The 57,671-nt window shown below is 70.3% G+C and carries 45 protein-coding genes and 1 pseudogene (2 of these 46 cut by a window edge); 15 read left to right on the forward strand and 31 right to left on the reverse strand.

Annotation, left to right across the window (positions count from 1 at the left end):
- The 12 genes from ACFYZB_RS39450 to ACFYZB_RS39505 all read right to left on the reverse strand — a co-directional run.
- Nucleotides 1–166, reverse strand: the start of a protein-coding gene (locus tag ACFYZB_RS39450) for an ABC transporter permease (protein ID WP_388766649.1). 650 nt of this gene lie to the left of the window's left edge; only the first 166 of its 816 coding nucleotides appear in the window; the start codon lies at nucleotides 164–166; the stop codon falls past the left edge of the window.
- Entirely contained in the window at nucleotides 163–1,188 is a 1,026-nt protein-coding gene (locus ACFYZB_RS39455; RefSeq protein WP_351203595.1) for an ATP-binding cassette domain-containing protein, read from the reverse strand. Before ACFYZB_RS39455 ends, ACFYZB_RS39450 begins: the two co-directional genes overlap by 4 nt.
- A 133-nt stretch (nucleotides 1,189–1,321) precedes the next feature.
- Entirely contained in the window at nucleotides 1,322–1,630 is a 309-nt protein-coding gene (locus ACFYZB_RS39460; protein ID WP_388766651.1) for a cupin domain-containing protein, read from the reverse strand.
- 144 nt (nucleotides 1,631–1,774) lie between these two features.
- On the reverse strand, nucleotides 1,775–2,644 hold the full coding sequence (locus ACFYZB_RS39465) for a TauD/TfdA dioxygenase family protein (protein ID WP_388766653.1): 870 nt from the start codon (nucleotides 2,642–2,644) through the stop codon (nucleotides 1,775–1,777).
- 41 nt (nucleotides 2,645–2,685) lie between these two features.
- Nucleotides 2,686–3,234 (reverse strand): FcoT family thioesterase, encoded by a 549-nt coding sequence (locus tag ACFYZB_RS39470; RefSeq protein WP_388766655.1) that lies wholly within the window; start codon nucleotides 3,232–3,234, stop codon nucleotides 2,686–2,688.
- Nucleotides 3,235–3,251: 17 nt separating this feature from the next.
- Nucleotides 3,252–4,532 carry an aspartate kinase gene (locus ACFYZB_RS39475; RefSeq protein ID WP_388766657.1) on the reverse strand — a complete coding sequence of 427 codons (1,281 nt, stop codon included), beginning with the start codon at nucleotides 4,530–4,532 and terminating at the stop codon, nucleotides 3,252–3,254.
- A complete protein-coding gene (locus ACFYZB_RS39480; protein WP_388766659.1) occupies nucleotides 4,529–5,791 on the reverse strand; it encodes an MFS transporter in 1,263 nt (420 codons plus the stop codon). Before ACFYZB_RS39480 ends, ACFYZB_RS39475 begins: the two co-directional genes overlap by 4 nt.
- Nucleotides 5,788–7,056, reverse strand: a complete 1,269-nt coding sequence (locus ACFYZB_RS39485) for an acetyl-CoA carboxylase biotin carboxylase subunit family protein (RefSeq protein WP_388766661.1) — start codon at nucleotides 7,054–7,056, stop codon at nucleotides 5,788–5,790. Before ACFYZB_RS39485 ends, ACFYZB_RS39480 begins: the two co-directional genes overlap by 4 nt.
- Nucleotides 7,057–7,119: 63 nt before the next feature.
- Nucleotides 7,120–8,019, reverse strand: coding sequence for a homoserine O-succinyltransferase (locus ACFYZB_RS39490; RefSeq protein WP_388766664.1), 900 nt, complete (start codon nucleotides 8,017–8,019; stop codon nucleotides 7,120–7,122).
- 213 nt (nucleotides 8,020–8,232) lie between these two features.
- Nucleotides 8,233–9,591 carry an aspartate aminotransferase family protein gene (locus ACFYZB_RS39495; RefSeq protein WP_388766665.1) on the reverse strand — a complete coding sequence of 453 codons (1,359 nt, stop codon included), beginning with the start codon at nucleotides 9,589–9,591 and terminating at the stop codon, nucleotides 8,233–8,235.
- Nucleotides 9,592–9,635: 44 nt separating this feature from the next.
- Nucleotides 9,636–10,931 carry a lysine N(6)-hydroxylase/L-ornithine N(5)-oxygenase family protein gene (locus tag ACFYZB_RS39500; RefSeq protein WP_388766666.1) on the reverse strand — a complete coding sequence of 432 codons (1,296 nt, stop codon included), beginning with the start codon at nucleotides 10,929–10,931 and terminating at the stop codon, nucleotides 9,636–9,638.
- Between the two features lie 458 nt (nucleotides 10,932–11,389).
- Complete coding sequence (locus ACFYZB_RS39505; protein ID WP_388766668.1) at nucleotides 11,390–12,166, reverse strand: helix-turn-helix domain-containing protein; 777 nt, start codon at nucleotides 12,164–12,166, stop codon at nucleotides 11,390–11,392.
- 314 nt (nucleotides 12,167–12,480) lie between these two features.
- Here ACFYZB_RS39505 and ACFYZB_RS39510 point away from each other — a divergent pair, with 314 nt between their 5' ends.
- A complete protein-coding gene (locus ACFYZB_RS39510) occupies nucleotides 12,481–13,977 on the forward strand; it encodes a beta-ketoacyl-[acyl-carrier-protein] synthase family protein (RefSeq protein WP_388766669.1) in 1,497 nt (498 codons plus the stop codon).
- A 138-nt stretch (nucleotides 13,978–14,115) separates the two neighbouring features.
- Here the strand turns inward: ACFYZB_RS39510 and panB are convergent, their stop codons facing one another.
- Nucleotides 14,116–14,982 (reverse strand): 3-methyl-2-oxobutanoate hydroxymethyltransferase, encoded by an 867-nt coding sequence (gene panB, locus ACFYZB_RS39515; RefSeq protein ID WP_351203597.1) that lies wholly within the window; start codon nucleotides 14,980–14,982, stop codon nucleotides 14,116–14,118.
- Between the two features lie 259 nt (nucleotides 14,983–15,241).
- Between panB and ACFYZB_RS39520 the strand changes: the two genes are divergently transcribed.
- The 7 genes from ACFYZB_RS39520 to ACFYZB_RS39550 all read left to right on the forward strand — a co-directional run bounded on the left by ACFYZB_RS39520 (nucleotide 15,242) and on the right by ACFYZB_RS39550 (nucleotide 22,985).
- Complete coding sequence (locus ACFYZB_RS39520; RefSeq protein ID WP_388766672.1) at nucleotides 15,242–16,828, forward strand: MFS transporter; 1,587 nt, start codon at nucleotides 15,242–15,244, stop codon at nucleotides 16,826–16,828.
- Nucleotides 16,829–16,924: 96 nt separating this feature from the next.
- On the forward strand, nucleotides 16,925–17,554 hold the full coding sequence (locus tag ACFYZB_RS39525) for a TetR/AcrR family transcriptional regulator (RefSeq protein WP_351203601.1): 630 nt from the start codon (nucleotides 16,925–16,927) through the stop codon (nucleotides 17,552–17,554).
- Nucleotides 17,555–17,741: 187 nt separating this feature from the next.
- On the forward strand, nucleotides 17,742–18,791 hold the full coding sequence (locus tag ACFYZB_RS39530; RefSeq protein WP_388766674.1) for an endonuclease/exonuclease/phosphatase family protein: 1,050 nt from the start codon (nucleotides 17,742–17,744) through the stop codon (nucleotides 18,789–18,791).
- A gap of 119 nt (nucleotides 18,792–18,910) precedes the next feature.
- On the forward strand, nucleotides 18,911–20,128 hold the full coding sequence (locus tag ACFYZB_RS39535) for an MFS transporter (RefSeq protein WP_388766675.1): 1,218 nt from the start codon (nucleotides 18,911–18,913) through the stop codon (nucleotides 20,126–20,128).
- A gap of 312 nt (nucleotides 20,129–20,440) precedes the next feature.
- Nucleotides 20,441–21,883: a zinc ribbon domain-containing protein gene (locus ACFYZB_RS39540; RefSeq protein WP_388766677.1), complete on the forward strand. Its 1,443-nt coding sequence runs from the start codon at nucleotides 20,441–20,443 to the stop codon at nucleotides 21,881–21,883.
- Between the two features lie 46 nt (nucleotides 21,884–21,929).
- A complete protein-coding gene (locus ACFYZB_RS39545; protein ID WP_388766678.1) occupies nucleotides 21,930–22,310 on the forward strand; it encodes a hypothetical protein in 381 nt (126 codons plus the stop codon).
- An 81-nt stretch (nucleotides 22,311–22,391) separates the two neighbouring features.
- Nucleotides 22,392–22,985: a hypothetical protein gene (locus ACFYZB_RS39550; RefSeq protein ID WP_388766680.1), complete on the forward strand. Its 594-nt coding sequence runs from the start codon at nucleotides 22,392–22,394 to the stop codon at nucleotides 22,983–22,985.
- 6 nt (nucleotides 22,986–22,991) lie between these two features.
- Here the strand turns inward: ACFYZB_RS39550 and ACFYZB_RS39555 are convergent, their stop codons facing one another.
- From ACFYZB_RS39555 to ACFYZB_RS39565, 3 genes are all read right to left on the reverse strand, one after another.
- Nucleotides 22,992–24,722 carry a hypothetical protein gene (locus ACFYZB_RS39555; protein ID WP_388766681.1) on the reverse strand — a complete coding sequence of 577 codons (1,731 nt, stop codon included), beginning with the start codon at nucleotides 24,720–24,722 and terminating at the stop codon, nucleotides 22,992–22,994.
- A complete protein-coding gene (locus tag ACFYZB_RS39560) occupies nucleotides 24,719–25,579 on the reverse strand; it encodes a protein phosphatase 2C domain-containing protein (protein WP_388766682.1) in 861 nt (286 codons plus the stop codon). Before ACFYZB_RS39560 ends, ACFYZB_RS39555 begins: the two co-directional genes overlap by 4 nt.
- Nucleotides 25,580–25,659: 80 nt before the next feature.
- A complete protein-coding gene (locus ACFYZB_RS39565; protein ID WP_388766684.1) occupies nucleotides 25,660–26,343 on the reverse strand; it encodes a hypothetical protein in 684 nt (227 codons plus the stop codon).
- A gap of 215 nt (nucleotides 26,344–26,558) precedes the next feature.
- Between ACFYZB_RS39565 and ACFYZB_RS39570 the strand changes: the two genes are divergently transcribed.
- On the forward strand, nucleotides 26,559–28,535 hold the full coding sequence (locus tag ACFYZB_RS39570; RefSeq protein WP_388766686.1) for a hypothetical protein: 1,977 nt from the start codon (nucleotides 26,559–26,561) through the stop codon (nucleotides 28,533–28,535).
- Nucleotides 28,536–28,623: 88 nt separating this feature from the next.
- Here the strand turns inward: ACFYZB_RS39570 and ACFYZB_RS39575 are convergent, their stop codons facing one another.
- The 3 genes from ACFYZB_RS39575 to ACFYZB_RS39585 all read right to left on the reverse strand — a co-directional run bounded on the left by ACFYZB_RS39575 (nucleotide 28,624) and on the right by ACFYZB_RS39585 (nucleotide 32,140).
- Complete coding sequence (locus ACFYZB_RS39575; protein WP_351203614.1) at nucleotides 28,624–30,564, reverse strand: S53 family peptidase; 1,941 nt, start codon at nucleotides 30,562–30,564, stop codon at nucleotides 28,624–28,626.
- 260 nt (nucleotides 30,565–30,824) lie between these two features.
- A complete protein-coding gene (locus tag ACFYZB_RS39580) occupies nucleotides 30,825–31,460 on the reverse strand; it encodes a DUF305 domain-containing protein (RefSeq protein WP_388766687.1) in 636 nt (211 codons plus the stop codon).
- Nucleotides 31,460–32,140, reverse strand: coding sequence for a DUF3105 domain-containing protein (locus tag ACFYZB_RS39585; RefSeq protein WP_388766689.1), 681 nt, complete (start codon nucleotides 32,138–32,140; stop codon nucleotides 31,460–31,462). The genes ACFYZB_RS39580 and ACFYZB_RS39585 overlap by 1 nt, the downstream gene beginning before the upstream one ends.
- A gap of 152 nt (nucleotides 32,141–32,292) precedes the next feature.
- Here ACFYZB_RS39585 and ACFYZB_RS39590 point away from each other — a divergent pair, with 152 nt between their 5' ends.
- Together ACFYZB_RS39590 and ACFYZB_RS39595 are read left to right on the forward strand one after the other, a co-directional pair.
- Entirely contained in the window at nucleotides 32,293–32,745 is a 453-nt protein-coding gene (locus tag ACFYZB_RS39590) for an RrF2 family transcriptional regulator (RefSeq protein ID WP_388766690.1), read from the forward strand.
- A gap of 46 nt (nucleotides 32,746–32,791) precedes the next feature.
- Nucleotides 32,792–33,595 carry a hypothetical protein gene (locus ACFYZB_RS39595; RefSeq protein ID WP_388766691.1) on the forward strand — a complete coding sequence of 268 codons (804 nt, stop codon included), beginning with the start codon at nucleotides 32,792–32,794 and terminating at the stop codon, nucleotides 33,593–33,595.
- Between the two features lie 5 nt (nucleotides 33,596–33,600).
- Here ACFYZB_RS39595 and ACFYZB_RS39600 read toward each other — a convergent pair.
- Nucleotides 33,601–34,428, reverse strand: a pseudogene (locus ACFYZB_RS39600) (hypothetical protein).
- A gap of 208 nt (nucleotides 34,429–34,636) precedes the next feature.
- Between ACFYZB_RS39600 and glnA the strand changes: the two are divergent.
- Nucleotides 34,637–35,998, forward strand: coding sequence for a type I glutamate--ammonia ligase (glnA, locus tag ACFYZB_RS39605; protein ID WP_351203623.1), 1,362 nt, complete (start codon nucleotides 34,637–34,639; stop codon nucleotides 35,996–35,998).
- 89 nt (nucleotides 35,999–36,087) lie between these two features.
- On the opposite strand, the gene ACFYZB_RS39610 is transcribed toward glnA, so the two are convergent.
- From ACFYZB_RS39610 to ACFYZB_RS39625, 4 genes are read right to left on the reverse strand one after another with little or no spacing between them, the layout of a single operon-like run.
- Entirely contained in the window at nucleotides 36,088–36,366 is a 279-nt protein-coding gene (locus tag ACFYZB_RS39610; protein ID WP_388766693.1) for a hypothetical protein, read from the reverse strand.
- 54 nt (nucleotides 36,367–36,420) lie between these two features.
- A complete protein-coding gene (locus ACFYZB_RS39615; protein ID WP_388766695.1) occupies nucleotides 36,421–37,440 on the reverse strand; it encodes a TolB family protein in 1,020 nt (339 codons plus the stop codon).
- Nucleotides 37,437–38,696 (reverse strand): MFS transporter, encoded by a 1,260-nt coding sequence (locus tag ACFYZB_RS39620; RefSeq protein ID WP_388766697.1) that lies wholly within the window; start codon nucleotides 38,694–38,696, stop codon nucleotides 37,437–37,439. The genes ACFYZB_RS39615 and ACFYZB_RS39620 overlap by 4 nt, the downstream gene beginning before the upstream one ends.
- A 1-nt stretch (nucleotide 38,697) precedes the next feature.
- On the reverse strand, nucleotides 38,698–39,585 hold the full coding sequence (locus ACFYZB_RS39625; RefSeq protein WP_388766698.1) for an alkaline phosphatase family protein: 888 nt from the start codon (nucleotides 39,583–39,585) through the stop codon (nucleotides 38,698–38,700).
- A gap of 671 nt (nucleotides 39,586–40,256) precedes the next feature.
- Between ACFYZB_RS39625 and ACFYZB_RS39630 the strand changes: the two genes are divergently transcribed.
- On the forward strand, nucleotides 40,257–43,250 hold the full coding sequence (locus ACFYZB_RS39630; protein WP_388766700.1) for a bifunctional [glutamine synthetase] adenylyltransferase/[glutamine synthetase]-adenylyl-L-tyrosine phosphorylase: 2,994 nt from the start codon (nucleotides 40,257–40,259) through the stop codon (nucleotides 43,248–43,250).
- Between the two features lie 15 nt (nucleotides 43,251–43,265).
- On the opposite strand, the gene ACFYZB_RS39635 is transcribed toward ACFYZB_RS39630, so the two are convergent.
- The 6 genes from ACFYZB_RS39635 to ACFYZB_RS39660 all read right to left on the reverse strand — a co-directional run bounded on the left by ACFYZB_RS39635 (nucleotide 43,266) and on the right by ACFYZB_RS39660 (nucleotide 50,343).
- The gene (locus tag ACFYZB_RS39635) at nucleotides 43,266–44,129 is read right to left on the reverse strand and encodes a phosphatase PAP2 family protein (RefSeq protein ID WP_388766702.1); all 864 of its coding nucleotides are present in this window, start codon (nucleotides 44,127–44,129) and stop codon (nucleotides 43,266–43,268) included.
- Between the two features lie 68 nt (nucleotides 44,130–44,197).
- Nucleotides 44,198–45,232, reverse strand: a complete 1,035-nt coding sequence (locus tag ACFYZB_RS39640; RefSeq protein ID WP_388766703.1) for a LacI family DNA-binding transcriptional regulator — start codon at nucleotides 45,230–45,232, stop codon at nucleotides 44,198–44,200.
- Between the two features lie 25 nt (nucleotides 45,233–45,257).
- Complete coding sequence (locus ACFYZB_RS39645) at nucleotides 45,258–46,907, reverse strand: glycoside hydrolase family 13 protein (RefSeq protein WP_388766704.1); 1,650 nt, start codon at nucleotides 46,905–46,907, stop codon at nucleotides 45,258–45,260.
- Nucleotides 46,908–46,996: 89 nt separating this feature from the next.
- The gene (locus ACFYZB_RS39650) at nucleotides 46,997–47,908 is read right to left on the reverse strand and encodes a sugar ABC transporter permease (RefSeq protein ID WP_388766706.1); all 912 of its coding nucleotides are present in this window, start codon (nucleotides 47,906–47,908) and stop codon (nucleotides 46,997–46,999) included.
- A 12-nt stretch (nucleotides 47,909–47,920) separates the two neighbouring features.
- Complete coding sequence (locus tag ACFYZB_RS39655) at nucleotides 47,921–48,925, reverse strand: carbohydrate ABC transporter permease (RefSeq protein WP_388766708.1); 1,005 nt, start codon at nucleotides 48,923–48,925, stop codon at nucleotides 47,921–47,923.
- A gap of 128 nt (nucleotides 48,926–49,053) precedes the next feature.
- On the reverse strand, nucleotides 49,054–50,343 hold the full coding sequence (locus ACFYZB_RS39660; protein WP_388766709.1) for an extracellular solute-binding protein: 1,290 nt from the start codon (nucleotides 50,341–50,343) through the stop codon (nucleotides 49,054–49,056).
- A 1,004-nt stretch (nucleotides 50,344–51,347) separates the two neighbouring features.
- Between ACFYZB_RS39660 and ACFYZB_RS39665 the strand changes: the two genes are divergently transcribed.
- The gene (locus ACFYZB_RS39665) at nucleotides 51,348–52,730 is read left to right on the forward strand and encodes an alpha-amylase family protein (protein WP_388766712.1); all 1,383 of its coding nucleotides are present in this window, start codon (nucleotides 51,348–51,350) and stop codon (nucleotides 52,728–52,730) included.
- Between the two features lies 1 nt (nucleotide 52,731).
- On the opposite strand, the gene ACFYZB_RS39670 is transcribed toward ACFYZB_RS39665, so the two are convergent.
- Nucleotides 52,732–54,801 carry a carbohydrate-binding module family 20 domain-containing protein gene (locus ACFYZB_RS39670; RefSeq protein WP_388766713.1) on the reverse strand — a complete coding sequence of 690 codons (2,070 nt, stop codon included), beginning with the start codon at nucleotides 54,799–54,801 and terminating at the stop codon, nucleotides 52,732–52,734.
- A 190-nt stretch (nucleotides 54,802–54,991) separates the two neighbouring features.
- Between ACFYZB_RS39670 and pulA the strand changes: the two genes are divergently transcribed.
- Nucleotides 54,992–57,671, forward strand: the start of a protein-coding gene (gene pulA / locus ACFYZB_RS39675; protein WP_388766714.1) for a pullulanase-type alpha-1,6-glucosidase. 2,726 nt of this gene lie beyond the right edge of the window; 2,680 of the gene's 5,406 nt are visible here — the first part of the coding sequence; it begins with the start codon at nucleotides 54,992–54,994; its stop codon lies beyond the right edge, outside the window.

Consider the following 57,671-nt stretch of genomic DNA (forward strand, 5'->3'; position numbering starts at 1 on the left):
ACAGCAGCGTGAAGATGACCGGCATCAGCAGCGCGTCGAACATCGACTCCGGGTCCTGGCGGATCCACAGCAGGTTGCGGCGCAGCAGGGCGCCGGTGTGTCGCAGGTGTCCGCGCAACGGAATGCGGACGTCGGCGGCGCGGGTGGCGGCGCTTGCGGCGCTCATACGGTGACCTCCTGGCGGGAGTCGGCGGGCGTGGCGTCCTGCGGGGCACCGGCGCGGTGGCCGGTGAGGGAGAGGAACACCTCGTCCAGGCTGGGCAGTTCGGTGGTGATGGAGGAGATCGTGATGCCGCGCGCGGTGACCGCGCCGACCACGGCGGTCAGTTGCTCGTCGCTGAGGATCGGCACCAGCAGGGTGCCGGTCTCGGTGTCCACGGTGGTGGTCGCGAGTCCGGTGATGCCCAGTTCGTCCAGCATGGCGGCGAGCGGCCGCAGCTGCAGCGGGTCCACCGGCCGGATCCGCAGGGTGCGCCCGCCGACCCTGGCCTTCAGCTCCTCGATGCCGCCGTTCGCGATGACCTTGCCGCGGTCGACCACGGTCAGCTCGGAGGCGAGCTGTTCGGCCTCCTCCATGTACTGGGTGGTCAGCAGCACGGTGACGCCGTCGCCGACCATCGCCTTCACCTCGTCCCACACCTCGTTGCGGGTGCGCGGGTCGAGCCCGGTGGTCGGCTCGTCCAGGTACAGCACGGCAGGGCGCCCGATCATCGAGGCGGCGAGGTCGAGTCGCCGCCGCATACCACCGGAGTAGGTGCTCGCCGGCCGCCTGGCCGCCTCCGTCAGGGAGAAGCGCTCCAGCAGCTCGTCGGCGCGGGCGCGGGCGTCCTTGCGGGACAGGTCCAGCAGCCGGCCGATCATGTACAGGTTCTCCCAGCCGGGGAGCTTCTCGTCGACGGAGGCGTACTGCCCGGTGAGCCCTATGACCCGGCGCAACTGCCTCGGCTGCCGTACGACGTCGTACCCGGCCACGGTGGCCCGGCCGGCGTCCGGGGTGATCAGGGTGGACAGGATCCGTACGAGGGTGGTCTTGCCGGCGCCGTTCGGACCGAGCACGCCCATCACGGTGCCCTCCCGCACGTCCAGGTCGACACCGTCCAGCGCCTTGGTCTCGCCGTAGTGCTTGACCAGTCCCCGTACGTGCACGGCGTGGCTTTCGCCGACGGGGTTCTCATGGATTCGCGTCATGAGGAAGACGGTGCCAGCGCCCACCGACAAACCGCCTACAGACCACCGACACCGCCGACAGCTCCCCGACATGATCGGTCAGGGGCGGTCAGGACCTGTCGGTGGACGTGGCGGGGTGGTGTGTTCAGGCAGCTCAGGCCTCCTGGGGAACCTCCACGATCAAGAGGGTTCCCCGGCTGCCCGGCGCTACGGCGTGGCGCACGCCGGCCGGGACCTGGTACATCTCACCCGTCCCTACGGTCACCGGGGTGCCGTGGACAACCAGTTCCAGCCGTCCGTCGAGGACGACCAGGATTTCGGGTGTGCCGTGTGCCTCTTCCACCACCGGCGTCCCGTCCATGCGCAGCAGCTTCACAGATGCGGTGCCGATCTCCCCGAGTAGCCGGGAGCGCCAGGCGGCAGGCAGGGCCAGGGCCGCATCGAACAGGTTGACCAGGCTCATGGCATACCTCCGGAAGCGCCCCTTGCAGAGGCGACGGCGACGGGTGAATGCCTGGACGTTACCTCCGCCCCACCGCCGCTTGGTCGACCGCGAGGCAAAGTCTGCCGCAGACGCGCAGCCTCGTCAGCGTGCTGCCGCGGCACTTCACCAGCGGTGTCCGTCCTGAACAGTCACCCGGAACGACACCGCGGGCTCCGGCTGCGTGGTGTGCAGGGCACGGTGCACCAAGCTGCGGTTGTCCCAGATCAGGAGGTCGCCCTCCTCGAAGTTCTGGAGGTGGATGTTCTCGTGCTCGAAGGTCATGTCCAGCTGCCCGGTCTCGGCCAACAGCTGTTGCAGCACCGCATCGTCGAGCGGCAGATCGTCCGCGTCCAGCAGTTCCTGCACCATTGCGGCGCTGATGTAGAGGATCTCCTCACCGGTCACGGGGTGGGTGACCACCGTGGGGTGGAATACGTCCGGGCTCTCCTTCTCTATCTCCGCGATCACCTCTTCGAGGGGCCGGAAGACATCGCCAGGACGGATCTTGAAGTAGCGACGGACGCTGTGCCGGGCCCGGGTCCCGGCAACGGCGGACTTGAGGTCCTCGGGCAGCTTCCCGTAAGCCTTGCCCATGTCGATGAAGTAGGTACCGCGGTTCTTCTTGGGTACGACTTGCGGGTAGATGAACGTCAGGGCGAAGGGGAGCTGCATGAACGAGTAGTCCGAATGCCAGAACTTTCCCGTCTGGGGAACCCCGACCCGCCTGTTGTTCTCCACCACATTCGAGGAGACGAAGATCTCCGGCACCTCGGGGTGCTGGTACATCGGCTGGTAGTACTTTTCGACATCTCCGAACCTGCAGCCGAGCTCCAGAAATTCCTGCGGCCCCAGATGCTGGTTCTTGAGGACCACGATCTTGTCCGTGTAGACGGACTTCCTGATGAGTTCTACATCCTCGTCGGAGGCGGTCTTCGTGTCGAATCCCGACACCACCACGCCCAGCTTCTTTCCGTCCTGCGGGCGGATCTCCACTGCTGTGCTCCTTGTCATTCGATGCTGAGGGGGAGGTGTTCTCACTTCAGGGGCGGATCGACGATGGCGAGGCGGACCGTACCGTCGGCTCGGCCCTCCGCGTCGTCCCAGTAGCGGCAGGCGCTCTCGACCAGGATCAGCGGCCTGCGGCCATCGGCGCCGGTTCGCTCCGTGACGCCGGTCAAGGAGAACTCCCCGGAGAAGCGCCGCCCGTTCACCGGGCGGCGGAACCTGCTTCGGAAATCGGTGATGAGGATGCTCGGCAACTGGCGCTGCCGGAAGTCATCCATGTCCCAGCGGTCGAACGGGGCGGTCAGACGCCCCTGAACCGTCTTCGCCAGGACGTAATAGGCCATCTGGTTGTAACAGATGTTGAATTCAACCGAGTTGAAATGTCCAGTGTCCGCGATATAGCAGGACTCCGGGATGGTGAACTCGCAGCGGGCCAACGGAAGTGCGCTCTCCGGCGAGAGGGAGACCGACGCGCTCCGCAGGTATCGGCAGTGCGGCAGGTACGGCGTGAGGACTTCGTCCAGCAGGGGCTGGTCGGTCTCCAGTACGGGGACGGCCTCTCGGACCTTGGTCTGCATGGGTGTCGCCTTTCTGGCTAGCGGCCGGTCCCCGCATACACCTTCGCCTCGCCGTCGCTCCGGTCGAGCCCGAAGCAGGTGTGTACGGCGCGGACGGCGATGTCGACCTGGTGCTGCGGTACGACCGCCTCGATGTTGATTCCGGATGACGTCACGAGGTGGACGTCGACGCCCTCGGCGGACAGTGCCTCGATGAAGGTGGCGGCAATGCCCGGGGTGGTGCGCACCCCCATCCCGACCAGCGAGAGCTTGGCGATCTCGGTGTCGTGGCCCAGCCACGTGAAGCTGACGCTCGACCGCACGCCCTTCAGCGCCCGCAGCGCCTGGGACAGCTCGTCGCGCGGCACCAGGAAGGAGATGTCCGCCAGGTCGGGGCAGACCGGCGAGGCCTTCACGTCAACCATGTCGACGCTGAGATGGGCGTCCGCGAGGGCTCGGAAGAGCTTCGCGGTGGCCTGTGGCTTGTCGGGAACACCGCGGACTGTGACCTGGGCGGCCGAGACGTCGTGGGCGACTCCGGAGATGATCGCGTGCTCCACCTGCTTACCCCCTTGCAGCTCAGGCTTTTCGTTGCTGACCCAGGTACCCGGTAGTCCGGAGAAGGACGAGCGGACGTGGATCGGGATGTTGTAGCGGCGCGCGTATTCCACGCAGCGGTGCAGCAGCACCTTGGAGCCGGAGGCCGCGAGCTCCAGCATGTCCTCGAAGGAGATCCAGTCGATCTTCGTCGCCTTCTTCACCACGCGCGGGTCGGCGGTGAAGATGCCGTCCACGTCGGTGTAGATCTCGCAGACCTCGGCGTCCAGCGCCGCGGCCAGGGCGACGGCCGTCGTGTCCGAGCCGCCGCGGCCGAGGGTGGTGATGTCCTTGGAATCGGCGGAGACGCCCTGGAAACCGGCGACGATCGCGATATTGCCCGCTTCGAGCGACTCCCGGATACGGCCGGGCGTGACATCGATGATCCGGGCCTTGTTGTGGACCGAGTCGGTGATGACGCCGGCCTGACTGCCCGTGAACGACTGGGCCTCGTGCCCCAGATTCTTGATCGCCATGGCCAGCAGGGCCATGGCGATCCGCTCTCCGGCGGTCAGCAGCATGTCGAATTCCCGCCCGGCGGGCATCGGCGAAACCTGCTCGGCGAGATCGATCAACTCATCCGTGGTGTCGCCCATGGCCGACACCACGACCACCACCTGGTTGTCGTTCTTCCTGGCGTCGACGATGCGCCTGGCGACCCGCTTGATGCCCTCGGCATCCGCGACGGAGGAGCCTCCGTACTTCTGCACCACGACGCTCATCGCCTGACCCCGCCCCCGCTGAGCAGGCGGAACACCAGCGGCGTAGCGGCGCAGCCGAGGGCCGCACTCACGATCCACGGCCACAACGGCCCCATGCCGTACAAGAGCACTCCGAACGCGGGCCCCAGCGACATGCCGGTCGACTGGCAGAAGCCGAGGAACGACTGGTAGCGCGCACCGGCCTCGGGCGGAGCAGCCTCGGCGGCGGCGGCAGCGGCGACCGGTGAGACCAGCATCTCGCCCACCGTCCACAGCAGGACCCCGCCGATGAGGAACGGCCAGGTGATGCCCAGTGCGTTGACGAAGAAGCCCAGGAACACGCAGGCGGCGCCGAGCGTGAGGGGAATCCGGGTCGGCAGCTTCCCGACCGCGAGGGACATGGGAACCTCGCAGAGGATCACCACCACGGCGTTCATGGTGAGCAGGGCCCCGAAGGCACTGGTGCTGAACCCGCTGTCCTTCATCGCCAGGGGAAGGGGGCCGGTCTGTTGCGCGTAGACCAGGGCGATGACGCCCAGCAGCACGCTCACACCGACGAACCGCGCGTCGCGCAACACGCCCGCCTGCGCCCCCGACGTATCGGGTGGCGCATCTCCCCCGGTGCGTGCCTCCGCCCCGGAGACCGAGGCACGCGGGGTGTCCTTCGGCAGGCCGAACAGCAACAACAGCGCGGCGGCCGCGGAGACCGCGGCGTTGCCGACGAGCAGTGAGCCCATGTTGCTCGCCGCCCAGAAGCCGCCGATCAGAGGTCCGATCGCGGCGCCGATGTTCAGGGCCATGCGGTAGATCGCGAAGAGCGTGACACGGCGGTCGGGAGGCGCGGCTTCGCCCACGACGGCCTGGGCCACCGGCCCGTAGGCCTGTACGGCAGCGCCCATCAGGCAGGCGAGGACGAGGGTGCCCCAGTACCCGGTGATCTCCACCAGGGCGAGGGAGAAGACCGCCGTCAGGCCCGTGGCCAGCAGCAGCGTACGGCGTCGGCCCAGCCGGTCGGAGACCCAGCCGGAGACGCCGGCCCCTGCCATGCCGGAGACGGCGACGAGGGCGAGGCCCAGCGTGATCTCGCGCGGTCCGTAGCCCCGGTCGGCCAGGACCAGGGTGAGGAAGATCGAGAAGAATCCGCCGACCCGGTTGAGGAACACGCCGAGCGAGACAACGGCGATGGGACGGGGCAGTGCCGGCCGGGCGTACCGGCCGGCGGTCCCAGCGTCGTCCGGCGCGGGAGCCTCGACCTCTCGGCGGCTGTCGGAGATCGTCACGGCTTCTGCCCCAGGGGCTCGTAGTCGAGCCCGACCAGGCTCTCGGCAGTGTCGAGCCGGGCGGCGCACTCCGCCTCGTCCCGCCCCTCGGCCACGACGAACGCGTAGCGGGCCACGAAGTCACCGGGCGGGGTCAGCAGTTCGGCACCGGGGCGCACGGCGGCCGTCATCTGCACGATGCCGTCCGTGTCACCGGGCTCGCCGAAGGTGATCTCCTTGACGCGCAGGTCCTGCTCCGGGCCGAGGAAGCGGATGCCCAGGGTCTTCGAGTGCGTCCGCTCGATGACCGGGCGGCGTCCGGTGACGACGTCCACGGCCACCAGGCCGGGGTCGATGCCGGTGGCGAGCTTGCCCAGGTACGGGATCAGGTCACCGCCGAGGCGCCCGTTGACCTCCACGATGACCGGGCCGCGCGAGGTGAGCTTGACCTCGGTGTGGGTGGTGCCGTGGGTGATACCGAGGGCCGCGTGGGCATCCTGGAGCATCCTGATGATCCCGGCATCGGTGAGCAGCGGGTCGTCGCCGGAGACGTAGTGGCCGGTCTCCACGAAGTAGGGCTCGCCGCCCAGCTGCTTGCGGCCCACGAACATCGGGGTGTATTCGCCGTCGAAGACGGCGCCGTCGATGCTGACCTCCGGACCGTCGAGGTACTGCTCGATGATGTAGTCGTCCGGCACGTGCACGCCCGGGTAGACGGCCGAGGTGGTCACGGCGAAGGCCTCCGCCATCTCGGCGGGCCCGGAGACCTTGACCACGCCCAGGCTGGAGCCGAGAGTGCGCGGCTTGAGCACCACCGGGTACTCCAGTCGCTCCGCGGCCTCCAGTGCCTCCTGAGCGGACCGGACGGTGGCGAACTGCGGCTGGCGCACGCCGGCCGCGGTCAGGCGGGCACGGCTGAGTTTCTTGTCCCGGCAGCCGAGAACGGTGTCGACGGACATGCCGGGCACGCCGAGCGCCTCGGTGACGTGGGCAGCCGACAGCAGGGTGCCCTCGTCGGGGCAGAACATGCCGATGATGCGATGCTCCTCGGCCAGGGTCTTGGCTGCCTGGACCACGGCATCGGGGTCGTAGCAATTCAGGGCCGTCGCACCGGCGACGTACTCCTTCTGCCAGGTGGGCTCGTCCGAATCGAACAGCCACAGAGTGAAACGCTGTGCGGCTGCTGAGAGCAGGTACTCGCGGTAGGGCCGGCTGTCGCGGTCCTTCTGGCTGCCGATGCCGATGACGAGCAGGATTCCGTCTTCGGATGCAAGCGGGGTGCTCATGGTGTCCATTCCTGGGGGGTAGGTCGGTGCGGGGGATTTCTGTGCGGAGAGCGGGCGTCCGGTTCAGCGGGTGACAGCCGGGCGGCGGCCCAGGACGTAGTGGCCGAGCCAGTTCGCGTAGAGCAGCCGGCCATGGGCGTGCCAGTTGCGGACCGGGGTTCGGGTCGGGTCGTCGCCGGGGTAGTAGCCGGGCGGGACGTGCATGGGAAGGCCCTTGGCGGTGTCGCGCTCGTACTGGTCCCGCAGGGTGTTCCGGTCGTACTCGGGGTGACCTGAGACGTAGAACTCGCGACCGTCCCGCCGCCCGGCGATGTAGAAGCCCGTCTCGTCCCCCTGCGCCAGGACCTCGATCTCGGACTCGGCCTGGAGGTCGGACAGTTGAGTGCCCGTGTAGCGGGAATGCGGTACCCGGAACTCCTCGTCGTAGCCGGCCAGCAGCGGCGAGGTCTCCTGCACGGCGCGGGTGGCGAAGTTCCCGAACATCTTGGCGCCCAGGTGGTGTTTGGAGATGCCGTAGTGGTGGTAGAGGGCGGCCTGCGCGCCCCAGCAGATGTACATCGTCGAGGTGACGTGGGTGCGCGCCCAGTCCATGATCCCGCACAGCTCGTTCCAGTACGTGACCTCTTCGAAGGCCAGCTCCTCGACCGGCGCCCCCGTGACGATGAGGGCGTCGAACCGGCGGTCGGCGACCTCGGCGTGCACCTGATAGTGCTCGTCCAGGTAGGCCTGCGGCGTGCTCTTGGACGTGTGCGCCGCGGGGCGCAGCCACGTCGTGCGCACGGGCAGCGGTGAGACCGACAGGAGCCTGAGCAACTGGGTCTCGGTGACCGGCTTGTTCGGCATGATGTTGAGGACCGCGACGTCGAGAACATCAGTACCCTCTGGGACCCCGTCCAGGACCGGGATGTTCTCCTCGGCCAGCTCGGCCTTCGCAGGGATGGGTTTGGGCAGGATGAGAGGCATCGTCCAGGCTCCGGGTTCGGGTTGGTGCGGGCGCGGAAGGTCGCCGACGTCGGGGGCGCGGGCGGGGGAGGTTCGGGGGCCGGAAGCCGGTTGGCTCCGAGACTTCCGGTCCCCGAACCGGTTCGGGGGGCCGCATCGGGCCTTGCCGCCGACGGCATCCGGCCGGCGGCACAGGGGGCGGGCGGGTTCAGCCGGTGGGCGCCCGCCCAGATGTCAGGCGCCGGGCGAGGTCAGCCGGTCGAGGACGCGGTCGAGGACGTCCGCCGCGAAGTCGGCCTCCGCTTCGGTGAGGACGAGTGGCGGCAGTAGCCGTACGACGCAGTCGTCGCGGCCGCCGAGTTCGAGGATCAGCCCCTCTGCCAGAGCCTCGGACTGCACCTGCTTGGCCAGGGCGGAGCCGCGGGCGCCCGTCTCGGGATCAGTCAGCTCGATGCCCAGCATCAGGCCGCGGCCGCGAACGTCGCTCACCCAGGAGCAACGGTCGCGCAGCGCGGTCAGGCGGGCCATCAGCTGCTCGCCGCGGTCCCGCACGTTCTGCAGGATGCCGTCACGGCGTACCACGCGGACGGCCTCGGCACCTGTGGCGAAGGCCAGCTGATTGCCGCGGAAGGTGCCGGAGTGCGCGCCAGGGGCCCAGGTGTCCAGCCGTTCGTGGTACATGATGACGGCGGCCGGGAGCCCCATGCCGCTCAACGCCTTGGAGGCGACGACGACATCGGGTTCGATGCCGTACTGCTCGAAGGCGAACCAGGTTCCGGTGCGGCCGCAGCCGGTCTGCACCTCGTCGATGATGAGCGGGATGTCGAGTTCACGCGTGACCGCGCGAACCCGGCGGACGAATTCGAGCTCGGCGGGGATGACACCACCCTCGCCCTGGACCAGTTCGAGGATGACCGCCGCCGGCCTGGCGATGCCGCCGTTGGGGTCCTCCAGCGACTTCTCCAGGTAGGTGGCGCAGTTGGTCTCGCAGGCGTCGGGGCGCATCCCGAGCGGGCAGTCGTGGCACGAGGAGTAGGGGAAGAAGTGCACTCCCGGCATACCGTTCGCGATCGGGCTCTTCTGCTCGACGAGGCCGGTCAGCGCCATCGCCGCGTGCGTACTGCCGTGGAAGCCGCCCTGGAAGGAGATGATGTCGCCGCGGCCGGTGTACGTCTTGCAGAGCTTGATGGCGGCGTCGACCGCGTTGGCACCCGTGGGGCCGCAGAACTGGATGCGGGTGGTGCGCTGCATGGACTCGGGCAGCATGCCGAGCTGCTGCTCGACGAAGTCGTCCTTGGGCTCGGTGGGCAGGTCCAGACCGTGTACGAAAGTCTTCAGCTGCTTTTCGGCGGCTGCGAGCAGGTCCGGGTGCCCGTGACCGAGGGAGAGCACGCCGGCGCCGGCGAGGCAGTCCAGGAAGACGTTGCCGTCCAGGTCCTCGATCAGGCTGCCCTCGGCCCGCGCCACCGCGAAGGGCAGCCGACGCGGGTAGCTCCGGGCGTTGGATTCCCGGTCCGCCTGGCGTTTGAGCAGCTCGGAGCTGCGGGGGCCGGGGATCTCGGTGGAGATCCGGGGCTGGGTCAGCGAAGGCATGAGTCTGGTGTCTTTCCGTCGCGAGTGGGTGGCGGTGTGCCCGGTCAGGCGCCGACCGGAAGGGAACTGCGCTTGCGGATGGCGTCCAGCAGGGTCTGGGCACGCAGGGAGAGCAGGCTGAAGGAGCCGGCATCCCCGATGCCGTGCGAGGACTCGCACAGGCCGTTCAGGAAGAGCGGTGGGGTACCGGCGTAGGCGTCCGCGGCTTCCAGGGCGTAGTCCGCACTCACCCGCAGAGCCCCGGACTCGTCGGTCAGGAACCGGTCGGCCACGTCCTTGATGACCTTCGGGCAGAGCTCCTGGTGCTCGCCGGGGCCGAGGTCCCGGAAGCCGGTCGCGACGACGACCAGGTCGAAGGAGTCGGTCTCCACGGCTCCCGTGTTGAGCTCGCGCAGTTCCAGGACGGCCTTGCCGTCCCGCTCGGCGGCCGACACGGCCTGGAGGTTGCCGTCGACGAACACCATTTGCTCGCCGTCCAGCCGCTGCTCGTACATGAGGAGGTACAGCTCCTTGAGGACGTCGCCGTCCACCGAGGAGTAGTTGGTGGCGTGCATGTAGGCGTCCAGCCGGCGCCTCGCCTCGGGCGAGACCTGGTGGTAGTACTCCGTGAACGCGGGAAAGTAGCCCTCCTCGCTGAACGGGCTGGTGTCCTTCAGGCGCAGACTGAAGGACCGCACGAGGTTGCGGACGCGGGTCTGCGGGAAGCGGCGGGCCAGGTCGAGGGTCAGCTCGGCGGCGCTCTGGCTGCCACCGATCACGGCCACGGACTCGGGTGCGCGGTCGGCCGTGAACTCCTGCAGCCGGAACAGGTAGTCGGTGAGGTGGAAGATGCGCCGGCTACCGGCAGTGTCGAAGGGGCCCGGGATGTACGGGGTACGCCCGGGGGCCACCACCAGGGACCGACCCAGATACCTCTCGCCGGTCTGCGCGGTCACGGCGTACAGCGTCTCGCCGTCCTGCTCCACCACGCTGACTTCCTCGGCCCGGCGGCCGTAGTCGACAACATGGTCGAAGTGCCGGGCCACCCACGTGATGTAGCGGGCGTACTCCTTGCGGAGCGGGAATTCGATGGGCAGGTTGAGGTGCTCCAGCAGTCGGCCGTTCTCGTGCAGGTAGTTGAGGAACGAGTAGCGGCTGCGAGGGTTGCGCAGGGAGACCAGGTCGCGCGAGGGGTGGTTCTGGATGTCAGAGCCGTCCAGCAGCATGCCTGGCTGCCATGCCGGTTCCGTCCGTGCTTCCAGGAAGCGGGCGCTGAGGCCCGTCTCCTGTTCCTCCAGCGCAATGGCCAGAGCCAGATTGGCGGGACCGAATCCGATGCCGACAATGTCATGAATGGTCACGTGTTTGCCTTCTCATCTGGGCCGCCCCGGCCCTTTCCCTGATGCCCTGCAGAGCTGTTCAGCGAAGGTCCGTATGGAATACCGGACAGATAATTCCCGTACGCCATGGAAGGAGAAAGGAGGGGTAAAAGCGATGGGACGCCAGGCGGTCGCCCCAGGTATGTGGGCGGGAGCTGCTGAACTGGCCGGCGCATTCGAATTATCGAAAACCTTCAGGGCCTGCTCGGCTCTCGCACGACAGAAAGATTGGCAGCGGGGCGCGATTCAGTCAAGCGGCAATAAATTGCCGCCCCTCGAAGTAAAGTATCGGCATGTTTCTGCCGTACTCAGGAACCCCACCGGAAGGCATGCGGCAAATATTTACCGCTGTACAGGGCTGACACCCCGTGACAAAGTAAAGCCCCGGGCCTCAGAAGAGGTACCCGGGGCTGTCTTTACGCGCAAGGGGGGCGGAGTGATCAGTCGGCGGAGGAGTGGGGCATGGCGGCCGTGTGGTGCGGCACGACCACCACACAGCGCAGGCCCTGGTTGTAGGGCGGGACGAGGACCTGGGACGTGACGATCAGTTCCTCCGGGGATACGTGAGGGAGCGAGAGCCGGAACCGGTGCCCGTGACGGTACGCGACGAGGCGCGTCCGGCTGTCCCAGATTTCCCGGACCTCGGGTACGCGTAGGGCTTCCTCGGCCAGCGCGGCCAGTTCCACCTCTTCGGGGCTGCTGGCCAGCCCGAACCGCAGGAGCGCGAGGTAGGTCTCGGCGTGCGTGCGCCAGTCGATCAACTGTTCGCGCGCCTCGGGCGTGGTGAGCGCCCAGCGGATCAGGTTGGCGCCGGACTCGGTGACCCACGGGAACCATTGGGCCATCAGCCGGTTGTGGCCGAGGATGTTCCAGGCGCGGTCGGTCAGGTAAGCCGGCATGGACGTTTGCGCCTCGACCACCTGGACGAGGGTGGTCGTGGCCACCTGATGGGCGCCGGCGGGCGTCCCGAGGGGAGCCCCGCCGAGGGCCTGGGTGTAGAGCACTGTGCGCTCGTCCGGGCCCAGCACCAGCGCCCCGGCGAGTCGTGCCAGTACGTCCGGAGTGAGCGAGACGGCGGCTCCGCTCTCCAGGCTGCGGTACCAGCGCTCGCTGACCTGCATCCGCTGGGCGACCTCGGTCTGCGGCAGCGCCTTGTTGCGCCCCAGCTTGACCCCTGCCTCGCTCCGCCATGCCCGGAGCAGATCCGGGAGTCCCATAGACGAAGTAAGCAAATCAGACATAAAACCAATACCGCCCACATGCAGAACACTACGGATAGCCATGCCCTCTTACGTGAGGACAAACGAACCACAGTGTAAGTGGTCGTCACAAAGAGTGCCTGGGGTGCAGGTTGGGGCATGGTCCGAATTCGCCTGAGTTTCACGGATACACCACTCCAGTGGGCACCGGTGTTCCTTACCCAGAGAAAGTCATCACTGCCATGAGCCTGCCGGGTATATCGCCCCCGCCTTCCGTCCGCCCGGTTCCCCGCAACGAAGGGCGCTGCACACCGCAGCCCCGTCGTCCCTCATTGCCGGAACGGCTTCGGGACGGGGACCTGGCCACGGTGCTGTGCACTGACGGCTCCCGTGTCGTCGAGCGTGCGTACACCCGCCGGTGGGGCATCTGGCACGAGGGACTGGACCGGCAGGGAGGCCGCCCCCTGTCCGACGCCGAACTACGGGACCGAGCACACGAGGACGGCACCGTGGTCCGCTTCACTCCCCGCCCGACGACCGAGCGGCAACCCCGCTCGCGCCGGCGCGTGGTGATCACGGGGCTCGGTGCGGTCAGCCCGCTCGGCTTCGGTGCGGCCGAGATGTGGCAGGGGCTGGTACGGGGCCGAAGTGGTGTACGGACGTTGCAGGGAGCGGAGTTCGCCGACCTCCCCGTGCGTATTGCCGCCACCGTGCCGGACGATCCCGGTGAACGGATCCCTCCGGCCCAGGCCCGCCGGATGAACCGGGCCTCGCAGTTCGCCGTGCTCACGGCCCGGGAGGCCTGGCAGGACGCCGGCTTCGACGCGACCGGCACCGAGCGCAGCGGCCTCGATCCCGATCGGGTCGGCGTGTCGATCGGGACCATCATCGGAGGCGCCCCCGTCCTGGTGGACGGCGATCGGCGGCTGCGCGATCGTGGTGCCCGCGCCGTGCCGCCGCTCACCGCGCCGATGACCGTACCGTCCCAGGCGGCGGCCCAGATCGCCATCGACCTGGGCATCACCGGCGAAGCCCGAACCGTGGTGAGCGCCTGTGCCTCGGGAACGGAAGCGATCGGGCAGGCCATCGACCGCATCCGGTACGGCCACATGGACGTGGCGCTGGCCGGCGGAGCCGAGGCCGTGATCACCCCGGCGGTCATGGCAGCGTTCTCCGCGATGCGCGCCTTGTCCACCCGGAACGACGAACCGTCCTGCGCCTCACGCCCGTTCGCCAAGGACCGCGACGGCTTCGTCCATGGCGAGGGGGCCGGCCTCCTCGTTCTGGAGGCGGAGGAGCACGCCCTGGCACGTGGCGCTCGCATCTACGCAGAGGCCGCCGGATGGGGGCTCTCGGCCGACGCGCACCACATCGCCAGCCCCGACCCCTCGGGCAAAGGGGTCGCCCTGGCACTGCGCCGCGCGCTGGCGGACGCCGAGGCGCATGCGGTGGATGTGGTTCATGTCAACGCCCACGCCACGGCCACCGTCGAGGGGGATCTGGCGGAAGCGACGGCCCTGCGCACGGTGTTCCAGGGCTCGGGGGAATACCCGCCCGTGCCCGTCACCTCGGTCAAGGGCAATCTCGGGCACCTCCAGGGCGCGGCCGGTGGGGTGGAGGCCGTCGCGTCCGTGCTGACCCTGCATCACCGGCTCGTCCCGCCCACCCTGGGGTGCGACGACCTCGACGACGCGATCGGTCTGGACGTGGTGAGGCCGGTGCCCAGGGTGCTGCCACCGGTGGGGGACCTGGTCCTGAGCAACTCCTTCGGCTTCGGCGGCCACAACGCGGTACTGGCCGTGCGTCGCTACGGAGCGGGAGCGGCCTGAGCCGGGCGGTGGTGCACGCGTTGCATGCCGTTCTCCGCCCCGGAGACGACCGATTCGCCGCTGCCAGGACGCAGTTGAACAAGGGCAGCCCGCCGACGGGGGAAGATCGGCGGGCTGCCCGGGTGTTGCCGCAGTGGCTCAGTGGACGGAGTGCTCCTCCAGCGGGAACGTCCCGGAGACGACCTCCTCGGCGAACGACTTCACCGCGTTGCCCATGACCTCACGCAGGTCGGCGTACTTCTTCACGAACTTCGGCACCCGGCCGGAGGTCAGGCCGAGCATGTCCGTCCAGACCAGCACCTGCGCGTCGGTCTCCGGCCCGGCGCCGATCCCGACCGTCGGGATGTGCAGCACCCGCGTCACCTCGGCCGCCAGCTCCGCCGGGACCAGTTCGAGGACGACCGCGAAGGCGCCGGCGTCCTGTACGGCCTTCGCGTCGCGCAGCAGCTGCTGCGCCGCCTCCTCGCCCCGCCCCTGCACGCGGTAGCCCATCGCGTTGACGGACTGCGGGGTCAGGCCGATGTGCGCCATGACCGGGATGCCGGACTCCACCAGCAGCCGGATCTGCTCGTGGGAGCGCTCGCCGCCCTCCAGCTTGACCGCGCCGACGCCCGCCTCCTTCACCAGCCGGGTCGCCGAGCGCAGCGCCTGTACCGGGCCCTCCTGGTAGGAGCCGAAGGGGAGGTCGCCGACGATCAGGGCGCGCTGCGTGCCGCGGACCACGGCCGCCGACAGCATCGTCATCTCGTCGAGGGTGACGGGTACGGTCGTCTCGTACCCGAGGTGGCAGTTGCCCGCCGAGTCGCCGACCAGGATCACCGGGATCCCGGCCTCGTCGAAGACGGACGCGGTCATCGCGTCGTAGGCGGTGAGCATGGGCCACTTCTCGCCGCGTTCCTTGGCGAGGGTGATGTCGCGGACGGTGATGCGGCGGGTGCCCTTCCCCCCGTACAGCGCCTTGCTGCCGTCGGAAGGCTTGTTCTGGGCAGCCGAAAGCTGCGTCATGGCAACGGCTCCTTCAGTCATCTCGAGGCGCCCTGACGGCGTCCCCGGATCGACTCCATGGTGGCACCTCGTGCCGGACAGGGCCAGAGGGGTCCCCTGTGATCCCCACCCGCGGCCGATCCGCGCTCATGCCGGAAGCGAGCGTGCGAGACCAGCCTGGTCGGGCGGGCGAGGCCGGCCTCGGTCGAGCGTGTAAGGCCTTGGTAAAGAAGTGAGATACGAGACCGTTCCGTATCGAAATGGTCGTACGCTCGAACGCATGACAAGTCCCGTCCCTGCCTCCCGGATACCGGAAGCGGTGCACCGGCGCCGCTGGGCGATCCTCGGCGTGCTGATGCTGAGCCTGCTCATCGTGGTGCTCGACAACTCGATCCTGAACGTCGCCATCAAGACCATCTCCAGCCCCGCGCCGACCGGCCTCGGCGCCTCCCAGGGGCAGATCGAGTGGGCGATCAACGCCTACACCCTCGTCTTCGCCGGCCTGCTGTTCACCGCCGGCCTCATCGGCGACCGCCTCGGCCGCAAGAAGGTGCTGCTGGGCGGCATCGCCGTGTTCGGCATCGGCTCGATGCTGGCCGCCGAGTCCGGCTCGCCGGACCAGCTGATCGCCTACCGCGCACTGATGGCCCTCGGTGCCGCGTTCGTCATGCCCGCCACCCTCGCCGTGCTGATGAACGTCTTCGAACGCGAGGAACAGCCCAAGGCCATCGGCATCTGGGCGGGCGGGGTCGGCCTCGCCATCGCCATCGGGCCGATCACCGGCGGCGCGCTCCTCGACCACTTCTGGTGGGGCTCGGTCTTCTTCGTCAACGTGCCGATCGTGATCGTCGCGCTGGTGCTGATGACCTGGCTGGTGCCCGACTCCCGGGACCCGAGGCCGGGCCGCCTCGACCCCGTCGGCGTCGTCCTGTCCGTCGTCGGCCTGGTCCTGCTGGTCTACGGCATCATCAAGGGCGGCGAGCTCGCCGACTTCACCGACGCCAAGGTGCTCGCGACCATCGTCGCCGGTCTCGTCGTGCTGACCGGCTTCGTCCTCTTCGAGAAGCGCAGCGACCACCCCTCGCTCGACGTCACCTACTTCAAGAACAAGGTCTTCTCGGCCGCGATGAGCGCCATCGCGCTGGTCTTCTTCGCGCTGATGGGCGTCACGTTCTTCGGTGTCTTCTACACCCAGAGCGTGCGCGGCTACTCCCCGCTGGAGTCCGGTGTGCTGATGCTGCCGCTCGCCTGCGCCCAGCTGATCTTCGCGCCGCGCGCCCGGCTGCTGGTCGACCGGTTCGGCAACAAGGCCACCACCACCGCCGGCCTGGTGCTGATCGCCGCCACGCTGGCCGCGTTCGCCACGTTCGAGGCCGACACGCCGATCTGGATCCTCGAGGTCGTCTTCTTCCTCATGGGTACCGGCATGGCGCACATCATGACGCCGACCTCGGTCGTCATCATGCAGGCGCTGCCGCGCGAGAAGGCCGGCTCCGCCTCCGCGCTCAGCAACACCTTCCGCCAGGTCGGCGGCGCGCTCGGCATCGCCGTCCTCGGCTCGGTGCTCGCCACGTCCTATCGCAACGGCATCCAGGACAAGCTCGGCATGCTGCCGCCCGCCCTGCGCGACAAGGCGGCCGAGTCCATCGAGGCCACCCTCGGCATCGCCGGCAGGCTCGGGCCGCAGGGCAAGGCCCTGGTCACCCCCGCCGACGACGCGTTCCTGCACGCCATGCACGTCACCGCCCTGTGCGGCGTGGGCGTCGCGCTGATCGGTGCCGTGGTGACGGCCCTGTTCCTGCCCGGCAGGCCGCCGGCCGCCGAGCAGGGCGAGCAGGAAGCGGAGTTGGTCGCGGCCGCGGACTGACGCGGACCGCGGCCGTACCGGTCGTACACACGATCAGACGGGGGAAGGAGGCCGCTGCGGGACAATTCCCGCAGCACAGTGAGAGGACGGAACGACGTGAGCCTTGCCGAGAGCCGGCCGCGGCCGGACGGGCCCGTGCGGGGACGACCCCGCAGCGAGGCCGTGGAACGGGCCATTGTGGAAGGCGTGGTGAAACTCCTGGAGGACGGCGTACCGCTCGCCGAACTCTCCATCGAGCGCGTCGCACGCACGGCCGGGGTCGGCAAGGCCACCATCTACCGCCGCTGGAGCGGCAAGGAGGAACTGTTCGTCGACGTCATGCGCGCCGCCGAACCCCCCGACCCGGTGCTCCCCGGCACCTCCATGCGCGACGACCTGGTCGCCCTGCTGGAGTCGCTGCGCCAACGCGGCCTGGTCAGCCGCTCCTCGGCGATCCTGCACAACGTCTACGCCCAGATGAAGTCCAGCCCCAGGATCTGGGCGGCGTACCACGCCGCGGTCGTCGAGCCCCGGCGCGTGCTCGGTCTCGAGGTGCTGCGCCGCGGACAGCGCAACGGCGAACTGCGCGCCGACGTCGATCTGGAGCTGGCCAACGACATGGTCGTCGGCCCCATGCTCGTGCGTGCCGTCCTGCGTCCCGACGGTGAACTGCCCGAGGGTCTGGCCGAGAGAATCGTCGACACCGTCCTGGAAGGCCTACGGCCCGTCAGCTCGACAGCCTCGTAGCACCCATGTGCGCGTTGTGTCACAGACCCCCGCGTTCCGGGGCTGACCGGAACTCCCCGCCGCGCTTCGTTCGTCCTCGTCTTCCGTACGGCCGTCATGGGACGGCGGGATCGGAGCCGATCATCCCCTAGGGTCGGATGAACACGGGGGAACGACGGTGTGCACGGCAGGCAGTGAGGCAGACGGTATGGCGCAGCAGGCGTACGTGACGGAGACGGACAACGGCGGCTCGGGGCCCGAGCGACCGGGATCCCGGCTTCGGCGCCTGCTGCACCGCCTGCTCGGCGGCTGGCGCGACGACCCGCGCATCTGGCGCCGGGGCATCGTCCTCGCGGCCCTCGCCCTCCTCCTCGCCCTGGTGATGCTGCTGCACTCGCGCATCCCGAACCGGGTGGGCAACCTCGGCAGCCTCACCGAGACGTTTCTGCCGTGGCTGGGCCTCGCCATCCCGGTACTGCTGCTCCTCGGCCTGCTGCGGAGGTCGGCCACCGCGCTGGTCGCCGTACTCCTCCCGGCGATCGTGTGGCTGAACCTCTTCGGCGGGCTGCTCACCGACAAGACGGGCTCCGGCGGCGACCTGATGGTGGCGACCCACAACGTCAACGCCGAGAACCCCGACCCCGCGGCGACGGCCCGCGAGGTGGCCGCCTCCGGCGCCGACGTGCTGGCCCTGGAGGAGATTCCGGGGACCGCCGTGTCCACCTATGAGCAGGCGCTCGCGCCGACGTACCGGTACCACGGGGTCGAGGGCACGGTCGGCCTGTGGAGCAAGTACCCGCTGAGCGATGTGCGGGCGGTGGACATCAAGCTCGGCTGGACGCGCGCGATGCGGGCCACCGTCACCACGCCCAAGGGCCCCGTCGCGGTGTACGTCGCCCACATGCCCTCGGTGCGGGTGAAGATGGACGCCGGGTTCACCGCTCAACAGCGCGACACGAGCGCCGACGCGCTCGGCGAGGCCATCGCCGCCGAGTCCCTGAAGCGCGTCGTCCTGCTCGGTGACCTGAACGGCACGATGAACGACCGTTCGCTCAACGCCGTCACCTCCCAGATGCGCTCCACGCAGGGCGCGGCGGGCAACGGCTTCGGGTTCAGCTGGCCGGCGTCCTTCCCGATGGCGCGGATCGACCAGATCATGGTCCGGGGTGTCGAGCCGGAGAGCTCCTGGACACTGCCGCGCACCGGCAGCGACCACCTTCCGGTGGCTGCCCGTGTGAAGCTGGACACGTCGTCGTAACCCCTTGGAATACTGGGCCTGAGAGGCTTTGTTCCGTACTTGAACATATGCTGTACGGACTCCGCTCTCGTCGACTCCCACGTCGGGTCGACCCATACGTTGAAAGGCACAGGCCCTTCATGCCCCTGGCCCTGCTCGCTCTGGCCGTCGGCGCTTTCGGCATAGGTACGACCGAGTTCGTGATGATGGGCCTGCTGCCCGACGTCGCGAACGACCTGCACATCTCGATCCCCACCGCCGGACACCTGGTCTCGGCGTACGCGCTGGGCGTGGTGATCGGCGCCCCGCTGCTGGCCGCGCTCACGGCCCGCATGTCCCGCCGTACGGTGCTGATCGCCCTCATGGGGATGTTCGTCGTGGGCAACGCGCTGTCGGCGTTCGCCCCCGGCGACGACGCGCTGCTGGCCGCCCGCTTCCTCAGCGGCCTGCCGCACGGCGCCTTCTTCGGCGTCGGTGCCGTCGTCGCCACGGCGATGGTCCCGCCGGAGCGCAAGGCCCGCTCGGTCTCCCTGATGTTCCTCGGCCTGACCGTCGCCAACGTCGCGGGCGTGCCGGTGGCGACGCTGGTCGGCCAGCACCTGGGCTGGCGGGCCACCTTCCTCGGCGTGAGCGTGATCGGCCTGGCGGCGATCGCCTCCCTGGCCCTGCTGATCCCGCACGACCGGGGGCGGGCCGCCTCCTCGGCCGGCCTGCGCGGCGAACTGGCCGCGCTCAGGTCCGTACCGGTCTGGCTGGCTCTGGGTACGACGGTGGCGGGTTTCGGCGCGCTCTTCGCGGCCTACAGCTACGTCACCCCGATGCTGACGGAGTCGGCCGGGTTCGCGGAGGGCGACGTGACGCTGCTCCTGGCCCTGTTCGGTGTGGGCGCGACGGCCGGCAATCTGCTGGGCGGCCGCCTGGCGGACCACTCCCTGCGGGGCACGCTGTTCGGCGGCCTGGCTTCGCTGGGGCTCGTGCTGCTGCTGTTCCCCGTGCTGATGCGCGCCGAGTGGAGCGCGGCGCTCGCGGTCGCCCTGCTGGGCATGGCGGCGTTCGTCACGGGTTCGCCGCTTCAGCTGATGGTCATGGAGAAGGCGGCCGCGGCCCCGTCCCTCGCCTCCTCCGCCAACCAGGCGGCCTTCAACCTGGCCAACGCCGGCGGCGCCTGGGTCGGCGGCCTGGCCCTGGCGGCGGGCTTCGGTACGACGTCCCCCGCGCTGGCGGGCGCGATGCTGGCGCTGCTGGGTCTGGGCGTGGCGAGCGTGGCGTGGGCGGTGGACCGGCGGCGGGTGACTCCGTCCGCGGGGCGGGTGGTCACCTCCCACGTGCCGGGAGAGCCGGCGGCACTGCACCACTGACTCCGACGGCCACAGCAACGGTGACGGCGGCGACTGTGTCGACGTGGCCTCCAAGTCGGCGTAACCCTGGGCGTGTTGGCATCGTTGATGCTCCGTTGTATGTGTGGGGCGGGGGCCGTACTGTTGTGAGTTCGCCTCATGGACGGGGGAGTGATGGCGTCTTCGACGGCATGTCCGGGTTGCGGCCGGGGTACGGCGACATGGGCCACGGAGTGCGATGCGTGCGGTACGACGCTGACGGCCCCACGGCCGGCCGCCACCCAGCCCCGGCCCCCCGCCCCCGCCCCCGCCCCGGCGCCGGCCACGGTCAAGGTGTCCAGCACGTGGAGCGGCGCAGGCGCTCCCACCCCCGCGGCTCGGTGGGGTGGCGGCCAGGACGTCACCCGGTATCTGTGCGCGGCCGCGTATCTGGACCGCGCCTACGCCGAGTTGCTCATCAAGGGGATCGCCGCGGAACCCCATCTCGGGGTGGGGGCGGCCCCGGCATGCGATGTGCCCGTGGTGCTGCGGCACGCCTACCTGGCCAATGCCCGCCGGCACCAGCGGGACCTCCTGCTCGCCCCCATGCTGATCCTGACCCTGTTCTTCTTCTTATGGGGCCAGAGAGCCGGCATCGCCCTGCTGGTGCTGTTCCTGGCCTGGGTGACGGTGCTGTCGTTCGAGCTGTCGACCCGATACGGCCGTCACCTGCAGAGCCTGCGCCCGAACCGGTTCGACCCGGCGGCCGCGCCCCCGCCGCTCAACAGTGACATCGCGGCGCGCCTGAGACAGATCGGCTCCTACGCCGACGGTGACGTCACCGTCTCCAGCGGATATTCGCCGTTCGTGGGGTACGGGACGCCACTCGAGACGTGGTCCCTGACGTTCGACGTCAGCGCGCCGGGTCCGCTGGGGACCCCTCCGCAGGACTTCGACGTGACGGAGCTCTACGACCACGTCGCCGAGCGCCTGCGCGACCTGTCCCTGCCCTGCCTGGAGGTCGAGGAACGGCTCTTCGTCGAAGGAACGACCGTGCTGGGGGACACACGCTTCCTTCCCGACCCGCTCGGCAGGCCCGTGCACCGGGTCGGCCGGGACCTCATGGCCCGGCTGAAGCGAGCGCCCGAGGAAGGCGTCCGCCCCTATCTGGCCGTGCACTCCACGGGCTGGGGCGGAGAACTGGTCACGTCGCTGTTCCTGCGTTTCGTCCGGTCCGATTCCACCCTGTCCGTGGAAGGGGTCCAGACGGTGCTGTTCCCCCTCGCCGACCGCTACCGGGTCATCGACACCCTCATGCCCCGGCCGAGCCTGCGCGAGCTGGCCGAGCTGGTGTCGGGGACCGTGGTCAGCACCCCGTTCGTCATGATCGCCGCACCCGCGCGCGCGGTCACGGGATTCTCCCCCGACTACTGGATCGGACGGCGCCTGCGGCGGCAGCACAAGCTGATCACCTCGCTGCGCCGGTTCGACTACGGGGCGCGGTGGGACGTACGGCAGCAGGCCGCCGCCGAGAGCCATCACCGGCACTTCCAGAAGACCGACAGCGGCCTCGCCCTGAAGGCGATCGAGAAGCGAGCCCTGGACGCGCTGGTCGAGTTCGCCGAGGCACGCGGCATCGACGTGAGCGAGCTGATCCAGCGTCAGCAGCTGATCGTCAACAACGGCATCATCGCGACGGACGGGGCGCAGGTGGAGTCCAGCTCGGTCGCCTCCGGCGCGAAATCACGGATCTCCCTGCGCATGCTCAACAAGATCCCCGGCCTGAACACGGACTGACGGCCGTACAGGGACGGACGGCCGGGAACGGGAAGAGGAGGGACGCATGACCGGAATGAACAGGAACCAGGGGATCATCGCGACAGGTGGTTCGCAGGTGGTCGGGAACGCCGTCGCCAGCGGGGACCACGCGAAGGCCGAGGTGCGGGACAGCGGTCTGACCCAGTCCCGCGAGGACCGGCAGCGCACGCCCGAGGAAATCCGCGAGCTGCTCGCCCGGCTGATCGACGAGCTGGGCCGGTCCGAGCTTCCCGACCGCGCCGATCTGATCGAGGGGGCGCAGGACGCGCGCGAGGAACTCGCCTCGGCGGCACCGCGTGTGGGCAAGCTGAAGCTGATCGCGCGGGCGCTCGTGGATGCGGTGCCGGGGGTCACCGCCCTGGCCTCCATCGCCGCGACGATCGAAGAGGCGATCCGCAGGCTGTAGTCGGGACAGAGCATGCCGTACTGCGCGCACTGCGGTGCCCACGTGGCGGATTCCACCGCGAAGTCATGTCCCCGGTGCACCGTGCCATGGAGAGGGGACGCAGCCACCATCGGTGCCCACCGGCCCGGCCATGTCCGGGTCGGGCCGACGGTGCTCCCGGTGTGGCTGCTGTCGGTGCTGGTCGCCCTTGGCGTGGCGGGCGGGCTGGCCGTCGCCCTGCTGCACACCCCGGCCTCGGGTCCCTCGCATCCGGCGGCCGGCGCCGCTCCGTCGGTCACCCTGCCCCAGGACCCGACGGACATGGGCGTCGCTTCGACGGGCGACGCCTCCACCCCGTCCCCGGACGACGGCACCCCGACCGAGCCGGACCCCACGCCGTCCGCCGCCGACGCCGGCGCGGTCGTGGAGGAGTACTACCGGGACATCAACGCCGGGAACTTCGGCGCGGCGTGGGACCTCGGGGGCAGGAACATCGCCGGCATGTCGTACTCGGACTGGGTCGCGGGTTTCGACACGACCCGGAGCATCGAGGTCAACGCGGTGAACACCACGGACTCGGGTCAGGTCGACGCCGACATCCGCGCGACCCAGAGCGACGGCTCGGTGAAGGAGTACCAGGGCACCTACACCGTCTCGGACGGCGCGATCGTCAGCGCGGACATCGTCCAACGATGACGGCCGCTACATGTCGGGCAGGCCGTGACGTTTCCAGATGGCCTTGCCGCAGGTGACCGTGCCGTCGTCGTACGTCCACTGCCATTGGCTCCCGCAGGCATCGGCGGGAGCACCGCCGGGGTACACCTGCGTGAGCTCGACGGTGTACTGGTACTTGTCGGGGATCCCGGCGCCACACGGAGTGGCGGCGTTGAAGTAGATCGAGAGCTTGTTGCCGTTGGCGTGGGCGAACATGCACTGCCCGACGACGAAGTTGCGGTTCAGGCAGAAATCGGTGTCGGTGCCGTCGCTGTTGCTGTGGTACCAGGTCATGGCGCCGGAGGAACAGCCGCCCTGCAGCGACGTGACGCGGTAGTAGGCACCGGCGTCGGAGCAACTGCTCGTCGTCGGCGTGGAGGGGCTCCACTCCATGCCGTCGAAGTCGTAGGAGTTGCTCAGGCAGTCGCCGGTGGACACGGCGCTGAACGCCTGGTCCTCGGCGCTTGGCGGGGTGGTGCCGGGATCGGTGGGCGTCGTCGCTCCACCACTGTCGCTGCTGCTTGTGTCACTGCCGCTGCTCGTCCCACCACTGCTACTGCCGCTTCCGCCACTGTCGTCGGTGCTGGAGAAGTCGTAGCTCGAGGAGATGCTGGACTGCACCGAACCGTCCGACGCCGAGCCGGCACCGCCACCCGAGTGCGTGGCCACGAACGCGACGATGATCACGACGAGGGCGGCAACGGCAGCGACGGCCATCGCCGCCGGCCTGCCGGCACCGGGCCGGCTTCCCCCGGAGCCGGAGCCGGAGCCGGAGCCGGAGCCGGCGCGGGACCTGGACCCGGCGCCGGGGGCCTTGGTGGGTGCCTTGGCGGGGGCGGTCGACGCGGTGGACGCGGCCGCGCCGAGCTGTTCGGCCCACGCGGCCGGTGTCGGCCTGCGCGCCGGATCGGGGTCGAGGCTGCCGCGGGCCAGGCCACCGAGTTCCGGGCTGAGCGCGGTGAGGGCGGCGGGGTCGGTGGCGCTCTGGTCACGGGCGAAGAGCCGGACGGCGAGCAGCGCGAACTTGTAGACGTCGCCGGCAGGCGTGGCCTTCTCCTCGCCCGCGGGGATCTGCCAGTCGGGTGTCTCCGCCTGGGGCAGCACGGTGGCGCCCCGCAGGCGCATCGCGTCGCAGTCGATGAGGAAGCACGCGGGTCGCGGATCCGTCGTGAACAGCAGGTTCTTGGGGGAGAGGTCACCGACCGCGATGCCGATGCGGTGCAGCCGGCCGAGGGTGGCCGCCAGGTCGGCCAGGATCTCGAGCCGGTCGCGCTCGCTGATGCGCAGGCCGATGCTCGCGACGTAGGCGTCGGAGTTGAGCAGGAACTCCAGGTTCGCCAGGCGCCTTTCCGCGGATGTGCCGGACAGGCTCCGGAAGGCGAAGCGGAAGCGGTCGGGCACGGCGCGCATGAGGAATCCGCAGGCCTGGCCTTCGCGTTCGACCACGGCCGCGGGCCAGGCCGTCCGGTCGCACAGCCACCGGCCCTCCGCGGCGCCCAACTCGCCGAGCAGGCTCACCTGCGCGGCCAGCGCGGCCGCGTCGAGGTCGGGCAGCACGCCCGCGTCGTACTCCTTGTAGGCCACCTCCCAGCCGCCGCCGTCGGCCTCGTTGATCTTCTTGTTGTTCACCTGGTACACCGTGCCCTGGCCGCCTTGGCCCAGCCTGCGGCCCAGGGCGAGTGTCCGGTGTTCGACCACCGGGCCGCGCTCCGCGGTCATCGTGGTTCCGCCGTGGCGCGGGGCCAGACGGCCAGCAGCGTGCGGTCGTCGTCGAAGGTCTCCCGGGAGAAGTCCAGCAGGTGTGCCAGCCACAGCGCGGACGGCGGGGCGGCGAGATGGCGGGCGAACAGGGCGCCGACCTGGCCGTCGCCGTCGCCGAGTGGATCCTCGAAGCCGTCCGTGCAGATCAGCAGTACCTGGCGGCCGGTCAGCCGGGTGCTCGTGTGTTCCACCGGATCGGGGACGTGCGGAAGCGGCGTCACCTCGTTCGACACCACCAGGGCGTCCGGTCCGGTCTTCGGACCGAACAGCGGCCGGTACCGCCCGCCGGCCGAGTCCAGGACCCAGCCTCCCGAGTCCCCGACACGGCAGATCTCGGCCACGGGACCCGCCGGGTGGGGGCGTACCACGCCGGCGACGAGCGTGGTCGCGTACAGGCCCGCCACGTCGCCCCGCTCGGGTTCCCTCCCGCTCAGCCGCCACTCGGCGAGCTGCCACAGCCGCTCCGCCGCATGCCCGGCGACGGCCTGGAAGTCCAGCCTCCCCGGGTCCTGCGACAGCTGGTGCAGCAGCATCTCGATGGCGGCCCGGCATGCCTCGACAGCGCCGAACTCGGAGTTCGTCGCGCTGGAGACACCGTCGGCCACGGCGAAGACGACACTCCCCGTGGGTTCGTGTGCCGCGGCACGAGCGGCGTCCTGGCGCGGCCGGCGGTAGTACCGGTGCCCGGCCCCGCGCACCGAGGCAAAACGCAGCGACAACAGGGCCGTCGACCAGCCGTCGCACTCGGTGTCGGGGAAGTCGAAGTCGTACGGGCCCGGCGGCCGCGCCTCGAACTCGGGGCCCGGCGTTCCCACCGCGACCCGTTCCCAGGGCACAGGCCCCGGGGCGGCGGGAGGGACCGGTGCCGCGGCGGGACCGTCGCCGCCCGGGAACGTCACTCGCCGACCTCGTCGATCGCCATGGTGAACTGGTCCGGCCGGTTCACCACCAGGTGCGGGCTGCCCGAGTTCAGTGCCTGCCCGGAGGCGACCAGGCTCGCGGTGAGCGCGTGGAAGAACTCGGCGACGGCCCGGCCGATGTCGGTGCCCGGCTTGGCGACGAAGGCGAACTCCTCGCGGGTCGCGACCTCGACCATCGTGTGCGCCTGGGCATCCCCGATACCGCAGGCCACGATGTTCGGCGCGGCGGGTGTCGCGGCCCTGTCGGTCAGCCGGGCGTGCGGCCGGCGCCAGGCCCCGCCGTCGGTGGGCTGCCCGTCGCTGAGGAAGAACACCACCGGACGGTGCACCTTGTAGCCCTCACCGCGCAGCCACTGGACGTCGGACGGGATCCGGTCCAGCAGATCCTCGAACACCGCCTCGTAGTTGGTCAGGCCCCGGATGCTGACCTGGGGCAGCCTGGTCTCGGTGCGCATGTCGGCGACCGCGAGCCGCACCTGCACGTCGTCGGAGAACCCCAGCACGGCCAGCCGCAGCTTGGCCGCGACCATCGGCTCGGCCCGTAAGCCCTCGCACAACGACACGAGACCGTTCGACAGGTCCTGCCGGTACGGCCCCATCGACTGCGATTCGTCCGCCAGTACATAGGCAGGCAGCAGTACGCCCCTGGTCTCCGCCATCGAATCCGTCTCCCCGTGGTATGTCCGGTCCGGTGCGCCGTGTCGGATGTGTGCAGGACTGGGTGAACTCCTAGGAATGGCCCAGGTGTTGAAGTATGTTCCAGCGACAGGCATAGAGGCTAGCGATACGGGGTGGAGCTTCGGTGCGGAATCACTACGGAAGTAGCGAATCCGGTGAGCCGAAGCTGCCGACCTGGCGGCAGACGCCCCGCGCCGTGCCACCGCCCCTGGGGAAGCCTCCTGCGGCCACGGGCGGCTCGCCCTCCGCCGGTACGAGGGGATCGACATGGGGCGGTCCGGCGGCACCGCGGCCCGCACCGCCGCCGCCACCGGGCCCCGCACCGGGCCCCACAGCGGACCACGGACCGGACCACGGAGCACCGCACCGTCCGGCGCACCGGGACGGCCCCGCCGCCGCGTTCCCGCACCGCACCCGCCGCTGGACCGCGCTCGTCGCGTTCGGCGTGGTCGCCGCCCTCGCCGCCGCGCTGCTGACCCGGCACGACTCCACAACCCCGCACGCCGATCCGCGGGCGCCGTTCGCCACCGCCCTGGTGGACCTCGCGCTGCAGCCCGGCGTCCGGTACCGCTCGACCACGGGCGGCTCCGGCTGGACGGCGTCGCGGGTCACCGCCACCGGTGAGGCGCTGGGCGAGGCGCCGTACGCCGGTACCCGTGTCACGACGCTGACCGTGGGCGGCACCACGTACGTCAGGATGCCCGACCCGCTGCCCCCCGGTCCCGGCGGAGCGGACGACCGGAAGGATCTCGCGGGCAGGTGGGTGACCGGGGTCCTGCACACCGGTGCCGAGAGCGATGCCGTGCCCCGGGCCGGGATGAGCCCGGCGACCCTCGCGAACCTGCTGCTCCAGGCGCTGGACAGCGGACGTACGACCCTGCCGGACCGCGACGCCGCGCCCGTGCGCGTGGGAGGTGTGCCCGCGCTCCGGGCCCGCACCCCGCAAGGCGACCTGTACGTGTCGACGGCCCGCCCGTACCGGGTCCTGGAGTTCGTGCCGAGCGCCCCGCCGGGGAGCGCGCGGCAGCGTACGGGAGCCGACGCGAGCGCGCCCGCCGCCTTCACGGTGTCCGCACTGTCCCGAGCGGGGAGCGCGGCACTGCTGGGTGAGATCCGCGACGACACCGCGCAGCTGTCCGGTGCGGTGGACACCCGCATCACGGCGCGTGTCGAGGGGGAGCCGCGGACGAACTGCTCGGCGGCCGGATGCGACGTGAGCACGCGGATCACCGGCCTCGTCGCCGACGACGAAGCCGCACGGCGCATCCGCGGCGGACGGGTGACGGCCGAGTTCACGGCGACGGTGACGATCGGGGGCCGGCCGGCCGGCACCTGCACCGCCACCGAGGAACTGCCGCTGGACGGCTCCGGGGAGTTCATGTGCAGTGACGCGGACGCGGGCCCGGTCTTCGCCGAACAGGAGGCGGAATCGGCGTCCTGGGCCCAGGACGGGACGCCGGTCTCCCACGACGTCCGTTCAGCCGTCTCCGTCCGGGTCCTGGCACAGGCCGACGTGGCGGCCCTGCGGCAGGCGCAGCAGCAGGAGGAGCAGCTGACCCGGGAGGCACCTGTCCCGGCCGACGTGCTCGCACGGGCGGCGCCGGCCCGGGACGGCGAAGGGGCGTGGGACTGCACCGGTTCCCGCCCGGAGCACGCGGTCGGCAGTGGCGCCGGCTGGATCCTCAACACCCTCGGCGCCAACGGCCGCAGCGAGACCGGTCAGGCCTGTCTGAAGAACCCGCCCGACGACAGCGGCACGCAGGCGAGGACCGACCCGTACGGCTACGCGGAGGCCCGGGCCGAGGTGCGCGGCCTCGGCCGCGACCCCGGGGACGCTCTGACCCGGTGCCACATCGTCGCGGCACGCTTCGGAGGCTCCAGCACTCTGGCGGCCAACCTCAGCCCGTGCGGACGGCTCACGACGGACAACGGCACCTTCGGCATGGCGGCGTTCGAGGACGCGGCGGCCCGGGAACGCGCACGGCAGCCGTCCGGCACCATTCACTACCTGGTCGAGCCGTTCTTCGCATCGGCTCGGAGCAGCGTTCCCCGGGGGTTTGTGATGATCGCCATCGGCTGCACCCCGGCCGGGCTCCCGGACGCCGTCGTCCCGCGGTCGGTCCCGAACGTGGTGGAGCGGGCCGACGGCGGCCTGGTGAACCTCGGGAACTGAGGGAGCGGGGAGAGCGAGGAAGAGCGAGGAAGAGCGAAGGGGGCCCGGGGTCTTCGCGACCCCGGGCCCCCGGCCCCTCAGCGGAGCGTCAGTGCTTCTTCGCGTACGACTGGACGTACCCGTTCGCCGGGGAGCCGACGCCGGTCACGTCGTCGTAGCCCTTGACCGCCGACAGGGAGCTGTCCTTGCCGAGGCTGCGGACCGAGGTCAGCAGGCCGCCGGAGGCGTCGAAGCCGTTGGCGAAGTCCACCCGGACCTCGGCCAGGCCGGAGCCGGTCGGGTTGTCCGTGACATCGTGGAAGACGCCCTTGCCGTACTTGGCGTAGATCGCCGGGTTGGCGAAGCCGATCGCGTTGCCGCCGCGCGCCTCCTGGGCCAGGGCCTGGACCGCCGCGATGACCGGAGCGGCGAGCGAGGTGCCGCCGATGCGGTACTCGCTGTACTGCAGCGAGCCGTCCGGGAACGTCTGGGTCTGGCCGACCAGGAAGCCGGTGTTCGGGTCGGCGATGGCCGCGATGTCCGGGACGACGCGGTTGCCGTCGGCGCTGTTGGCCTTGGCGAGCGAGTCCGGGACGACGCCCTTCTGGTAGTACGGCTCGGCGACCGTCTTGCTGGTGCCGCCGCCCGCGCCCGAGGTGAAGGCGCCGGGGAAGTTGGTCCAGCTCTTGCCGTCGGCCGACAGGGCCGCCTTCTCGGTGCCCCAGCCGGTCTCCCACTCGTAGGTGTTGCCCTTGCCGACGGCCAGGGACGTACCGCCGACGGCGGTCACCCAGGCGGAGTTGGCGGGGGTGTCGACCTGCTTCGTGCCGGTGTTGGCGACCTCGTCGCCGTTGTCACCGGAGGAGAAGTAGAAGCCGATGCCCTGCACCGCACCCAGCTGGAAGACCTGGTCGTAGGCGGCCGCGAGGTCCGGGGTCTGGTTGGCCTCGACGTCGCCCCAGGAGTTGGAGACGATGTCGGCCAGGTGGTTGTCGACGACCTTGCTGAGCGAGTCCAGCAGGTCGTCGTCGTAGCAGGAGGCCGCGCCGACGTAGGTGACGTCGGCGTCGGGAGCCACCGCGTGCACGGCCTCGACGTCGAGGGTCTCCTCGCCGTACCAGCCCGCGGCCTTGCACTCCTTGATCCTGGTGAAGTTCTTCGGCAGCGTCTGGTGCAGCTGGCTGGTCTTCCAGGCCGCGTCACCGTGCTTGACCGCGTACGTGCCCGCGTCGTAGGCGATGGTCGGGGAGGCGTACGCGTCCGTGATCGCGACGCGGACTCCCTTGCCGGTGTAGTCGCCCGCGCCGTAGGCGGCGCGCAGCTGCTTGCCGGTGTAGCCCTTGATCGCGTACGGGATCTTGCCGCCGTACGCGTCCGGGAGCGTGGTCGCGATGTTCGAGCCGTAGTACGACGAGAACGGCCCGGAGTTCTTGAACACGGCGTCCGGCTGCGGCAGCTGGTCGTCGTGGTTGGCCTTGTGCGGGGCGTTGTCCAGGCCGGTGACGGTCAGGACGGCGCCCTTCAGGCCCTCCGGCACGGTGGCCGTCTGCGCCGGGGCGCGGTAGGTCGCCGAGCCCTTGGCGTAGTTGTGCAGCTGGGTGCCGAAGGCCTTCTCGGCGGCGGCCACGTCACCGGAGACGGCGACGTAGTGCTGGGTGACCTCGGTGACCTTCAGGCCGGCCGACGTCAGCCAGGACTTGACGGCGGCCACCTGGGCCTTCGTCGCCCCGAACTGTGCCTGTGCCTTCTTGGCGTTCAGGTACTTGCCGTAGAGCGGCGAGCTGGGGTCGGACACGGCCTTGGCGTAGGCGGCGAGGCCCGCCGCGTCCTTGCCGGCCAGGTAGACCCGGGCGTTCACCGCGGCGCTGTTCGCGGTCGCGCCCTTGTCCGCCCTGGGCGTGGCCCACAGCGGCTTGGTGCCCTTGATGGCGGAACGAGCGGGGCTGTCCGCGGCGTGTGCCGCGGGTATGCCCAGCGCCAGAGCGCCGGCGACCATGGGCAGTGTCGCTGCCATGCTCACGGCGCGCAGCTTGGCGCGGTTGGATCTCATAGAACCCCCTGCGATGCGGTTCGCATGCATGTCGTGGTCGGTACGTCATGCGTCCGCGTGCCGGCCCGCGGCGGTTTGGCCAGCCGTATGGATCACACGATGGGGGTCACTCTTTCGATGAACTGTTCATGCCAGGGGAACGGAAAGGTCAAGAGAGACCCAAGGAACCGTCAGATGGGGGGATTTGGGGCTTTTGTTCTTGCGGTGGTGTTGTGAAAGGGCTTGCCCGCCGTTCACGAACGGCCTGCAGGGGCGGGTGTTCACGAACGCGGCGCGGAACCCCGCTCCTTGAGCATCTGGGCCATCACCTGGAGTTCGGACTGCTGCGCGTCGACCATGCCCTGCGCGAGCCGCTTCTCCACGCCGACGGTGCATCTGGCGACACAGCCCTCGGCCATGTGGATACCGCCCTTGTGATGGTCCGTCATCAGCTGCAGGTAGAGGACCTCGGCCTGCTTGCCGCCGAGCGTCTGCAGCTTCTTCAGCTCCGTGTCCGTCGCCATGCCCGGCATCAGCGAGCCGTCGCCGCGCTCGGGCATGTCGCCCATGCCCATCCAGGACATGGGTGGCTTCGCCGACACCTTCGGCAGTCCCCACAGATCCAGCCAGCCGAGCAGCATGCCGCGCTGGTTGGCCTGCGTCTGCGCGATGTCGTAGGCGAGCCGCCGCACTTCCGCGTTCTGCGTGCGGTCCCGGACGATGTACGACATCTCGACGGCCTGCTGGTGGTGCACGGCCATGTCCCGCGCGAACCCGGCGTCCGCCGATTCGGCGGCCGGCGTCCGCAGGGCCGGCCCGCCGCCCGTGTCCTCGGCGACCGCGTACGTGGCCGCGCCCGCCGCGACGAGCGCCGCCGCCGCGGCCCCGGCGAGCCAGCCGACGTGCCGGCGCCTCACTACATCGCCCCGTTGGTGCAGGGGGCCCCTGGCTCCGGGGTCTGCGGGCCCTGGACGTAGGCGGCGAAGAACCTGTTCACCTCGGGGTCGTCCGCGCTCTTGACGGCCACCTGGTGGCCCCAGGCCGACAGGATCAGCGGCGCCGCCTGGTTCTCGTACGGGCTCATCAGCGAGAACGGGGTCTGCTTCACCTTCGCCGCCAGCGCGGCTATGTCGGCCTTCTTCGCCTCGCCGGTGTACGTCACCCAGACCGCGCCGTGCTCCATCGAGTGCACGGCGTTCTCGTCCTGCAGCGGCTTGGTGTAGACGGTGCCGTCGCACGTCGCCCAGATCGGGTTGTGGTTGCCGCCGACCGGGGGGTGCATCGGGTACGACACCTTGGTCTGCACGTGCGTCCGCGCCAGTTTGCCGGACCAGGTCCGCACGCCGTCCTTGCCGGTGGTCCAGTGCCCGGAGTCCCCCGAGTTCGTGGAGCTCTTGGAGTCGCTCGCGCTGTTCTTCCTGTTGTTGTCGGACCCGGAGTTCACGAGGACCACACCGCCGACCACGAGGCCGGCGACGACCACCACGCTCGCGGCGACGGTGAGCACGCGGGTGCGGCGCTCGCGCGCACGCTCGGCACGGCGCATCTCCTCTATGCGCGCCTTGCGCGCCGCGCTGCTGTTCTTGGCGGAGCCCATGAGTGTCCTTCTGGGGGAAAGGGCCGGCAACGGGAAGGGTGGGGCCCGCTGATCGTAATGGGGAAGGAGTCGCCTTCCGTAGGCAGGAGAGGCAAAGAACGGGGACCCAGGGATAATGTGAACCGTGGATGCGCATTATCCAGGCTCGTGGTATGCGGCTCCTGCGCTCCACCGACCTGGCCCTGCGCGTCCTGATGCGACTGGCCGTGACCGCCGACGCCATGCCCACCACCCGACAGGTCGCGGCGGACATGGACGTGCCCTACACGCACGCCGCGAAGGTCGTCGCCGAGCTGCAGCACCTGGGCCTCGTCGACGCCCGTCGCGGCCGGGGCGGCGGCCTCACCCTGACCGCCGAGGGCCGTACGGCCTCGGTCGGCGCGGTGGTGCGCACCTTCGAGGGCGACGGCGACGTGGTCGACTGCGAGGGCACGGCGGGTACGGCCCCCTGCCCGCTGAACACCGGCTGCCGCCTGCGCGGCGCCCTGCGCGTGGCCCAGGAGGCCTTCTACGCCGCGCTGGACCCGATCACGGTCGCCGAGATCGTCACCGACCCGACGGGCCCGCTGCTGCTGGGCATCTCCCGGGGACCGCAGGGCGGTTGACGGCCCGTGCCGCCGTGCCTTCACCGGGGGACGCTATGGTGCGCGCGTGACGGAGGGGAATCAGGGGACGGACAACGAACGGTGGAACCAGTTCGTCAGAGACTTCGAGAAGAGCAGAGGGGTCCACGCGCCGGGCGCGGCTGAGCCCGTGGCCGCCGAGCGGCGCCCGCGGCGCCGGAGGCTCACGGCCGTGACGGCCGTCGTCGGTGTCGTGGCCGTGGTGGCCGGGGCGGGGTTCTGGCTGGGCTCGGGGCACGGCGAGCACCGGGAAACGGCGGCCGAGGGGCCGGGGTATGCCCCGGCCGCCGCCTCGGGCGGGCCCACGCCGTCGGCCGGGCTCCCGAAGTCCACGGCGCCGATGTCGATGGTCACCGCGGACCAGGCGTTCCCGGCACACGTCGACGGCTACACCAGGGTCAAGCAGTCGGGCGGTCCGAACTGTACGGGCTCGGGCATGGTCGGCCCGGACCTGACCGCGCTGATCGGGGCGAGCAGGGGCTGCCGGGGCGTGATCGGGGCCCTGTACAAGGACGCGTCGGGCAACCAGTACACGATCGTCGCGTTCGGCATGAAGGACCCGGCCGACGTCCCCCACCTGGTCGCCGAGCTGGGCTCGCACCCCACCGACTACGAGGTGGGGGTGCTGACGCCGCCCGCCGGCTCCGGGCTGAAGTCCCTGCCGGCGGACAGCGGGCTGGTGCAGTCCTTCGCCGGTTACGGCAGGCTGCTGGTGGTCGGCCTGGCCCAGTGGTCGGACGGCCGCAGCGCCGACTACCAGGGCCTGGTCGCCAGGCTGCAGCCGCTCCTGGACAAGGTGACCGAGGCGGCCGCCGGACACGACCGGGGCTGAGCCCGTCAGGCGGCCTGCTGCGCCGGCCACAGGTCCGGGCCGAACACCTCGTAGTGGATGTCGGCCGGGGCCACACCCTTCTCGATCAGCCGGCCGCGCACCGCGCGCATGAACGGCAGCGGGCCGCACAGGTACGCGCGCGTGCCGGTGGGTACGGCGATGCCGGCGAGGTCGACCAGACCGCTGCGGGTGCCGGGCTCGGCGTCCCGCTCGTAGAAGAAGTGCACGGACGCGTCCGCGAGCTTGCCCGCGTACGTCTCGTGGTCGGTGCGCAGGGCGTGGTCGGCGGGGGAGCGGTCGCCGTGCACGACGGTGACCGGGCCGCCGTGGCCGCCCGCCGCGAGGTCGGCCGGCATCGCGACCATCGGGGTCACACCGATGCCGGCGGAGGCGAGCAGCAGGGGGTCTCGGCGCCGTCGGTGTCCAGGACGAGGTCGCCGTACGGCTCGGACAGGTCGAGGACGTCACCGACGCGCACGCGCGCGTGGAGGTGGTGAGCCGGTGGCGCTCCGTGCTGCCGCAGCCGCTTCTCGATGACGATCAGCGCGTTCGCCATCAGCCAGTCCACGCCCAGGGAGGCGTGCTTGTGCGCGATGCGGCCGAGCATGGCGTCCGGCCGCTGGTCCGGGGTTCACCAGGTGCGTGGCGAAGGCGGCGATGGAACCGGCGAGGGCCTGCTTCTGGGCCCCGGAGGCCTGGTTGCCGCCGTTGTACAGGTCCCGCAGCAGCTCGGGGTGGGCGGCGAAGAGGCGGGCGTGGAAACGCTCGGTGATCTCACCGATGGCCGCGCCGACGGCGGGAGAGGCGTGGTTTCCCTCACGTCCGAAGCGGATCGGCCATTACGGATGTCGGTCCGAACAGGCAAGATGGGCGACACGGCAGTACACCTGCCGTACGAGAGGCGTTCAGGCCGAGGACGCATCCGCGATCAAGGTCCGCAACGCGCATGAAATGGTGTTGTGGTGGGATGCTCAGGTGCCCGACCGCCTCCCGCGGGACGGGGGACAGGCGGCCTGACCAGCAAGGATGGGGTAGCGGAAGATGGACAAGCAGCAGGAGTTCGTGCTCCGGACGTTGGAGGAGCGCGACATCCGGTTCGTACGCCTGTGGTTCACGGACGTGCTGGGCTTCCTCAAGTCCGTCGCCGTGGCCCCCGCCGAGCTGGAGCAGGCCTTCGACGAGGGCATCGGCTTCGACGGCTCGGCCATCGAGGGCTTCGCCCGGGTCTACGAGTCCGACATGATCGCCAAGCCGGACCCCTCCACCTTCCAGGTCCTGCCGTGGCGCGCGGAGACCCCCGGCACCGCCCGCATGTTCTGCGACATCCTCATGCCGGACGGCTCCCCGTCCTTCGCGGACCCCCGCTACGTGCTCAAGCGCGCCCTGGCCCGCACCTCCGACCTGGGCTTCACCTTCTACACCCACCCCGAGATCGAGTTCTTCCTGCTGAAGGACCGCCCGCTGGACGGCTCCCGGCCCACGCCGGCCGACAACTCGGGCTACTTCGACCACACGCCCACCAACGTCGGCATGGACTTCCGCCGCCAGGCGATCACCATGCTGGAGTCGATGGGCATCTCGGTGGAGTTCTCCCACCACGAGGGCGCGCCGGGCCAGCAGGAGATCGACCTGCGCTACGCCGACGCGCTCTCCACGGCCGACAACATCATGACGTTCCGCCTGGTCATGAAGCAGGTGGCGCTGGAGCAGGGGGTGCAGGCGACCTTCATGCCGAAGCCCTTCTCGGAGCACCCGGGCTCCGGCATGCACACCCACCTGTCCCTCTTCGAGGGCGACCGCAACGCGTTCTACGAGTCCGGCGCCGAATTCCAGCTCTCCAAGGTGGGCCGCTCCTTCATCGCGGGCCTGCTGCGGCACGCGGCGGAGATCTCCGCGGTCACCAACCAGTGGGTGAACTCCTACAAGCGCATCTGGGGCGGTTCCGAGCGCACGGCCGGCGCCGGCGGCGAGGCCCCCTCCTACATCTGCTGGGGCCACAACAACCGCAGCGCCCTGGTCCGCGTCCCGATGTACAAGCCCGGCAAGACCGGCTCGGCCCGCGTCGAGGTCCGCTCCCTGGACTCGGGCGCCAACCCCTACCTGGCCTACGCCGTCCTCCTGGCCGCGGGCCTGAAGGGCATCGAGGAGGGCTACGAGCTCCCGCCGGGCGCCGAGGACGACGTCTGGGCGCTCTCCAACGCCGAGCGGCGGGCCATGGGCATCGAGCCGCTCCCGCAGAACCTCGGCGAGGCCCTGACCCTCATGGAGAGCAGCGACCTGGTCGCCGAGACCCTCGGCGAACACGTCTTCGACTTCTTCCTGCGCAACAAGAAGTCGGAGTGGGAGGAGTACCGCAGCGAGGTCACGGCCTTCGAGCTGCGGAAGAACCTGCCGGTGCTGTAGGCGCCGGTCCGGCGTGGGTCACGACCGTGCGGCTCGCCCGGCTGCGATGTGCTGCCGGGCGGGCCGCTGCCTGCACGTTCGCCGGTGCCTCACCGCCAGTCCGGGAACGAGTTCGAGTCGGAGTCCGGGCGGGGCTGCGGGGACTGAGCGGGATGGACGTGGGGGCGGTTGTTGCAGGCGTCGTACACCGAGCTGCCCGTCCAGGGCGCGGTGAGCGGGACGATCCCGAGGGCCGTTTCGCAGAGTTTGTCCGGGGACAGGGGCCGGCCGGCGATGTTGATGCGGCCGTGGGTGCCGTCGGCGTGGGCGGGGGCGGCGAGTGCGAGACCGGCGGCGGTGAGCGCGGCGAGAGCGGTGATCTTCTTCACGACCTGGTCAACGAGACCGAATCGACCCAGGTCACGCGGCTGACGACGGTGCGGTTATCCGACGTATGCCGGTGACACCCCGGCCGTGGTGATCCGCCGCGCCGCCCCCGACCCGTCCGCCGGGACCGCGTACAGGTCGGCGCCGTAGTCTCCGGGCAGCGCGTACACGACCGTGCGGGCGTCCCGCCACACCACCTGGTCGTCCACACTCCTCCGCTCGGCCAGCGGGGTCTCCCGCAGGGTCCGCAGGTCCAGGACGTACAGCCGCCAAGGGGCGTCCTTCGGCGCGCCCTTGACCCGCTTCTTGTAGGCGATCCGGGTGCCGTCGGGCGAGAGGGACGGGCACTCGACGTTCGCGTGCAGGGTGGTGACCGTACGCGCGCGCAGGTCGCCCCGGAGCAGATACGTGCGGCCCCGGGTCGCCAGCGTCGCGTAGAACGTGCGGTCGTCCGCCGCGAACGTCACCCCCCAGAAGTTGACGTCCGCCGCCCGGTACGGATGCCCGTCCTTGACGATCCGGAAGTCCTCCAGCGACGGGATCAGCTCGCCACTCCTCGTGTCCACGATCGCCGCGCGCGTGGAGAAGTTCGTGCCGGCGTACGAGTCACCGCCCACGAACGCCGTCCAGGCGGCGAAGTGACCCGTCGGCGAGACCCGGGCCCGGGACGGAATGCCAGGGACGTCGTACCGGTGCACGGTCCGCAGCCGCGCGTCCAGGATCAGCGCGCGATACGTGTCCGAGACCGGCCCGTGCACCGCCTGCAGGCAGACACCCGTGCCCGAAGCGGCATGGAAACGCAGGCACTTGACCCCGGACGCCGTCCGTGCCCCCGACGGATCGCCGGCCGGCACGCTCACGAGCTCGTCGCGGTGCGGCCCCCAGGCCATGTTCCGGAACACCATCCGCCCGTGCCCGGTCAGCGTCACCGCCCCCGCCGTGACCCGCGGCCCGCCCGCCTGCGCCTGGTTGCGGCGGTCGGCACGGGCCGAGGCGTGCAGCACGGACGCCAGCCCCACCGCCGCGAGCACGGCGACGGCGGCGGCCAGGATCAGGACGCGGTTGCGTACGGTCATGCGGGCACCGCCCCCTTCGGGCGAACGACGACGGAGAAGACCACACAGACGACCAGCGCCACCGCCGCGCCCGCCAGCGCCGCCCGGTCGCCCCACACCGTCCAGGCCGCGCCGAACAGCAGTGAGCAGGCGAACCGGGCCAGCGCCTGCCCGGTCTGCACCAGGGCCAGCCCGGACGACCGCAGCGCGTCCGGCACCCCGTCCGAGGCCGCCGCCATCAGCACCCCGTCGGTGGCCGCGTAGAAGGCGCCGTGCAGGGCGAGGACGACGTACGGCAGGGCCGGGCCGTGCCACGCCGTGAGCAGCAACGCATAGGCGATCAGCAGGCCGGCGTGCCCGCCCACGAAGACCGCCCACCGGCCCACCCGGTCCGCGAGCCGCCCGAGCGGCACCGCGAGCAGCAGGAAGGAGGCGGCCGTACCGAGGGGCAGCAGCGGGAACCACCGGTCCGGTACCCCGAGACGCCGCTGCAGCAGCAGATACACGAACGAGTCACTGACCGTGGCCAGCCCCAGCAGCAGCGCGCACACCGCGATCCGCCGCAGCCCGCGCCGCCGCAACAGGCCCACCGCGCCCCGCAGAGAGGGCCGCTCGTCCGCGACCACCCCACCGCGTCCGCCCGGCACGAACAGCACCAGGACCAGGACACCGAGCACCGCGACACAGAAGCTGACGGTGAACACCGCGTCGTATCCGTCCACGGTCGCCCGCAGGATCAGGAAGGCCACCAGGGGCCCGAGCAGAGCGCCGGCGGTGTCCATGGCGCGGTGCACCCCGAAGGCCCGCCCCCGGGACTCGGCCGAACTCGACAGCGAGATGAGGGCGTCCCGGGGAGCGGTCCGCAGCCCCTTCCCCGTGCGGTCGGCGGCGAGAACCAGCCCGATCGGCGTCAACGAGTGAGCGACCAGCAGCAACGGCTTGCACACGGCCGACACGGCGTACCCGAACCCGGCGACCCACTTGTGCCGCCCGCCACCCCGGTCCGCGAGATGCCCGCCCACGAGCCGTACGACCGCCGAGAACCCGTTGTACACGCCGTCCAGCAGCCCGAACCCCAACGGCGACAGGCCGAGCCCGCTGACCAGGTACAACGGCAGAACCGCGGTGACCATCTCGGACGAGACGTCCGTCACCAGGCTGACCGTTCCGAGCGCGAGCACGGTCGGGGCGAGCGCGGCACGGCGCCGCCCGGCCGGGGGCCGGACGGCACCGTCCGCGGACGCCGGCGTACTCGCGCGGCTGTCCGCTACGTACACGTCAGGACGCCCAGATGCCGGTGATGTCCTTGGCGGAGGCCGCGTTGCCCGCGTGCGTGCTCAGCCCCTCCAGGTCCTCCAGGGTGCGCAGCAGGTCGTAGTGGTTGTAGGTCGTGGAGCTGGAGGACCCGGCCGTCACCGGCTGCCCGTACAGCACGGTCGGAATCCGGTTCCCGCTCAGCCGGTTGTCCTCGTCGAACGTGACGACGAGCAGGCTGTTGTGGGTCTTGGCCCAGGTCGCGTACGCGCCCAGGTTGTCCTTCAGCCAGGTGTCACCGGTGGACACCGAGCAGTCGTGCATGTCGCTGCACAGGTTGGGGATCACGTACGACATCTGGGGCAGCGTCGAGTAGTCCGTCGGGAACTGGTCGAACGTCAAGGCGCTGTCCGTCGGCACGTTGCTGAACCCGAACCACGGGTTGTGCTTCTGGGCGTAGTCGCCGCTGCTGCACGTGGTGTCGCCCTGGCCGGGCAGATCCTCGTTGTAGCTGGCCCAGGTGCGGCCGGCGTCGAGCACCTCGGACGCGAGGTTCGGGGCCGACGAGAACCCCGGGGTGACACAGCTGTCGTCCGTGATGCCCTGGGTGTCGCCGGAGAGCATGGCGTAGTAGTTCGGCTGGCTCGGGTGGGTCTCGGCGTACGACTGCGTCAGGCTGGCGCCTCCCGACGTCAGGGAGTTGATGTACGGGGCGCGCGAGGAGCCGATGACCTGGCTGTACGCGTGGTTCTCGAAGACCACGACGACCACGTGGTCCGGGCTCGGCACGGCGCCCGCGGCGTGCGCGGACTCTGCGCCGATCCCGGTCCACAGCCCGAACGCGGCCGCGGCGAGGGCCGCTGTGGACGCCACGACGGTACGGGCACGGCGGTACACGGAACTGCCGGACACATCAACCTCCGGTGTGGGGGGCGGGACGGGGCTGGCGGTGCGGACAGAGCATGCACACGTCAACATTCCCGCGCGGTACGGCGTCCAACCGGGAGAGTGAAGAGCGGATGAACTACTGGCCGCACCTGCACCCGCGCACGGCGGGGAGGGGACGCGTGGCGGGCGGTGTCCGCGCGCGCACGCGCAACGACCATGCCCCCCCGCAGGGGACACGCACGCACAGTGCCCATGCCCCCGCCCCGCGAGGACACACACGCGCAGCGACAACCACTCTCGGTGAGGGACGCGCACCCGCAGTGACTACGCCCCCGGCCCGTGAGGGACGCGCACTTGCAGCGACGACCACCCCCCCGGTGAGGGACGCGCACCCGCAGTGACCACGCCCCGGGCGCCATGCGGGACCCGCAGGCAGTCATGCTCCCGTCCTGGTGAGGGGCGGCACTCGTAGTCCCCCCGGCCCTGCGGGGGGACCCGCACGCAGCCGTGCTCCCGTCCCGGTGAGGGGCGGGTACCCGCAGGGGACCACGCCCCCCCCCGGGCAGGGACGCGCACCCGCAGTAACCCCGCCGCTGTCCCGCGAGGGTCACGCGCCCGGAGCCCCCCGCGCCCCCTCCGGTTAGGCTCTGGCCAGGACGATCTGTCGCAGCCGCACGCAAGGGGAGGCCACGGAGATGACGCCGGGGCGCAGAAGCAGTACCTTCACCCGCCTGCTCCGGCACGGCTTCACCGACCCCTCCGCCGCGGAAGGGCTCCTCGACGGCCCGGAACTCACCCCCGTCCGCAACGATCCCGTCCTCCTGGAAGCCCTGGGCGCCACCGCCGACCCCGACCTCGCCCTGCACGGCCTGGTCCGCCTCCTGGAGGCCCAGGACGGCCCCACGGCCCACCGTGAACTGCTGGACACCCTCATCGCGGCCAAGCCGCTGCGCGACCGCGTCCTCGGCGTTCTCGGCGCCTCCGCCGCCCTCGCCGACCACCTGGCCCGCCACCCGGGCGACTGGCACGCCCTGGTCACCTACGAGCCCCGGGACCTGCACCCGGGCGTCGAGGAGTTCGAGCGCGGCCTGGCCGAGGCCACCGACCCCGTCTCCCTCCGCATCGCCTACCGCCGCTGTCTGCTCTCCATCGCCGCCCGCGACGTCTGCGGCACCACGGACGTCGCCGAGACGGCCGCCGAACTCGCCGACCTCGCCACCGCCACCCTCCGCGCCGCCCTGGCCATCGCGCAGGCGCAGGCCCCCGCCGACGCCGCCGCCTGCCGCCTCGCGGTGATCGCGATGGGCAAGTGCGGCGGCCACGAGCTGAACTACGTCTCCGACGTGGACGTGATCTTCGTGGCCGAGGCGGCCGAGGGCACCACCGAGGCCAAGGCGCTCACCGCCGCCACCCGCCTCGCCTCGCACCTGATGCGGATCTGCTCGGAGACCACCGTGGAGGGCTCCATCTGGCCGGTGGACGCCAACCTCCGCCCCGAGGGCCGCAACGGCCCCCTGGTCCGCACCCTCTCCTCCCACCTCGCCTACTACCAACGCTGGGCGAAGACCTGGGAGTTCCAGGCCCTGCTCAAGGCCCGCCCGGTGGCGGGCGACGCGGAACTGGGCCACGCGTACGTCGACGCCCTCGAACCCATGGTCTGGAAGGCGGCCGAGCGCGAGAACTTCGTGACGGACGTCCAGAAGATGCGCCGGCGCGTGGTCGAGAACATCCCCGCGTCCGAGATCGAACGCGAGCTCAAACTCGGCCCCGGCGGCCTCCGCGATGTCGAATTCGCCGTCCAGCTCCTGCAGTTGGTGCACGGCCGCACCGACCAGAGCCTGCGCAGCGGCACCACCCTCGACGCCCTCCAGGCCCTGGCAGCCGGAGGCTACGTCGGCCGCGAGGACGCCGCCCGCCTGGGCGAGGCGTACCGCTTCCTGCGCGCGATGGAGCACCGCATCCAGCTCTACCGCCTGCGCCGCACCCACCTCGTCCCGGTCGCGGAGGAGGACCAGCGGCGCCTCGGCCGCTCCCTCGGCCTGCGCACCGACCCGGTGGCCGAGCTGAACCGCGAGTGGAAGCGGCACACCGGCGTCGTACGCAGGCTGCACGAGAAGCTCTTCTACCGCCCGCTGCTCGACGCGGTCGCCCAGCTCGCCCCCGGCGAGGCCCGCCTGAGCCCCGAGGCGGCCCGCGAGCGCCTCGTCGCCCTCGGCTACGCCGACCCGGCGGCCGCCCTGCGCCACCTCGAGGCACTCGCCTCCGGCGTGACCCGCAAGGCGGCCATCCAGCGCACCCTGCTTCCCGTCCTCCTCGGCTGGTTCGCCGACTCGGCGGACCCGGACGCGGGCCTGCTGAACTTCCGCAAGGTCTCCGACGCGCTCGGCAAGACCCCCTGGTACCTGCGCCTGCTCCGGGACGAGGGTGCGGCCGCGGAGAACCTGGCCCGCGTGCTGTCGGCGGGCCGCCTCGCCCCCGATCTCCTCATGCGCGCCCCCGAGGCGGTGGCCCTGCTGGGCGACGGCGACGGCGCCGGCCTCGAGCCCCGCGGGCGCGCCCACCTGGAGCAGGAGATCCTGGCCGCCGTGGGCCGCGCGGAGAACGCCGAGCAGGGCGTCACCGCGGCCCGCGGCGTGCGCCGGCGCGAGCTGTTCCGCGTGGCCGCCGCCGACATCGTCGGCTCCTACGGCACCGAGACCAGCCCCGCGGAGGCCGACCAGGGGGCCCTGGTGGACCGGGTGGGGGCCGCCGTCTCCGACCTCACCGCGGCCACCCTCGCGGGCACCCTGCGCGCGGTGGTCCGCGACGGCTGGGGGGACACGCTGCCCACCCGGTTCGCGATCATGGGGATGGGCCGGTTCGGCGGCCACGAGCTGGGCTACGGCTCCGACGCGGACGTCGTCTTCGTGCACGAGCCGCAGGACGGTGTGGACGAGCACGAGGCGGCCGCCGCCGCGAACAAGGTCGTCGCCGAGATGCGCCGTCTGCTCCAGCTGCCCAGCGCCGACCCGGCGCTGCTCATCGACGCCGGTCTGCGCCCTGAGGGCAAGTCGGGCCCGCTGGTGCGCACCCTGAAGTCGTACGAGGCGTACTACCGCCGCTGGTCCCTCGTCTGGGAGTCCCAGGCGCTGCTGCGGGCCGAGCCGGTCGCCGGGGACGAGGACCTGGCGCGCCGCTTCACCGAGCTGATCGACCCCCTGCGCTACCCGGTCCACGGCCTCGGCGAGGACGCCGTACGCGAGATCCGCCGGCTGAAGGCACGGATGGAGTCCGAGCGCCTGCCGCGCGGCGCCGACCCGAAGCTGCACACCAAGCTGGGTCCGGGCGGGCTGTCCGACGTCGAGTGGACCGTCCAGCTGTTCCAGCTCCGGCACGGCTGGGAGCAGCCCGGCCTGCGCACCACCCGCACCCGCCAGGCGCTGGCTGCCGCCCGCGAGGCCGGGCTGCTGTCCGCCGAGGAGGCGGAGATCCTGGACGAGGCGTGGGTGCTGGCGACGAGGGTGCGCAACGCGGTGATGCTGGTGCGCGGCCGGGCCGGGGACACCTTCCCCACCGAGCCGCGCGAGCTGTCCGCCGTGGGCCGCTACCTGGGCTACGGCGCCGGGCACGCCGGGGACATGCTGGACGCGTACCGCCGTACCACCCGCAGGGCACGCACGGTGGTGGAGGAGCTGTTCTACGCGGACTGAGCCACGTGGACCGGCCTACGCGGACTGAGCGGCACCGACCGGTTCGCGGGCCGCCGCCGGGACCACCCGCGGCAGCCCGTGCGGCAGCGTGCCGTACCACACCCGCGCCACCGTGAAGCCGAAGGCCAGGCAGAGCACGCCGCCCACGGCGTCCAGCCAGAAATGGTTGGCCGTGGCGACGATGACCAGCAGGGTGGTCGCCGGGTAGAGCAGGCCCAGCACCCGCACCCACGGCACGGACGCGAGCGCGAAGATCGTCAGGCCGCACCACAGCGACCAGCCGATGTGCATCGACGGCATCGCCGCGTACTGGTTCGACATGTGCTTCAGATCGCCGGAGGCCATCGACCCCCACGTGTGGTGCACCATCACCGTGTCCACGAAGTGCCCGCCCCGCATCAACCGGGGCGGCGCGAGCGGAAACAGGTAGTAACCGGCGAGAGCCACACCGGTGGTCGCGAACAGCGTCAGCCGCGCCGCTGCGTAACGCCCCGGATGCCACCGGTACAACCACACCAGCACACCGATCGTGATGACGAAGTGCAGCGTGGCGTAGTAGTAGTTCATCCCGATGATCAGCCAAGTCACCGAGTTCGCCGCATGGTTGACGGACCGCTCGACGGCGATGCCCAGATGGTGCTCGGCACCCCAGATCCAGTGGGCGTTGCGCAGCGCCTTGCCCTTCTGCTCCGGCACGGCGTTGCGGATCAGCGAGTACGTCCAGTAACTCACCGCGATCAGAAGGATCTCGAACCAGAGCCGGGGCCGGCGCGGCCGGCGCAGCCGACCCAGTGGCCCCCGTCCGTCCTCGCCCGTGACGGTGCGAGGAACGGCCACCTCCTCGCGACCTTCCGACTGCGTCACGGTCGAGTCACTCATAGCCATCAAGTCTGCCAGAAAAGGCTTCCTCGCCTGATCATCCCAAGGTCGGGTCCGGGACGCACCTTCTACGGCGTACGGACGACATGCGGTGCCGAATCGGTCGAACCGCGCACCACCAGCTCCGGCATGAACACGAACTCGCTGTGCGGCGCGGGCGTCCCGCCGATCTCCTCCAGCAGCGTGCGCACCGCGGCCTGGCCCATCGCCGGTACCGGCTTGCGGACCGTGGTCAGCGGCGGGTCGGTGAAGGCGATCAGCGTCGAGTCGTCGAAGCCCACCACCGAGACGTCCCGGGGCACCTCGAGACCCAGCTGCCGCGCCGCTCGTATCGCACCCAGCGCCATCATGTCGCTGGCGCAGACGACGGCCGTGCAGTCCCGCTCGATGAGCGCCTTGGCGGCCGCCTGACCGCCCTCCAGCGTGTACAGCGAGTGCTGGATCAGCCGGGACTCCGTCTCCTCCGGGGTCAGGCCCAGCTGGTCCTGCATCGCGCGCACGAAGCCCTCGATCTTGCGCTGCACGGGGACGAAGCGCTTGGGCCCGAGGGCCAGGCCTATGCGGGTGTGCCCCAGCGACACCAGGTGCGTCACCGCCAGGTTCATGGCCGCCCGGTCGTCGGGCGAGATGAAGGGCGCCTGCACCTTGGGCGAGAAGCCGTCGACGAGGACGAACGGCACGCCCTGGGCCCGCAGCCGTTCGTAGCGCTCCATGTCGGCGGTGGTGTCCGCGTGCAGCCCGGAGACATAGATGATGCCCGCCACTCCCCGGTCGACGAGCATCTCGGTCAGCTCGTCCTCCGTCGACCCGCCAGGGGTCTGCGTGGCCAGGACGGGGGTGTAACCCTGCCGGGTCAGCGCCTGGCCGATGACCTGGGCCAGGGCCGGGAATATCGGGTTCTCCAGCTCCGGGGTGATCAGACCGACCAGCCCCTCGCTGCGCTGCCGCAGCCGTACCGGGCGCTCGTAGCCCAGGACGTCCAGCGCGGCGAGCACGGACTGGCGGGTGGTGGCGGCGACGCCCGGCTTCCCGTTGAGGACCCGGCTGACGGTCGCTTCGCTCACCCCCGCTTGCGCAGCGATGTCGGCAAGCCGTGTGGTCACAGGATTGGACTGTACCGGCCGCATGTCAGACTGCCCACCAGACGGTGGAATCCGCGGGGAGCTGCGTCGTCCCGGGGCCCGGCTGGACGTCGGTGCTGGCGAGCAGCAGGGTGCCGGGCGTGGCCAGGGCGACGGGTGCGGCGGTGAGGTTGACGGTGCAGACGAAGGAACCCTCGGCCGTGTCACGGCGGAACGCCAGCACGCCCTCGGGGCTGTCCAGCCAGGCGATCTGGCGGCCGGCGCCGAGCGCCGGGTGCTCGCGGCGCACGGCGAGCGCGCTGCGGTAGAACTCCAGCGTGGAGGTGGGGTCGCCGTCCTGTGCCTCGACGGTCAGGTGCCCCCAGTCCGCGGGCTGCGGCAGCCAGCTGGGGCCGCCCGCGACCGGACCGAAGCCGAACGGCGCCTCCTGGCCCGACCACGGCAGCGGCACCCGGCAGCCGTCGCGCGTGCCGTCCTGGCCCGAGCTGCGGAAGAAGGCGGGGTCCTGACGAACCTCGTCGGGCAGGTCGACGACCTCGGGCAGGCCGAGCTCCTCGCCCTGGTAGAGGTACGCCGAGCCGGGCAGCGCGAGCATCAGCAGCGTCGCCGCCCTGGCCCGGCGCAGACCACGCGCCTCGTCCCCTTCCGCGAGGCGCGTGGAGTGCCGGACCACGTCGTGGTTGGACAGCACCCAGGTCGCGGGCGCGTGCACGGTGTTCATGGCGCTGAGCGAGCGGTCGATGACGTCGCGCAGGTCCTCCGCGTTCCAGCCGGTGGTCAGATAGGAGAAGTTGAAGGCCTGGTGGAGTTCGTCGGGGCGGATGTACAGGGCGCTGCGCTCCACCGTCGGCGTCCACGCCTCGGCGACGGCGATCCGCTCGCCCTGGTATTCGTCGAGGATGCGCCGCCAGCCGCGGTAGATCTCGTGCACGCCGTCCTGGTCGAAGTACGGCACCGCCTCGGTGCCGAGCAGCTTGACCTGTTCCTCGCGGCCGATGTCCGGCAGCCCCTGCGCCTTCACCAGACCGTGGGCGACGTCGATGCGGAAGCCGTCGATGCCGAGGTCGAGCCAGAACCGCAGGATGGAGCGGAACTCGTCGTGCACGGCGGGGTGGTCCCAGTTGAAGTCGGGCTGCTCCGGCGCGAACAGGTGCAGGTACCACTCGCCGTCCGCGACCCGGGTCCAGGCCGGGCCGCCGAAGATCGACTCCCAGTCGTTGGGGGGCAGTTCCCCGTTCGCGCCCTTGCCAGGCCGGAAGTGGAAGCGCTCCCTCAGCGGCGAACCGGGCCCCTCGCGCAGCGCCTGCTTGAACCACTCGTGCTGGTCGGAGCAGTGATTGGGCACCACGTCGACGATGACCCGCAGGCCCAGGGCGTGCGCCTCGCGCACCAGGTCGTCGGCGTCCGTGAGGGTGCCGAACATCGGGTCCACCGCGCGGTAGTCGGCGACGTCGTAGCCGGCGTCCGCCTGTGGCGAGGCGTAGAACGGCGAGAGCCAGACGGCGTCGACACCCAGCTTCTTCAGGTACGGCAGACGGGAGCGGATGCCGGGCAGGTCGCCCATGCCGTCGCCGTTGCCGTCGGCGAAACTGCGCGGATAAACCTGGTAGATGACCGCGTCGCGCCACCACTCCCGGCGCCCGGAGGCGGCGGAGGAGGCGTCGGTGGGGACTGCGTCGGTGACGTGCTGGGTCATGGATTCCCTTAAGGGTGCGGGGGGAACGACAAAAGCGCTTGCTGACGAGTGGGGGCCGGGCGGGGTGCCCGCCCGGCCGCGGCCGGCGCTCAGGACTTGGTACCGCCGGCCGTCAGTCCGGAGACCAGGCTGCGCTGCACCAGCATGAAGACGATGGCCGCCGGGATGGTGATGATGATCGCCGTGGCCGAGGTCCACGCCCAGTCGGGCCGCTGGTCCTGCGCGAAGGTGCGGATGCCGACCGCGAGCGTGTAGTGGTCGGACTGCATGAACTGGGTGGCGTAGGCGACCTCGCCCCAGGCGGTGAGGAAGCTGTAGAACGCGGTCACCGCCAGACCCGGCCTGGCCAGGGGCACGATCAGCCGCCAGAAGGTGCCGAACGGGGTGAGGCCGTCCACCCGGCCCGCCTCGTCGATCTCCTTGGGGATGGTGTCGAAGTAGCCCTTCATCATCCAGGCGCAGAACGGCACCGCCGTGGTCGCGTACGCCAGGATCAGGCCGAGGTAGTTGTCCAGCAGGTTCAGCTCGGACATCAGCAGGTACAGCGGGACGATCAGCACGATGCTGGGGAACATCTGGGTGACCAGGAAGGTCCACATCAGCTGCTTGCTGCCCGGGAACCTCATCCGGGAGACGGCGTAGCCGGCGGTCGCCGCGAGGAAGACGCCGAGCACGGTGGTGCCGCCCGCCACGACGACGGTGTTCAGGAACCACTTGGGCAGGTCCGAGTGGGACAGCACGTCGCTGTAGTTGTGCAGGCTGAAGTCGTCCAGCACCTTGCTGGGCTGCTGCCAGGCGTCCTTCGGACCGAGCGAGATGAAGAGGATCCACACCACGGGGAAGGCCGCGATCAGGGTCGCGAGGATCAGGGTGCCGTGCAGGGCGAGGGAGGCCCCGGTGCCGCGCTCCTCCCGGCCGCGCGCCTTGCGGGGGCGGGCGGCGGGGGCGGGCTGGGCGGCGGAGCCGGCGGGCGCGGCGGTCTCGTGCGTTGCTGCGGTCATGACGAGGGCTCCTTACGCCTGCTCGGACTTCAGGGTGCTGCGGCGGTAGAACGTCGAGAAGGCCATCAGGAGGGCGAGGATGATGATCCCGTAGGTCGCCGCTCCCGCGTAGTCCGAGACGCCGGTGAAGGCCTTGCGGAAGGCGAAGGTGACGAGGATGTCGGTGTCGCCGGTGGTGTTGTTGCCCAGCAGCAGGTAGATGACGTTGAACATGTTGAACGTCCAGATGCAGCCCAGCAGGATCACGGTGTTCGTCACCGGGCGCAGGCCGGGCAGGGTGACGTTGACGAAGCGCTGCCAGGGCGAGGCGCCGTCCATCTCGGCCGCCTCGTACAGCTCCTTCGGGATCGACTGCAGACCGCCGAGGACGGCGACCATGTTGAAGGGGATGCCGATCCAGACGTTCACCATGATGACGGCGATCTTCTGGGCCAGCGGGGTGCCGAGCCAGTCCTGCTGGGGCAGTCCGACGGCGGTGATGATGTCGTTGAAGACGCCGTACTGGGAGTTGAGCATCAGCCGCCAGGCGAAGACGCCGATGAACGACGGGACGGCCCAGGGCAGGATCAGCATCGCGCGGTAGAAGCCCCGCAGCCGCATCTTGCGGTTGAGCAGGACCGCGAGACCCATGCCGAGGCCGACCTGGAGAGCGACGCAGGACACGGTCCAGACGATCGTCCAGACCAGCCGGGGGTAGAAGTCGCTGTCCGAGCCCGACAGGACGTGCCAGTAGTTGTCGAGGCCGACGAAGTGGTAGGTCGCCGGGCGGTGGAAGGCGCCGATGGTGGTGGCGACGTTCGCCTCGTTGGCGTCGGTCAGCGACTGGTAGACGCCGTATCCCAGCGGATAGAGGACCAGTACGGCCATGACGACGGCGACCGGGGTCACCATCGCCCAGGCGTACCAGTACTTGTCCCACGACCGCCTGAGCGCCGAAACGCGTGCGGGGCGCGGGGGCTGCTCGCCTCGCGCTGTCTTGTCGGAGTGTCCGGTGCTCGCTGCGGTCGTCATGGTCATCGGCTCTTTCGCGGCGGAAGTCTGGTGGTTCCCGCAGCCCCGGGGAGCCCCGGTCGGGGCGGCAGCGGGGAAACGTGAGTCCCCGGGGCTGCGTGTCTTCGATTACCGTTCGGCTACAAAGATGCGGATCAGCCGATGGAGTAGCCGGGCAGCAGCTGCTGGAACTGCTTGGCGGTGGTGTCCAGACCGGCCTTGACCGACTCGTCGCCCTGCAGGATCTTCACGTAGTTCTGGGCGAGCGGCGTGAAGAGCGAACCGACCTGCGGAAGCGCGACGCGCGGGCGGGCGGTCTGCTCCAGGATCGGCTTGAAGCCGGCGATCTTGGCGTTGGCCAGGACGGCGGAGGTGTAGGCCGACTTGCGGGTGGGCAGCGTGCCGGTCTTCTCCGCGATGGTGACCTGGCTCGCGGTGGACGTCATGAACTGCGTGAACAGGTAGCTGGCGTCGAGGTTCTGCGAGCCCTGGTACACGGCCAGGTTGTGACCGCCGGTCGGGGCCTGGGCCTTGCCGCCGGCGCCGGCCGGGACGGGCGCGTAGCCGAGGTTGTCCTCCTTGCCCTTGAACGCCGAGCCGGTCAGGTCGTCGCTGACGGACCAGGGGCCCTGGATCAGCATGGCGACCTTGCCGTCCTTGAAGGCCGTCTGCATGTTCTGGTAGGCGTTCGCGAAGTCGACCTTCATCGAGGCCTCGTCATTGATCTGCTTGGCGGTGGTGAGCGCCTTGACCGCGGCGGGGTCGCTGATCGTGATCTTCTTCGCGGACGGGTCGGCCATGTCCGCGCCGTTGCTGTAGAGCAGCGGGAGCAGGAAGTAGGAGTCCGGGTTCAGGTAGGTGCCGTAGGCGCCGGTCTTCTTCTTGATGGTCTTGGCGTCGGCGACGAACTCGTCCCAGGTGGTCGGCGCCTTGCTGATGCCGGCCTTCTTGAACAGGTCCTTGTTGTACAGCAGGCCGAGGGTGTCGGTGACCGACGGGGCGCCGTAGGTCTTGCCGTTGTACTTGGCGGTGTTCATCGGGCCGGAGTTGAAGTCCGAGGCGTTCTGCAGCGCGGGCGTGCCGTCGAGCGGGGCGATGTAGCCCAGCGAGGCGTACTCCGCCATCAGGCCCACGTCGGTGCGGACGACGTCCGGGGCGCCCTTGCCGCTCTTGGCGGCCGACTTGAACTTCTGCTCGACGTCGGTGAACGGGACGTTCTGGTAGTTCACCTTGATCTTCGGGTACTTGGCCTCGAACTGCTGGATCAGGGCCTTGTACGTCGGGGCTTCGGTCGCCGCGTCCGAGGTGTCCCAGTACGTGATCGTGCCGGAGACGGCCTTCGGGTCCTTCGGCTTGCCCGACGAACTGTTGTCCGAGCTGCCGCAGGCGGTGGCGGAAAGGGCGATCACGGTGACCGCGGCGGCGATCGATATGCCACGTCGCATATGGACTCCTAGAAGAGGGGTGCCCGGATCATCCCTTGGGAGGACCGCGGGTGCCGTCTGTCCCAATCGACGGCCGCCGGGCGCGGGAGGAACGTAGCAAGCCTGCAACTCCTTGCGAAAGGCGTTGCAAGAAGATTTCTGCAAGATCCTGCAAGCGTGACGTTTCCGTTACCGGCACGTTCCGTTTTCCCTTCGCCGGCTTGTCAGCGGCCCGTCCACGGGGCGCCCGCCGGTCCGGTCGGCTCCAGCCCGACCGGTCGGCGCCCGGCGTCCGATCGGCACGTCGCCGGCCTCGGGCGTGGGCCCGCATGCTCACCCCCCGCACGGTGATCACAACGGTACGGCGGCGGATCCACAGCAGGGGCGCGGCCACGACGGCGAGGGCGCACAGGACCGCGATCACCGCACGTACCCCGCGGCCTGCCGCCGGAACAGCCCGGCGTACCGTCCGCCCGCCGCGATCAGCTCGGCATGCCCGCCGCACTCCCTCGGGCGTCATCAGCGGGCCGACCTGGCCGACAGCGTCCGGCTCGGAGACGTGTCGGCGAGGGACACAAGGCGGGCGGAGCGGAAGCAACGGCCGACGGCGGTGTCCTTCTCCCGCTGGGGGCGGTGTGAGCGGCTACGCCGACCAGAGCGAGCGGGCACAGAAGCAGCGCCGGATGGCTGCGGCATCATCTCGCCGACGCCTCCCCCCAGGAACGGTCGTAGAACCGGCTCGGCAGCCGACCGCGCGCAGGTACCGGCAGGGTGCGCGCACGCGCGAGCGTTGCGCTGCGGAGCCTGCGACGCCCGAACCGGCCTCGTCAGGACGCCAGTTGGAAACCTTTACGGCATCTTGCTGAAACATGACGGCGAGGGGTACGGTCCGGCACACGTTCGATGTGGTTGAGCGAGGCAAAAGTCGCGCGGACAACGACTGTGCCGATCCCGCGCGGAAGCGCGCCGCCCGCGACCGCCGCACGTACCGCCCCCCACCCGCACGACGGAGTGCAGGAGTACACATGGCCAGGAGAACTCTGGCCGCCACCGCCGCCCTCGCGGCCGGCCTGGCGGCCTCGCTGACCTTCCCCACCGGAACCGCCGAGGCCTCCCCGCCCGGCACCAAGGACGTCACCGCCGTCCTCTTCGAGTGGAACTACGCCTCGGTGGCCCGCGAGTGCACCACCACCCTCGGCCCCGCCGGATACGGCTACGTCCAGGTCTCCCCGCCCGCCGAGCACATACAGGGCTCGCAGTGGTGGACCTCGTACCAGCCGGTGTCGTACAGGATCGCGGGCCGCCTCGGCGACCGCACCGCCTTCAAGAACATGATCGACACCTGTCACGCGGCCGGCCTGAAGGTCGTCGTGGACACCGTCATCAACCACATGTCCGCGGGCAGCGGCACCGGCACCGGAGGCTCGACGTACAGCAAGTACGACTATCCGGGCCTGTACTCGTATCCCGACTTCGACGACTGCACCTCCCAGGTCACCAACTACCAGGACCGCTGGAACGTCCAGCACTGCGAACTGGTCGGCCTGGCCGACCTCGACACCGGCGAGGAGTACGTCCGCAAGACGATCGCCGGTTACATGAACGACCTGCTCTCCCTGGGCGCCGACGGCTTCCGCATCGACGCGGCCAAGCACATACCCGCCGAGGACCTGGCGAACATCAAGACCCGCCTGGCCAACCCTTCCGTCTACTGGAAGCAGGAGGTCGTCTACGGCGCGAACGAGGCCGTCCAGCCCTCCGAGTACACCGGCAACGGGGACGTGCAGGAGTTCCGCTACGCCTACGACCTCAAGCGCGTCTTCCACAACGAGAAGCTGGCCTACCTGAACAACTTCGGCGAACCCTGGGGCTATCTCAGCAGCTCGGTGGCCGGCGTCTTCGTCGACAACCACGACACCGAGCGCAACGGCAGCACCCTCAACTACAAGGACGGCGCCGACTACACCCTGGCCAACGTCTTCATGCTCGCCTGGCCCTACGGCGCCCCCGACATCAACTCCGGCTACGAGTGGTCCGACGCGGACGCCGGCCCGCCGAACAACGGCCAGGTCACCGCCTGCTGGCAGGACGGCTGGAAGTGCCAGCACGCCTGGCCGGAGATCATCCGCATGGTCGCCTTCCGCAACGCGACCCGCGGTCAGTCGGTCACGAACTGGTGGGACAACGGCAACAACTGGATCGCCTTCGGCCGGGGCGACAAGGGCTATGTGGCGATCAACCACGAGTCCTCGGCACAGTCCCGCACGTACCAGACCTCCCTGCCCGCCGGTACGTACTGCAATGTCCAGAACAACACGACGGTGGCGGTGAACTCCGCTGGGCAGTTCACCGCCACCCTGGGTGCCAACACGGCACTGGCGATCTACGCAGGGAAGAGCACCTGCTGAGCTACTTCCAGGTGTCGCTCGTCGTGTAGCCGGACGAACTGCCCGTCGTGTACGAGCGGTTCGTCCCGGACTCCCAGGTCACGTTCCCGGAGCCGTCCTTCTTCACGTACTTGTACGCGAAGGTCGTGCTCTTGGGGACGATGACCAGCCTGCTCCAGTTCGGGTACGACGCCGAGGACAGGGGGACGGCGTCGCTCGTGTTCCAGGAGCCGAGGGACGGGATCGAGCCGACGACGTAGACGTTGGTGCCCCAGTCGGTCGTCGCGTTCTCGTTGAAGGTGACGTCGGTGGCGTCCGTGTCCGCCACGTTCCAGGAATTGTCGAGCGAGAGGGCCGAAGTTGTCGTCGTCGCCGACCTGTTGGCGTTCGACTCCCAGGTCACGTTGCCGGAACTGTCCTTCTTCATGTACTTGAAGGTGAAGGACGTGTTGACCGGCACGCTCACCTCACCCGACCACTCCGGGTAGCCGGAGGAGGACAGTGCCACCGCCTTCGAGGTGTCCCAGCCGCCCAGGGCCGGGATGGAACCGACGACGTAGACGTTGGTGCCGGGCGTCGTGGAGGCGTACTCGTTGAACGTCGCTTCCACCGTGTCGCCCGAGCTGCCGCCCGCGTCGGAGCAGCCCACCGTGCAGGTGTAGGACGAGTTGTAGAAGGCGACCGCGCTTTTCGCCGGGACGGTGATCGAGGCGCTTCCGCCCGAGACGGTGACCGTGGAGGCGCCGCCGTCGATCACGTTCTTGTACGTGCCGTCGGCCATCCCGGTGGTGAAGGTGTAGGTGGCCGCGCTCGTCCCGTTGTTCAGCGCGAAGAATCCCTTGCCGCTGCGCCCGAAGCCGATGACGTTCGACGACATGGTCTGCCAGTCGGAGACCGCGGCCGTGTCGGTCGCGTTGTGCCAGGCCACCATGCCGACCACGGCCGTGTCGCGGTCCAGGCAGTACCAGGCGCCGCCGGAGCAGTCCGTGTCCGTCACGAAACCGGACGAGTTCGGCGGGGCCTGGTCGCTCTGGGTCCACTCCCAGCTGGCGTACACCGTGGGCGTGGACCACTTGTAGGCGAGCTCGAAGAGGTTGGCGAGCTTGTAGGTGTCGCCGTCCTTGTAGGACAGGTGGAGGCCGTTGCGCTCGGTGTCGTGGTTCGTCACGAAGGACACCGAGTTCGCGGCCGGCAGGATGCCGCTGCTGCCGATCGAGGACAGGTCGGAGACGTTGCCCTGGAAGGCCGACTTCAGCCTGCTCGCGTAGGTGAAGTCCAGGACGTCACCGGAGGCGTAGTAGTCGGAGGGCTGTGGTGTGGAGCCCGGGTACACCTCCTGGAAGACGTACGGCGCCGAGCCGGACGTGGTGTTCGTCAGCTTGGACTCGATCGCCGCCAGGTCGGTCTCGGGGATGTGCTTGGCGGCGTCCACGCGGAAACCGTCCACGCCCAGTGCCAGCTGGGAGTTGAGGTAGTTCGCGAGCCCCGTGCGGACCGTGTCCGAGCCGGTCCTCAGGTCCGGCATGCCGAGCAGTTCGCAGTTCTGGACCTGGGTGAGGTTGGAGTAGTCCTGGATGGTGAGGTCGGAGGTGGGGCAGTCGGTCGAGTCGTGGTAGTCCGAGCGGTTCCACTCGGGGGTGTCGTACTTGTCGGTGATCGTCGTGCCGTTGTAGCCGGTCCCGGTCTGCGCGGCCGTGTGGTTGATCACCGCGTCCGTGTAGACCTTCACGCCCGCCTTGTGACAGGCCGTGATCATCGCGGCGAACTTCGCCTGCGAGCCGAAGCGGCTGTTCAGGTCGTAGGAGTAGGGCTGGTAGACGTCCCACCAGTAGGACGACGACTGCTTGAGGGACTCCTCGGGCGGTGCCACCTGGACGGCGCCGTAGCCGGCCGGCCCCAGCACGTTGGTGCACTCCGAGGCGATGGAGTCCCAGTTCCACTCCCACAGGTTGGCGATGACATCGCCCTTGGCGGTGGTGGCCGCCTGTGCGGGTGTGGCCGGGAGTGCCATGGCCCCGGCCAGTGCGAGGGCGCCTGCGGCCGCGGCGGTCGCGGTGCGGCGGACGACACCTGGGGGGCGGTGCCTGGTCATGTGCGGCTCCGAAAGGGAAGTGTGGGGTTTCAACAACCGGTGAGAGTGCGCCTGTTGAGAAGGGCACGTCAAGGCAGCGGATGAAAGTTCTTGCTGTGAGTTTCAAGCCCCTTGCTGTAAACCTTTCGTTAGCGATACGGTCCCGCGGGGTCGGACCCAAGAGAGCCGCGATCGCTAGGAGTTCCCGCCCGTGATACCGAGATGGCCGGCGCTTCGCACGCGCCGTACCCCGCACCGCAGAAGGGCCGCGGCCGTCACCGCCGTGGCCCTCGCCGCCGCCCTGATCCAGCCACTGGCCGCGCAGGCGGCCACCCCGCCCGCGCCTCCGTCGGACGCGCAGCTCGCCGCCGTACCCGCCCGGCACGACGACACCCGCGAGCAGTTCTACTTCGTCATGCCGGATCGTTTCGCCAACGGTGACACCGCCAACGACAGGGGCGGACTGACCGGCTCCCGGCTCAGCACCGGCTACGACCCCACCGACAAGGGCTTCTACCAGGGCGGCGACCTCAAGGGCCTGACCAAGAGGCTCGACTACATCAAGGGCCTCGGCACGACCGCCATCTGGATGGCGCCGATCTTCAAGAACAAGCCCGTGCAGGGCACCGGCACCAACGCCTCCGCGGGCTACCACGGCTACTGGATCACCGACTTCACCCAGGTCGACCCGCACTTCGGCACCAACAAGGACCTCAGGACGCTCATCGCCAAGGCGCACGCCAAGGGCATGAAGGTCTTCTTCGACGTCATCACCAACCACACCGCCGACGTCGTGGACTACAAGGAACAGTCCTCGGACTACCTGTCCAAGGGCGCCTTCCCGTACCTGACCAAGGACGGCAGGCCCTTCGACGACGCCGACTACGCCGACGGACGCAGGGAGTTCCCGGCCGTCGACACCGGCTCTTTCCCCTACACCCCGCAGGTCACCAGCCAGTCCAAGGTCCCGGCCTGGCTCAACGACCCGACGATGTACCACAACCGGGGCGACTCGACGTACGCCGGTGAGTCCACCACCTACGGCGACTTCTCCGGCCTGGACGACCTGTGGACGGAGCGTCCCGAGGTCGTCCACGGCATGGAGAGGATCTACGAGCGCTGGGTGAAGGACTTCGCCGTCGACGGCTTCCGGATCGACACCGTCAAGCACGTCGACATGCCGTTCTGGACCCAGTGGGCGACCGCGCTCGACAGGTACGCCGCGGCGCGCGGGCGGAAGAACTTCTTCATGTTCGGCGAGGTCTACTCGGCCGACACGAACATCACGTCCCCGTACGTCACCCAGGGCCGCCTCGACGCCACCCTCGACTTCCCGTTCCAGGACGCGGCCCGCGCCTACGCCTCCCAGGGCGCGAGCGCCCAGAAACTGGCGGGCGTCTTCGGCGACGACTACAAGTACACGACCGACAAGGCCAACGCGTACGAGCAGGTCACCTTCCTCGGCAACCACGACATGGGCCGCATCGGGTACTTCCTGAAGCAGGACAACCCGAAGGCGACCGACGCCGAGATCCTGAAGAAGGACGAGCTCGCCAACGAGCTCATGTTCCTCAGCCGCGGCAACCCGGTCGTCTACTACGGCGACGAACAGGGCTTCACCGGCTCCGGCGGCGACAAGGACGCCCGCCAGACCATGTTCGCCTCCAAGGTCGCCGACTACCTGGACGACGACGAGATCGGCACCGACCGCACCCACGCCAGCGATTCCTACGACACCTCGGCGCCCCTGTACCGACAGATCGCCGCGCTCTCCGAGCTCCGCAGGGCCAACCCGGCCCTGACCGACGGAGTCCAGACCCAGCGCTACGCGGCCGACGGCGCGGGCGTCTACGCCTTCACCCGCACGGATGCGAAGACCGGGCAGGAGTACGTCGTCGCCCTCAACAACGCCGACTCGGCGCGGACGGCGACCTTCACGACCGGCTCGGCGGGAATGTCGTACCGGGGCATCCACGGCGCCACCGGCTCCGTGACCTCCGACGCCGACCGCAAGGTCACCGTCACCGTCCCGGCCGAGTCCGCCGTCGTCTACAAGGCCGCCGGCACCCTCGCGAAGCCCGCCGCCGAGCCGGCGGTCACCCTGACCGCCCCGGCCGCCGGCGCCACCGGCACGGTGGACATCACGGCCGGCGTCGACGGCGGACAGCTCGACCGGGTCGTGTTCGCCGCCCAGGTCGGCGACGCGAGGTGGCAGGTGCTCGGCTCCGCCGACCACGCCCCCTACAAGGTCACCCAGACCCTCGGCAAGGACGTACCCGCCGGGACCGCGCTGCGCTACAAGGCCGTGGTGGTCGACTCCGCCGGGCACACCGCGAGCGCCACGGCGTCCAGCACCTCGGGCACCCCGCCCGCCCCCGAGGTGCCCACGGCCTCCTCCCGCGACTACGCGATCGTGCACTACAAGCGCGTCGACGGCGACTACGACAACTGGGGCCTGTACGCCTGGGGCGACCTCGCCGACGGCGAGGCCACCACCTGGCCGGCCGGCCACCCCTTCGTCGGCCGCGACGCCTGGGGCGCCTTCGCCTACGTCAAGCTCAAGCCGGGCGCCTCGAACGTGGGCTTCCTGGTCGTCGACAAGAACGGGAACAAGGACGTCTCCGCCGACCGGAGCATCGACGTCACCAGGACGGGTGAGGTCTGGGTCGAGCAGGGGAAGCCGGACGTACTGACGCAGAAGCCCGACTACCCGGCGCAGGACAGGACCAAGGCGGTCATCCACTACCACCGGGCCGACGGCAACTACGACGGCTGGGGGCTGCACGTCTGGACGGGTGCCGCGAACCCCACCGACTGGTCGAACCCGCTGAAGCCGGTGAAGACTGATGCCTATGGCGCGGTCTTCGAGGTGCCGCTCACCGAGGGTGCCA

Source organism: Streptomyces sp. NPDC001852 (genome assembly GCF_042891825.1).
GTDB lineage: Bacteria > Actinomycetota > Actinomycetes > Streptomycetales > Streptomycetaceae > Streptomyces.

Coding starts and splice junctions, on each gene's coding strand:
- ACFYZB_RS39455 (WP_351203595.1), bottom strand. CDS start 1,188: ATGACGCGAATCCATGAGAACCCCGTCGGCGAAAGCCACGCCGTGCAC.
- ACFYZB_RS39460 (WP_388766651.1), bottom strand. CDS start 1,630: ATGAGCCTGGTCAACCTGTTCGATGCGGCCCTGGCCCTGCCTGCCGCC.
- ACFYZB_RS39470 (WP_388766655.1), bottom strand. CDS start 3,234: ATGCAGACCAAGGTCCGAGAGGCCGTCCCCGTACTGGAGACCGACCAG.
- ACFYZB_RS39475 (WP_388766657.1), bottom strand. CDS start 4,532: ATGAGCGTCGTGGTGCAGAAGTACGGAGGCTCCTCCGTCGCGGATGCC.
- ACFYZB_RS39485 (WP_388766661.1), bottom strand. CDS start 7,056: ATGAGCACCCCGCTTGCATCCGAAGACGGAATCCTGCTCGTCATCGGC.
- ACFYZB_RS39490 (WP_388766664.1), bottom strand. CDS start 8,019: ATGCCTCTCATCCTGCCCAAACCCATCCCTGCGAAGGCCGAGCTGGCC.
- ACFYZB_RS39495 (WP_388766665.1), bottom strand. CDS start 9,591: ATGCCTTCGCTGACCCAGCCCCGGATCTCCACCGAGATCCCCGGCCCC.
- ACFYZB_RS39505 (WP_388766668.1), bottom strand. CDS start 12,166: ATGGGACTCCCGGATCTGCTCCGGGCATGGCGGAGCGAGGCAGGGGTC.
- panB (WP_351203597.1), bottom strand. CDS start 14,982: ATGACGCAGCTTTCGGCTGCCCAGAACAAGCCTTCCGACGGCAGCAAG.
- ACFYZB_RS39520 (WP_388766672.1), top strand. CDS start 15,242: ATGACAAGTCCCGTCCCTGCCTCCCGGATACCGGAAGCGGTGCACCGG.
- ACFYZB_RS39530 (WP_388766674.1), top strand. CDS start 17,742: ATGGCGCAGCAGGCGTACGTGACGGAGACGGACAACGGCGGCTCGGGG.
- ACFYZB_RS39535 (WP_388766675.1), top strand. CDS start 18,911: ATGCCCCTGGCCCTGCTCGCTCTGGCCGTCGGCGCTTTCGGCATAGGT.
- ACFYZB_RS39545 (WP_388766678.1), top strand. CDS start 21,930: ATGACCGGAATGAACAGGAACCAGGGGATCATCGCGACAGGTGGTTCG.
- ACFYZB_RS39555 (WP_388766681.1), bottom strand. CDS start 24,722: ATGACCGCGGAGCGCGGCCCGGTGGTCGAACACCGGACACTCGCCCTG.
- ACFYZB_RS39565 (WP_388766684.1), bottom strand. CDS start 26,343: ATGGCGGAGACCAGGGGCGTACTGCTGCCTGCCTATGTACTGGCGGAC.
- ACFYZB_RS39575 (WP_351203614.1), bottom strand. CDS start 30,564: ATGAGATCCAACCGCGCCAAGCTGCGCGCCGTGAGCATGGCAGCGACA.
- ACFYZB_RS39585 (WP_388766689.1), bottom strand. CDS start 32,140: ATGGGCTCCGCCAAGAACAGCAGCGCGGCGCGCAAGGCGCGCATAGAG.
- ACFYZB_RS39590 (WP_388766690.1), top strand. CDS start 32,293: ATGCGGCTCCTGCGCTCCACCGACCTGGCCCTGCGCGTCCTGATGCGA.
- glnA (WP_351203623.1), top strand. CDS start 34,637: ATGGACAAGCAGCAGGAGTTCGTGCTCCGGACGTTGGAGGAGCGCGAC.
- ACFYZB_RS39615 (WP_388766695.1), bottom strand. CDS start 37,440: ATGACCGTACGCAACCGCGTCCTGATCCTGGCCGCCGCCGTCGCCGTG.
- ACFYZB_RS39630 (WP_388766700.1), top strand. CDS start 40,257: ATGACGCCGGGGCGCAGAAGCAGTACCTTCACCCGCCTGCTCCGGCAC.
- ACFYZB_RS39635 (WP_388766702.1), bottom strand. CDS start 44,129: ATGAGTGACTCGACCGTGACGCAGTCGGAAGGTCGCGAGGAGGTGGCC.
- ACFYZB_RS39645 (WP_388766704.1), bottom strand. CDS start 46,907: ATGACCCAGCACGTCACCGACGCAGTCCCCACCGACGCCTCCTCCGCC.
- ACFYZB_RS39650 (WP_388766706.1), bottom strand. CDS start 47,908: ATGACCGCAGCAACGCACGAGACCGCCGCGCCCGCCGGCTCCGCCGCC.
- ACFYZB_RS39655 (WP_388766708.1), bottom strand. CDS start 48,925: ATGACCATGACGACCGCAGCGAGCACCGGACACTCCGACAAGACAGCG.
- ACFYZB_RS39660 (WP_388766709.1), bottom strand. CDS start 50,343: ATGCGACGTGGCATATCGATCGCCGCCGCGGTCACCGTGATCGCCCTT.
- ACFYZB_RS39665 (WP_388766712.1), top strand. CDS start 51,348: ATGGCCAGGAGAACTCTGGCCGCCACCGCCGCCCTCGCGGCCGGCCTG.
- ACFYZB_RS39670 (WP_388766713.1), bottom strand. CDS start 54,801: ATGACCAGGCACCGCCCCCCAGGTGTCGTCCGCCGCACCGCGACCGCC.